66 protein-coding genes and 1 tRNA gene (2 of these 67 cut by a window edge) are annotated in these 57,671 nt (G+C 34.5%); 17 read left to right on the top strand and 50 right to left on the bottom strand.

Features of this window, described 5'->3' with window-relative positions; translation table 11 throughout:
- The 5 genes from I7822_RS11815 to I7822_RS11795 form a co-directional block, all read right to left on the bottom strand.
- Positions 1-1,009, bottom strand: partial view of a glycosyltransferase family 4 protein gene (locus I7822_RS11815; protein ID WP_207978316.1) — the 5' portion only. 146 nt of this gene lie to the left of the window's left edge; 1,009 of the gene's 1,155 nt are visible here — the first part of the coding sequence; the start codon lies at positions 1,007-1,009; its stop codon lies beyond the left edge, outside the window.
- A gap of 51 nt (positions 1,010-1,060) precedes the next feature.
- Positions 1,061-1,942 (bottom strand): UTP--glucose-1-phosphate uridylyltransferase GalU, encoded by an 882-nt coding sequence (galU, locus tag I7822_RS11810; protein WP_207978314.1) that lies wholly within the window; start codon positions 1,940-1,942, stop codon positions 1,061-1,063.
- 18 nt (positions 1,943-1,960) lie between these two features.
- Positions 1,961-3,784: a polysaccharide biosynthesis protein gene (locus tag I7822_RS11805; protein WP_207978312.1), complete on the bottom strand. Its 1,824-nt coding sequence runs from the start codon at positions 3,782-3,784 to the stop codon at positions 1,961-1,963.
- A 406-nt stretch (positions 3,785-4,190) separates the two neighbouring features.
- The gene (locus tag I7822_RS11800; protein ID WP_243459425.1) at positions 4,191-4,859 is read right to left on the bottom strand and encodes a CpsD/CapB family tyrosine-protein kinase; all 669 of its coding nucleotides are present in this window, start codon (positions 4,857-4,859) and stop codon (positions 4,191-4,193) included.
- Positions 4,849-5,589, bottom strand: a complete 741-nt coding sequence (locus I7822_RS11795; RefSeq protein ID WP_207978311.1) for a YveK family protein — start codon at positions 5,587-5,589, stop codon at positions 4,849-4,851. The genes I7822_RS11800 and I7822_RS11795 overlap by 11 nt, the downstream gene beginning before the upstream one ends.
- Before the next feature lie 565 nt (positions 5,590-6,154).
- Here I7822_RS11795 and I7822_RS11790 point away from each other — a divergent pair.
- Positions 6,155-6,538 carry a helix-turn-helix domain-containing protein gene (locus I7822_RS11790; protein WP_207978309.1) on the top strand — a complete coding sequence of 128 codons (384 nt, stop codon included), beginning with the start codon at positions 6,155-6,157 and terminating at the stop codon, positions 6,536-6,538.
- Complete coding sequence (locus tag I7822_RS11785; protein WP_207978307.1) at positions 6,531-6,668, top strand: anti-repressor SinI family protein; 138 nt, start codon at positions 6,531-6,533, stop codon at positions 6,666-6,668. The genes I7822_RS11790 and I7822_RS11785 overlap by 8 nt, the downstream gene beginning before the upstream one ends.
- A gap of 35 nt (positions 6,669-6,703) precedes the next feature.
- On the opposite strand, the gene I7822_RS11780 is transcribed toward I7822_RS11785, so the two are convergent.
- Together I7822_RS11780 and I7822_RS11775 are read right to left on the bottom strand one after the other, a co-directional pair.
- Positions 6,704-7,297 carry a YgaN family protein gene (locus I7822_RS11780; protein WP_207978305.1) on the bottom strand — a complete coding sequence of 198 codons (594 nt, stop codon included), beginning with the start codon at positions 7,295-7,297 and terminating at the stop codon, positions 6,704-6,706.
- Positions 7,294-7,530 (bottom strand): YxzE family protein, encoded by a 237-nt coding sequence (locus I7822_RS11775; protein WP_207978303.1) that lies wholly within the window; start codon positions 7,528-7,530, stop codon positions 7,294-7,296. Before I7822_RS11775 ends, I7822_RS11780 begins: the two co-directional genes overlap by 4 nt.
- Before the next feature lie 175 nt (positions 7,531-7,705).
- Here I7822_RS11775 and I7822_RS29915 point away from each other — a divergent pair, with 175 nt between their 5' ends.
- The gene (locus I7822_RS29915; protein ID WP_207978301.1) at positions 7,706-8,020 is read left to right on the top strand and encodes a DUF3889 domain-containing protein; all 315 of its coding nucleotides are present in this window, start codon (positions 7,706-7,708) and stop codon (positions 8,018-8,020) included.
- Positions 8,021-8,228: 208 nt separating this feature from the next.
- Here I7822_RS29915 and I7822_RS11765 read toward each other — a convergent pair whose 3' ends face one another.
- Genes I7822_RS11765 through comGA form a run of 9 tightly spaced genes read right to left on the bottom strand, consistent with a single transcriptional unit; the run spans position 8,229 to position 12,974 of the window.
- Entirely contained in the window at positions 8,229-8,420 is a 192-nt protein-coding gene (locus I7822_RS11765) for a YqzE family protein (protein WP_207978299.1), read from the bottom strand.
- A 54-nt stretch (positions 8,421-8,474) separates the two neighbouring features.
- Positions 8,475-8,969 carry a shikimate kinase gene (locus tag I7822_RS11760; RefSeq protein ID WP_207978297.1) on the bottom strand — a complete coding sequence of 165 codons (495 nt, stop codon included), beginning with the start codon at positions 8,967-8,969 and terminating at the stop codon, positions 8,475-8,477.
- A 43-nt stretch (positions 8,970-9,012) separates the two neighbouring features.
- Complete coding sequence (comGG, locus tag I7822_RS11755) at positions 9,013-9,393, bottom strand: competence type IV pilus minor pilin ComGG (RefSeq protein WP_207978295.1); 381 nt, start codon at positions 9,391-9,393, stop codon at positions 9,013-9,015.
- Entirely contained in the window at positions 9,390-9,926 is a 537-nt protein-coding gene (gene comGF, locus I7822_RS11750; protein WP_279381951.1) for a competence type IV pilus minor pilin ComGF, read from the bottom strand. Before comGF ends, comGG begins: the two co-directional genes overlap by 4 nt.
- The gene (gene comGE, locus I7822_RS11745) at positions 9,817-10,143 is read right to left on the bottom strand and encodes a competence type IV pilus minor pilin ComGE (protein ID WP_207978291.1); all 327 of its coding nucleotides are present in this window, start codon (positions 10,141-10,143) and stop codon (positions 9,817-9,819) included. Before comGE ends, comGF begins: the two co-directional genes overlap by 110 nt.
- On the bottom strand, positions 10,130-10,567 hold the full coding sequence (gene comGD / locus I7822_RS11740; protein ID WP_207978289.1) for a competence type IV pilus minor pilin ComGD: 438 nt from the start codon (positions 10,565-10,567) through the stop codon (positions 10,130-10,132). The genes comGE and comGD overlap by 14 nt, the downstream gene beginning before the upstream one ends.
- Positions 10,557-10,871 (bottom strand): competence type IV pilus major pilin ComGC, encoded by a 315-nt coding sequence (gene comGC, locus I7822_RS11735; protein WP_207978459.1) that lies wholly within the window; start codon positions 10,869-10,871, stop codon positions 10,557-10,559. Before comGC ends, comGD begins: the two co-directional genes overlap by 11 nt.
- Before the next feature lie 11 nt (positions 10,872-10,882).
- Positions 10,883-11,917: a competence type IV pilus assembly protein ComGB gene (comGB, locus tag I7822_RS11730; RefSeq protein ID WP_207978287.1), complete on the bottom strand. Its 1,035-nt coding sequence runs from the start codon at positions 11,915-11,917 to the stop codon at positions 10,883-10,885.
- Positions 11,907-12,974 (bottom strand): competence type IV pilus ATPase ComGA, encoded by a 1,068-nt coding sequence (gene comGA / locus I7822_RS11725; RefSeq protein ID WP_207978285.1) that lies wholly within the window; start codon positions 12,972-12,974, stop codon positions 11,907-11,909. Before comGA ends, comGB begins: the two co-directional genes overlap by 11 nt.
- A gap of 267 nt (positions 12,975-13,241) precedes the next feature.
- On the opposite strand from comGA, the gene I7822_RS11720 reads away from it, so the two are divergent.
- Positions 13,242-13,312, top strand: a tRNA-Gln gene (locus tag I7822_RS11720).
- Between the two features lie 308 nt (positions 13,313-13,620).
- On the top strand, positions 13,621-13,869 hold the full coding sequence (locus I7822_RS11715) for a DUF2626 domain-containing protein (protein ID WP_066334907.1): 249 nt from the start codon (positions 13,621-13,623) through the stop codon (positions 13,867-13,869).
- Between the two features lie 167 nt (positions 13,870-14,036).
- Here the strand turns inward: I7822_RS11715 and I7822_RS11710 are convergent, their stop codons facing one another.
- Positions 14,037-14,669, bottom strand: coding sequence for an MBL fold metallo-hydrolase (locus I7822_RS11710; protein WP_207978283.1), 633 nt, complete (start codon positions 14,667-14,669; stop codon positions 14,037-14,039).
- Between the two features lie 292 nt (positions 14,670-14,961).
- On the opposite strand from I7822_RS11710, the gene I7822_RS11705 reads away from it, so the two are divergent.
- Complete coding sequence (locus I7822_RS11705; protein ID WP_207978281.1) at positions 14,962-15,135, top strand: DUF2759 domain-containing protein; 174 nt, start codon at positions 14,962-14,964, stop codon at positions 15,133-15,135.
- A 99-nt stretch (positions 15,136-15,234) separates the two neighbouring features.
- Here I7822_RS11705 and I7822_RS11700 read toward each other — a convergent pair whose 3' ends face one another.
- The 6 genes from I7822_RS11700 to I7822_RS11675 form a co-directional block, all read right to left on the bottom strand.
- Positions 15,235-15,552: an MTH1187 family thiamine-binding protein gene (locus tag I7822_RS11700; RefSeq protein ID WP_207978279.1), complete on the bottom strand. Its 318-nt coding sequence runs from the start codon at positions 15,550-15,552 to the stop codon at positions 15,235-15,237.
- A gap of 16 nt (positions 15,553-15,568) precedes the next feature.
- A complete protein-coding gene (locus tag I7822_RS11695; protein WP_207978277.1) occupies positions 15,569-16,684 on the bottom strand; it encodes a YqgU-like beta propeller domain-containing protein in 1,116 nt (371 codons plus the stop codon).
- Positions 16,685-16,878: 194 nt separating this feature from the next.
- The gene (locus tag I7822_RS11690; protein WP_243459432.1) at positions 16,879-18,006 is read right to left on the bottom strand and encodes a M14 family metallopeptidase; all 1,128 of its coding nucleotides are present in this window, start codon (positions 18,004-18,006) and stop codon (positions 16,879-16,881) included.
- Between the two features lie 167 nt (positions 18,007-18,173).
- Positions 18,174-20,078 (bottom strand): LTA synthase family protein, encoded by a 1,905-nt coding sequence (locus I7822_RS11685; protein ID WP_207978273.1) that lies wholly within the window; start codon positions 20,076-20,078, stop codon positions 18,174-18,176.
- A 571-nt stretch (positions 20,079-20,649) separates the two neighbouring features.
- A complete protein-coding gene (locus tag I7822_RS11680) occupies positions 20,650-21,618 on the bottom strand; it encodes an ROK family glucokinase (RefSeq protein WP_207978271.1) in 969 nt (322 codons plus the stop codon).
- 123 nt (positions 21,619-21,741) lie between these two features.
- Complete coding sequence (locus I7822_RS11675; protein ID WP_207978265.1) at positions 21,742-21,945, bottom strand: YqgQ family protein; 204 nt, start codon at positions 21,943-21,945, stop codon at positions 21,742-21,744.
- Between the two features lie 386 nt (positions 21,946-22,331).
- On the opposite strand from I7822_RS11675, the gene I7822_RS11670 reads away from it, so the two are divergent.
- A complete protein-coding gene (locus I7822_RS11670; RefSeq protein ID WP_207978263.1) occupies positions 22,332-23,762 on the top strand; it encodes a carbon starvation CstA family protein in 1,431 nt (476 codons plus the stop codon).
- Positions 23,763-23,883: 121 nt separating this feature from the next.
- Here the strand turns inward: I7822_RS11670 and I7822_RS11665 are convergent, their stop codons facing one another.
- Positions 23,884-25,347: a spore germination protein gene (locus I7822_RS11665; RefSeq protein WP_207978261.1), complete on the bottom strand. Its 1,464-nt coding sequence runs from the start codon at positions 25,345-25,347 to the stop codon at positions 23,884-23,886.
- A 185-nt stretch (positions 25,348-25,532) separates the two neighbouring features.
- Here I7822_RS11665 and I7822_RS11660 point away from each other — a divergent pair, with 185 nt between their 5' ends.
- Positions 25,533-26,411 (top strand): hypothetical protein, encoded by an 879-nt coding sequence (locus I7822_RS11660; protein ID WP_207978259.1) that lies wholly within the window; start codon positions 25,533-25,535, stop codon positions 26,409-26,411.
- On the opposite strand, the gene I7822_RS11655 is transcribed toward I7822_RS11660, so the two are convergent.
- From I7822_RS11655 to I7822_RS11620, 8 genes are all read right to left on the bottom strand, one after another.
- A complete protein-coding gene (locus tag I7822_RS11655; protein ID WP_207978257.1) occupies positions 26,401-27,936 on the bottom strand; it encodes a rhomboid family protein in 1,536 nt (511 codons plus the stop codon). The two genes, I7822_RS11660 and I7822_RS11655, sit on opposite strands and share 11 nt — an antisense overlap.
- 340 nt (positions 27,937-28,276) lie before the next feature.
- Positions 28,277-28,444, bottom strand: a complete 168-nt coding sequence (gene yqgO / locus I7822_RS11650) for a protein YqgO (protein WP_207978486.1) — start codon at positions 28,442-28,444, stop codon at positions 28,277-28,279.
- A 42-nt stretch (positions 28,445-28,486) separates the two neighbouring features.
- The gene (locus I7822_RS11645) at positions 28,487-29,425 is read right to left on the bottom strand and encodes an L-lactate dehydrogenase (protein ID WP_207978251.1); all 939 of its coding nucleotides are present in this window, start codon (positions 29,423-29,425) and stop codon (positions 28,487-28,489) included.
- A gap of 106 nt (positions 29,426-29,531) precedes the next feature.
- A complete protein-coding gene (locus tag I7822_RS11640; RefSeq protein WP_207978249.1) occupies positions 29,532-30,320 on the bottom strand; it encodes a DUF92 domain-containing protein in 789 nt (262 codons plus the stop codon).
- 1 nt (position 30,321) lies between these two features.
- Positions 30,322-30,879, bottom strand: a complete 558-nt coding sequence (locus I7822_RS11635; RefSeq protein WP_207978247.1) for a 5-formyltetrahydrofolate cyclo-ligase — start codon at positions 30,877-30,879, stop codon at positions 30,322-30,324.
- Between the two features lie 116 nt (positions 30,880-30,995).
- Positions 30,996-31,145, bottom strand: coding sequence for a 50S ribosomal protein L33 (gene rpmG, locus I7822_RS11630; protein WP_066334843.1), 150 nt, complete (start codon positions 31,143-31,145; stop codon positions 30,996-30,998).
- Positions 31,146-31,255: 110 nt separating this feature from the next.
- Positions 31,256-32,467: a glycosyltransferase family 4 protein gene (locus tag I7822_RS11625; protein ID WP_207978245.1), complete on the bottom strand. Its 1,212-nt coding sequence runs from the start codon at positions 32,465-32,467 to the stop codon at positions 31,256-31,258.
- Positions 32,460-32,921, bottom strand: a complete 462-nt coding sequence (locus I7822_RS11620) for a hypothetical protein (protein WP_207978243.1) — start codon at positions 32,919-32,921, stop codon at positions 32,460-32,462. The genes I7822_RS11625 and I7822_RS11620 overlap by 8 nt, the downstream gene beginning before the upstream one ends.
- A gap of 183 nt (positions 32,922-33,104) precedes the next feature.
- On the opposite strand from I7822_RS11620, the gene I7822_RS11615 reads away from it, so the two are divergent.
- Complete coding sequence (locus tag I7822_RS11615) at positions 33,105-33,470, top strand: hypothetical protein (protein ID WP_207978241.1); 366 nt, start codon at positions 33,105-33,107, stop codon at positions 33,468-33,470.
- Positions 33,467-33,970 carry an endolytic transglycosylase MltG gene (locus tag I7822_RS11610; RefSeq protein ID WP_207978240.1) on the top strand — a complete coding sequence of 168 codons (504 nt, stop codon included), beginning with the start codon at positions 33,467-33,469 and terminating at the stop codon, positions 33,968-33,970. Before I7822_RS11615 ends, I7822_RS11610 begins: the two co-directional genes overlap by 4 nt.
- Before the next feature lie 178 nt (positions 33,971-34,148).
- Here the strand turns inward: I7822_RS11610 and phoU are convergent, their stop codons facing one another.
- The 8 genes from phoU to I7822_RS11570 all read right to left on the bottom strand — a co-directional run bounded on the left by phoU (position 34,149) and on the right by I7822_RS11570 (position 43,069).
- Entirely contained in the window at positions 34,149-34,808 is a 660-nt protein-coding gene (phoU, locus tag I7822_RS11605) for a phosphate signaling complex protein PhoU (protein WP_207978238.1), read from the bottom strand.
- A 114-nt stretch (positions 34,809-34,922) separates the two neighbouring features.
- The gene (gene pstB, locus I7822_RS11600) at positions 34,923-35,735 is read right to left on the bottom strand and encodes a phosphate ABC transporter ATP-binding protein PstB (RefSeq protein WP_207978236.1); all 813 of its coding nucleotides are present in this window, start codon (positions 35,733-35,735) and stop codon (positions 34,923-34,925) included.
- Between the two features lie 26 nt (positions 35,736-35,761).
- The gene (gene pstA, locus I7822_RS11595; RefSeq protein WP_207978234.1) at positions 35,762-36,640 is read right to left on the bottom strand and encodes a phosphate ABC transporter permease PstA; all 879 of its coding nucleotides are present in this window, start codon (positions 36,638-36,640) and stop codon (positions 35,762-35,764) included.
- Between the two features lies 1 nt (position 36,641).
- Positions 36,642-37,589 carry a phosphate ABC transporter permease subunit PstC gene (pstC, locus tag I7822_RS11590; RefSeq protein ID WP_207978232.1) on the bottom strand — a complete coding sequence of 316 codons (948 nt, stop codon included), beginning with the start codon at positions 37,587-37,589 and terminating at the stop codon, positions 36,642-36,644.
- 84 nt (positions 37,590-37,673) lie between these two features.
- Positions 37,674-38,669, bottom strand: coding sequence for a PstS family phosphate ABC transporter substrate-binding protein (locus I7822_RS11585; RefSeq protein ID WP_207978230.1), 996 nt, complete (start codon positions 38,667-38,669; stop codon positions 37,674-37,676).
- Between the two features lie 294 nt (positions 38,670-38,963).
- Positions 38,964-40,253, bottom strand: coding sequence for an MFS transporter (locus I7822_RS11580; RefSeq protein WP_207978228.1), 1,290 nt, complete (start codon positions 40,251-40,253; stop codon positions 38,964-38,966).
- Between the two features lie 322 nt (positions 40,254-40,575).
- Positions 40,576-41,184: a superoxide dismutase gene (locus tag I7822_RS11575; protein WP_207978226.1), complete on the bottom strand. Its 609-nt coding sequence runs from the start codon at positions 41,182-41,184 to the stop codon at positions 40,576-40,578.
- 253 nt (positions 41,185-41,437) lie between these two features.
- A complete protein-coding gene (locus tag I7822_RS11570) occupies positions 41,438-43,069 on the bottom strand; it encodes a Na/Pi cotransporter family protein (protein ID WP_207978224.1) in 1,632 nt (543 codons plus the stop codon).
- Positions 43,070-43,313: 244 nt separating this feature from the next.
- On the opposite strand from I7822_RS11570, the gene I7822_RS11565 reads away from it, so the two are divergent.
- Positions 43,314-44,093 (top strand): DUF1189 domain-containing protein, encoded by a 780-nt coding sequence (locus I7822_RS11565; protein WP_207978222.1) that lies wholly within the window; start codon positions 43,314-43,316, stop codon positions 44,091-44,093.
- A 169-nt stretch (positions 44,094-44,262) separates the two neighbouring features.
- Here I7822_RS11565 and I7822_RS11560 read toward each other — a convergent pair whose 3' ends face one another.
- Positions 44,263-46,029 carry a methyl-accepting chemotaxis protein gene (locus I7822_RS11560; protein ID WP_207978220.1) on the bottom strand — a complete coding sequence of 589 codons (1,767 nt, stop codon included), beginning with the start codon at positions 46,027-46,029 and terminating at the stop codon, positions 44,263-44,265.
- A 198-nt stretch (positions 46,030-46,227) separates the two neighbouring features.
- Here I7822_RS11560 and yqfZ point away from each other — a divergent pair, with 198 nt between their 5' ends.
- The gene (gene yqfZ / locus I7822_RS11555) at positions 46,228-46,560 is read left to right on the top strand and encodes a protein YqfZ (RefSeq protein WP_207978218.1); all 333 of its coding nucleotides are present in this window, start codon (positions 46,228-46,230) and stop codon (positions 46,558-46,560) included.
- A gap of 99 nt (positions 46,561-46,659) precedes the next feature.
- Positions 46,660-47,811 (top strand): flavodoxin-dependent (E)-4-hydroxy-3-methylbut-2-enyl-diphosphate synthase, encoded by a 1,152-nt coding sequence (gene ispG, locus I7822_RS11550; RefSeq protein ID WP_207978217.1) that lies wholly within the window; start codon positions 46,660-46,662, stop codon positions 47,809-47,811.
- Between the two features lie 49 nt (positions 47,812-47,860).
- Here the strand turns inward: ispG and I7822_RS11545 are convergent, their stop codons facing one another.
- Both I7822_RS11545 and I7822_RS11540 read right to left on the bottom strand, forming a co-directional pair.
- Entirely contained in the window at positions 47,861-48,097 is a 237-nt protein-coding gene (locus tag I7822_RS11545; RefSeq protein WP_207978210.1) for a hypothetical protein, read from the bottom strand.
- Between the two features lie 78 nt (positions 48,098-48,175).
- Positions 48,176-48,571 carry a DUF308 domain-containing protein gene (locus I7822_RS11540; protein ID WP_243459423.1) on the bottom strand — a complete coding sequence of 132 codons (396 nt, stop codon included), beginning with the start codon at positions 48,569-48,571 and terminating at the stop codon, positions 48,176-48,178.
- Positions 48,572-48,713: 142 nt separating this feature from the next.
- Between I7822_RS11540 and I7822_RS11535 the strand changes: the two genes are divergently transcribed.
- Entirely contained in the window at positions 48,714-49,286 is a 573-nt protein-coding gene (locus tag I7822_RS11535; protein WP_207978208.1) for a hypothetical protein, read from the top strand.
- Between the two features lie 229 nt (positions 49,287-49,515).
- Here I7822_RS11535 and zur read toward each other — a convergent pair whose 3' ends face one another.
- From zur to I7822_RS11520, 3 genes are read right to left on the bottom strand one after another with little or no spacing between them, the layout of a single operon-like run.
- Positions 49,516-49,926 carry a zinc uptake transcriptional repressor Zur gene (gene zur / locus I7822_RS11530; protein WP_207978207.1) on the bottom strand — a complete coding sequence of 137 codons (411 nt, stop codon included), beginning with the start codon at positions 49,924-49,926 and terminating at the stop codon, positions 49,516-49,518.
- Entirely contained in the window at positions 49,923-50,765 is an 843-nt protein-coding gene (locus I7822_RS11525; RefSeq protein WP_207978205.1) for a metal ABC transporter permease, read from the bottom strand. Before I7822_RS11525 ends, zur begins: the two co-directional genes overlap by 4 nt.
- Before the next feature lie 15 nt (positions 50,766-50,780).
- Positions 50,781-51,542: a metal ABC transporter ATP-binding protein gene (locus tag I7822_RS11520; protein WP_207978203.1), complete on the bottom strand. Its 762-nt coding sequence runs from the start codon at positions 51,540-51,542 to the stop codon at positions 50,781-50,783.
- Positions 51,543-51,720: 178 nt separating this feature from the next.
- Between I7822_RS11520 and I7822_RS11515 the strand changes: the two genes are divergently transcribed.
- On the top strand, positions 51,721-51,975 hold the full coding sequence (locus I7822_RS11515) for a DUF2624 domain-containing protein (protein WP_066334767.1): 255 nt from the start codon (positions 51,721-51,723) through the stop codon (positions 51,973-51,975).
- Positions 51,976-52,115: 140 nt separating this feature from the next.
- Here I7822_RS11515 and I7822_RS11510 read toward each other — a convergent pair whose 3' ends face one another.
- A complete protein-coding gene (locus tag I7822_RS11510; protein WP_207978201.1) occupies positions 52,116-53,009 on the bottom strand; it encodes a deoxyribonuclease IV in 894 nt (297 codons plus the stop codon).
- Between the two features lie 11 nt (positions 53,010-53,020).
- Positions 53,021-54,337, bottom strand: a complete 1,317-nt coding sequence (locus I7822_RS11505; protein ID WP_207978199.1) for a DEAD/DEAH box helicase — start codon at positions 54,335-54,337, stop codon at positions 53,021-53,023.
- A gap of 220 nt (positions 54,338-54,557) precedes the next feature.
- Between I7822_RS11505 and vrrA the strand changes: the two genes are divergently transcribed.
- Positions 54,558-55,199 carry a VrrA/YqfQ family protein gene (vrrA, locus tag I7822_RS11500; protein ID WP_207978198.1) on the top strand — a complete coding sequence of 214 codons (642 nt, stop codon included), beginning with the start codon at positions 54,558-54,560 and terminating at the stop codon, positions 55,197-55,199.
- Positions 55,200-55,354: 155 nt separating this feature from the next.
- Positions 55,355-56,299 (top strand): 4-hydroxy-3-methylbut-2-enyl diphosphate reductase, encoded by a 945-nt coding sequence (locus I7822_RS11495; protein WP_207978196.1) that lies wholly within the window; start codon positions 55,355-55,357, stop codon positions 56,297-56,299.
- 46 nt (positions 56,300-56,345) lie between these two features.
- Here I7822_RS11495 and I7822_RS11490 read toward each other — a convergent pair whose 3' ends face one another.
- Positions 56,346-57,467: a Nif3-like dinuclear metal center hexameric protein gene (locus tag I7822_RS11490; RefSeq protein WP_207978194.1), complete on the bottom strand. Its 1,122-nt coding sequence runs from the start codon at positions 57,465-57,467 to the stop codon at positions 56,346-56,348.
- A protein-coding gene (locus tag I7822_RS11485; RefSeq protein WP_207978188.1) for a tRNA (adenine(22)-N(1))-methyltransferase crosses the window boundary here: on the bottom strand, positions 57,464-57,671 show its 3' end. 509 nt of this gene lie beyond the right edge of the window; the window shows 208 of its 717 coding nt (coding positions 510-717); its start codon lies beyond the right edge, outside the window; its stop codon occupies positions 57,464-57,466. Before I7822_RS11485 ends, I7822_RS11490 begins: the two co-directional genes overlap by 4 nt.

Here is a 57,671-nt window from a genome sequence, read left to right as displayed (position 1 = left end):
TGCTCGCTAGATGAAAGATTTTATTTGCCATATCCTGACTATTTTCTGGTTTAATCGTCCAACCGTTATAAAGATTTTGAATGAGTTCATTATGCCCTCGATTCTCCGTCGCCACCACCGGCAGCCCGCAAGCCATCGCCTCCATAATATTGACCGGTAGTCCCTCCCTCAAGCTAGAAGCAACTGCCACATCACACATTGGAAGCAGATTGACGATATCTTTGCGATAGCCTAAAAAATCTACCATACTATCAACTCCAAGCTCAGAGGCTAGTTTTCTGCAAGAATCCTGAAGTGCCCCTTCTCCTGCTAGAAGGAGTTTTGCATTTGGCAATGTTTCCTTAATCTCTGCGATGGATTTAATAAGGAATTGCTGATTCTTATTTTTGTTAAATTCAGCTGCATAGAAGAGCAGTAAATTGTCTGGTTTGTAGCCAAGTTTCTCTCTTAGCTGTTGTTTTTCCTCCGAATTCATCGGTTTGAATCGTTCCGTATCAACTCCGACGCCATGAACATGCTCCACTTCACCTGACATAAAACGGTGAGAGATTGCTAGATTGTAATCCTCTTCGTTTATTGTGATCAAGCAGTCTGTATACGCAGCCAGCATTTTTTCAATCGGATAATAGAGAAGCCAATTCATCATTGGGGCTCCTTTGCAAAAATGAAAGCCATGGGCGGTGTAGAGCACCTCTGTTCCATTTTTTCGGGTCTGCTTTGCTGCCATGCGTGTTAGAACGCCTCCCATCGGTGTGTGGCAGTGGATGATCTTAAAATCATTATTATGAATGATTGACTTTAGCTCCTTATAGGCGGTTATGTTCATCTTGTGAAAAGGTGAACGCTGAATTGGTATATTATATTTTTGATCAACATACGGAAGCTCATTTTCACCACTTGCAGCAACATGAACCTCCCAGCCTTTTTCTTTAAACCATTTCAAAATTGGGATGTGAAATGCTTTGAAATGATAGTCAACTGTTGCACAGAATAACACTTTATTTGGCATGGATTTTCACCCTTTTTTGAAGCATGAAAAAACACCCGTTATTTGAGGGTGTTAAATTTCAGTCACTTCTTTTTCGATTACTTTATTTAAAAACTCAAGCAGTTCATATTTTAAATCCTCACGTTGTAAGGCAAGCTCAATCGTTGTTTGGATAAAGCCCATTTTTTCACCAACATCATACCGTTTACCTTCAAAGTTATAAGCATAAATCGCTTCTAACTCGTTTAATGTAGCAATAGCATCTGTCAACTGAATTTCACCGCCAGCACCTGGCCTTTGTTCAGCTAGCAAGTCAAAGATTTTTGGACTTAAAATATAGCGTCCCATTATCGCTAGGTTCGAAGGTGCTTCCTCTTGCTTTGGTTTTTCAACTAGATTGCTAACATTATAAAAACGATCGCCTATTTCGAATCCGTCTACGATGCCGTAACGAGATACTTCTTCATCTTTCACATGTTGAACACCAATAATCGATGCATTGTAGCGTTCATATTGCTCAATCATTTGTTTTAAGCATGGCTTCTCTGCCCTTACGATATCGTCTCCTAGTAACACTGCAAAGGGTTCGTTCCCGATAAACTTACGCGCACACCATATTGCATGGCCTAATCCACGTGGTTCTTTCTGGCGAATATAGTGGATATCAACTAATTTTGATGCTTTTTGAACCTCGTTTAGAAGTTCAATCTTTCCTTTTTCCATTAATGTGTACTCTAGCTCAAACGAGTGATCAAAATGATCCTCAATCGCTCGTTTTCCTTTTCCTGTTACAATAATGATATCCTCAATCCCTGATTCAACTGCTTCTTCGATAATGTATTGAATTGTTGGCTTATCAACGATCGGCAGCATTTCTTTTGGCATTGCTTTTGTTGCTGGTAAAAATCTTGTTCCTAATCCTGCTGCGGGGATGATGGCTTTTCTTACTTTCACCGATGACACTCTCCTCTATTAAACTGAGACTAATTTTTTCTGATATGGTACTCGTTCATTAGCTAGATCTAGTAATGTTTTTCTTAAATGATCTCGTTCTAGCGTTTTAAAGTTTTTAATAATATATTCAATTTCTTCTATATATAAATTAGATGTTTTACCAATATAGATTTTTGGATAGATTTGTTCATCATGAACCTCTTCTTTCTTTAAAAGCTCTTCGAAAAGCTTTTCACCTGGTCTTATTCCAGAGAATTCTATCCCAATTTCATCAATGTTATTTCCTGATAGTTTAATCAGATTTTTAGCAAGGTCGACGATTTTAACTGGGTCGCCCATATCAAGAACAAAAATTTCTCCACCCTTTGCTAAAGCTCCAGCTTGAATAACTAGTCTTGAAGCTTCTGGGATTGTCATAAAGTACCGAACCATATCTGGATGTGTTACTGTGACTGGACCGCCATTTTGAATTTGTCTTTTAAATAATGGAATGACACTTCCTCTACTTCCTAGTACATTTCCAAAACGAACAGCGACAAATCTTGTTGCACTCATTTGATCAAAGTGCTGAATAAGCATTTCAGCCAATCTCTTTGTCGAGCCCATGACACTTGTAGGATTTACGGCTTTATCGGTTGAGATCATTACGAATGTTTCGACACCATGAATACTCGAGGCCTGTGCAATATTTTTTGTTCCAATCATATTGTTTTTTACTGCTTCTTCTGGGCTTCGCTCCATAAGTGGAACATGTTTATGTGCTGCTGCATGATACACAACATTTGGCTGATAGATCGTCATTACATTCAACAGTTTGTCATAATCCTGTAAATCAGCAATTTCAGTTATGATATCGATATCAGAATCCTTAATTGATTCCTTCATTTCCATTTCAATCGAATAAATACTGTTTTCTCCATGTCCTAGCAACACCAGTGTTTTTGGGTTGAATTTTGAGATTTGCCTGCAAATTTCTGACCCGATTGAACCACCTGCTCCTGTAACAAGAACAACTTTGTCTGTGACATACTCACAAATACTCGTCATATCAAGCTCGATTGCTTCTCGCCCGAGTAGATCTTCAACTTGAACATCTCGAAATTGATTGACTGAGATTTTTCCAGTCATTAGATCCTCAAGCATAGGAATCATTTGTGTTTTTGCAGATGTTTTTGCACATTCTTTAAAGATTTGATTTAGCTGTTTCTTACTTAAGGAAGGAATTGCAATAACAATGTTTGCGATATTTAGCTTTTTGGTTAGCTGTTCAATTTGCTGTACACCGCCCATAACTGGTATCCCAAGAATATCTAACTTCTGTTTGTTCACATTATCATCAATAAATGCGATAGGTAGTAATTCACCATCATGATTATTTATTAGCTGTCTTGCTACCATCGTTCCAGCTGAACCTGCTCCTACAATAAGAGTTCGTTTCTTATTTAATGGTTGTTTTAAATACGTATCTCGATAGATTCTCCAAAAGAAACGTGAGCCGCCAATAAGTAATAAATGTATCATCCACGTAATGGCCAGAATTCTGTAATCAACCTGGTTTTGTACAAGTTGCTGAACGACCCCAGTTAAAATAATGGTGTAAGTTATAACTTTAAAAATACTTATCAATTCACCAATGCTGGCATATTCCCAAGCTTTTTTATATAGCTTATAAATTAATGAAAATAGATGATGACCAAGTAATAAGGTGATAGAAATAATAAACATTGGCATTGTTAAACTTTGAAGATTTGGATTTATTAACTTTTGGCTAAAATAAATCGTTGATAAAACAATTCCTGAATCTAATATAATTAATAACCAGAATCGACTATGATAGGACACTCTTTTTCACTCCTTTCTAGTTTTGTGACGTTTTCTTTAGCATGACCATTCGTTTTTCAATGGCGTAATCTAATACTTTTTTTAAATTGCTCAAGCTGATCAATAGATGCATCTTGTTTTATGTAACGCACGAGCTTTTTCATAACCTTTGGAAATTGATCAAACTCCTTCATGGTTTCAGCTCCTCCTATTAAAATGATTACTTATAAATCTCACAATCGAGATATATAAGTAATTATTTTAATAATGTGGGCATTTAACCCGCCCTCACACCATACTCTTGACGACTAAGCGTCTAAGGTATCTTTCAACCCACAGCACGGCCGAGTACCTCCATTGATAAAGGCTAGGAGATATCACCTATAAAGCACAATACATTCTTAATAAAGAACAAAATATTGAAAATTTATTCTCGTTCGTTTAAGATAACTCCTAACACTTTTGCTCTAACTAAATGTAACAACCTATTTGCTTCAGCTGCCTTCTCTCGATCTGATTTACCACTATTAAGAACTAAAACAACTCCATCACATTGGCCAGCTAATAATTTCGTATCTGTTGTTTCAAGGACTGGTGGACAATCAAAAATAATAACATCAAATTCTTCTTTTATGTCCTTTATGAAAAAGCTCATTGCCTTTGATCCAATTAACTCTGTTGGATTAGGAGGAATTATGCCACTTGTTAATACTTCTAATCTACCAATTTGAGTTTGGAATGTTGCTTCTTCTAATGATACTCGACCCATTAACACATCTGTTAAACCATGGGAATCCTTTAAGTTAAACGATGTATGAAGAGTGGGTCTACGTAAATTTGCATCAATTAGCAATACCCTTTCACCTTGCTGAGAAATTGATATCGCCAAATTAATAGCTGAAGTTGTTTTTCCTTCTCCTGATGATGGTGAGGTAATAATTAATGTTTTATGCTTCTGATCGATTGATGAAAATTGAATATTGGTTCTTATAGTCCGAAATTGTTCAGCTATTTGCGAACTAGGATTTGTGTAGGAGACAAAATGGCGTTTTGTCATTTCCTTAATAGACTTTTTTTTATTCAGATTAAGAACCAAGTGTCTCACTCCTATATTCGAATCTTGTTAGCTTTTTTTTCTTCTTTTGCATATTTTTCTTTTTCATTTTAGATACTGAACCTAACACCGGGATTCCTAGCAATTCCTCAACCTCATATTCTTTTCTCACACTATTATTTAACGAATCTAGTAAAAATGCTAAACCAATACCGATGACGATGCCACCAATAAATGAGATGATAATTGTTTTGTTTTGATCTTGATTAATTGGTATCGGTACTTCCTTTGCTTCGGAAAGTAGTTTTACTTCTTTAAAATCCATAATTGTCGGAATTTCTTCTTTGTACGTTTCAGCAACCGAATTGGCAAGAATCGCTGCTTGCTTTGAATTTGAATCGGTAACAGTAATTGTAACAACTTGTGAATTTTCGATACTTCCTACACTTATTTTGCTACTTAATGCTTCAGCTGGATATGGTAGGTCCAACTTTTTTACAACCTTTTCCAAAACTGTTGTATCTTGAATTATGACCTTTAGCGTAGTAATTAACGTGCTATCTGCCCCAATAATGATTCGTGAAGTTGCTTGGTACATAGGTGTGTAGGTAGACTTTGAATAATAAGCTCCTGCAGCAGTTGTGAGAATTGTTAGAAGAACGATGATCCAGATATATCGTTTTAATACTTGAAAAACCTCTTTTAGGTTGATTTCCTTTGCTTGCTTATTTTCATTTACATGCTTATTCTCAAGCTCATTAAAGCCAGACATATCAACATTCACCTTCTTATTTAAGATTTTATTCTTAATTAAGAACAAAAAACATTACTTAATATACAAGTTTTTAAATTCACAAAACGAATTGAATTGCTTCCTGCTCTATAAACTAGGATAGTTCACTATAAAGAACAAGTCAATGTTTTTTCAAAAATATTTATCATTTTTACATAAAATCAACAAATGATGTCTATTAAGAATTATTCATTCATAAAATACTAAAACCTGATATTTCCCTCTTTCTATCAATATTATTGCTCAATCATCTTATTTTAACAGACTACTGATTATGACAATAAATCATTAAAAAAAGTGTTCTTTAAAAAGTTCCATAACTGATAGTAACCTAAAATAACCACTATCAATATATGCCAATTATCCTATTTTCAAAAACTCTCATATTCCGCTATTTTTTCATTAAAAAGAACAGTTATCCTGATTTTCCTCTTATTCTCTTTCATTTTCATACAATTACGTTACTTTATTAAGAACAAATTGTTTCATATAATGAATGGTGCAAGACTATATTCTGGTAATTGAGGATAAGGAGAACATCTACATGGTTGGAGAACGTTTAAAGGAGTTGAGGCAGGAGAAGGGATATTCGATTAGTGAATTAGCTGAGTTAGCAGGAGTTTCGAAATCTTACTTAAGCTACATTGAACGAGATGTGCAGAAAAATCCCTCGCTTCAATTTTTAAGAAAGATTGCTTCAACTCTTGAGATAGATGTTGAAGTTTTATTAGGTCCTTCTTCTTCTGAAATTAAATCAAGAGAGTTTGTTTTTGATGACGAATGGAGTCGTTTGTTAAACAAAGCGATTGAGGAAGGCATGAGCAAGAATGATTTCAAGGAATTCCGTGATTACTTGAAGTTTCGAAAGTGGAAGGAAACCAAAAAGCAAACAACAAACCTTATCCAGGAGGACAAGCTACATGAATAAAGTGAAGGAAACAATTCAATTTAACCAGTTAGATCAAGAATGGATTGAATTAATGATGGAAGCAAAGAAGCTAGGATTGTCCTTTGATGAAATTAAACAGTTTCTTCACCATGGTAAGGATTGGAAGTAGCAAAAAGGCCGTCATCTGACGTCCTTCTTGCTGTTCTATTCCTTTGAAACAGACACTTTGTAAACAAACACATCTTGATACAAATCAATTATTTCTTGGAATCTAGGATCATTCTCTTTTAATGTTCCGCTCATCAGTTCATTACCATTATCTTCAATTACCAAACCAATGATAATTTCCTCATTCAAAGTAAATGTGATTTCTTCTTCAAGCTTTTTGAAAAGTGAAGAGGCATTTACTTCTTCAGATTCACCATATGACACCATTGAGTTAAACCCATTTTCATAAAGTACTATAGTTTTAAAGGTAAAACCTTTGTCTGTTTTTTCTCTTGTTATAACAATTGTCTCCAAATTATTTTCTTCTAGGATAGAATCTGCCATCTCTACAACATTTTCTTGTTTTACACCATCGTGATAATGTTCGACGATGATATTTAATAAATGCTCATTTGGAATTGATTTTACATCATAACCTAAAACTTCTTGACCCATTAAGCCCTCAAGCAATATCGTTTCTCTCTTTGAAAAATCTGTTGGGGAAATTTTCATTTTATTTAATGAAGTAATTTCTTCAGATGAACACGCTGTTAGAAATAGAATTGATACAATGATAAGAAACTTCCTCAATCTCCCCCACCACCGCCTCCACCATCTCCACCTGAATCGCCACCAAATGAATCATTCGAATCATGATGGTCCTGATCATGCTTGTGATCTGAATCACCGATCATATACGGTGGAACGAAGGTAGAGTCCTGCTTTCTTGATTTTACGTTTTTCCTCCCCTTCGTACTTACTACTATGCCAATTACAATAAAAAATAGTGTAATAAAAAAGATCGTAGAAATGAATGTAGCCATACTAATTCCCCCTTAAAAATTTCTATTGGTATAATATTATGATATCATCCAAACCTTAAACATGCCTGTACTTATTATTGAATTTACCGCTTTTCTTATCTGCATAACACCTGCAAGGGAATGTATAGTTTTCATGATTATGGAAATAAATACATAACAAGGATGGTGTTTTTAGGTGAAAAAATGGATATTTCTTCTTACAATACTATACGGATTAACAGCTACACAGGTTTCATTTTCACCTGAAGTTCATGCTGTTTCCCAAAAAACATGGGAGGATGTCGCTGTCAATGAAACGAAAAAACGATATCCATTATCACAAGTATTGTTTTCACAGAAGATTTGGGACAAAGCAAAGAAGGATATAACGGTAAAACAATATCGCTTAACTTTAAGAGAAGGTATGGATGATTTTGCGGTTTACACAACTATAACCTTTGATTCTTCTACTGGTGAAATAAAAAAGATCCAGGTTATACCTGAGGCATAAGTGAAACGAAGGGCTGACTTTTTAGTTGATACACATTAAGTGTAAAATTTAAAAGTCAGCCTTTTTCTATAGCTTCATATTCTGAGAATAAAAATAACAAATCATTTGAATAATGGAAAAAGTAACAGATTAATTTTATTTTGGGGTAATTTAGCGCAAAAAAAAACAGTACAATCTCCAATTAAGAAATTGTACTGTTCCCAAAAACTTATTTTTTCCGCTTTTTCATAATAAGCTTAAGCGAAAAGGGAATCACTCCAAGCCACCTATTGCTATAAAATGTTGAAGATGTTTCAACATTCTTTCGTTCTTCTCTTTGCTGTTTGCGTGCTTCCTTTGGTGTGTCCATATACTTTACGATTTGTTGGGTTACATATTTAACATAATCATTTGTTGACAAGGTAAAAACACCTCTAACCTTTTGTTCTCACCTCTATTTATTACCATAAGTTAGTTATTTTAATCGGAAAATAATTTCATTCACAATTTCGTCAATATCTTTATTCGATGTACCCACTGTAAATGAACAATCCTGGTAAAAAGCTACACGAGAATGATATAAAGCATGAAGTTCATCTTTTGTTTTCTTACTTGCTAAAGGACGATTTGTATCTGAGTGTACACGGTCATATATAATGTCAACGTCTGCATGCAATAAGATAATTTGTCCATTCTTTTTCATCAAAGCACGATTTTCATCTTTTATTACGATACCACCACCTGTTGTGATGATTACATCCTCAGTTGGAAGTTCTTTGAGGATGTCTGTTTCCGCATCACGAAAAAAGCTCTCTCCGTGCAGGTCAAATATCTCCTTTATGGTCATGTTTAGCTTTTTTACAATTTGTTGGTCTGAATCTAGTACAGGTAGATTTAGTTTCTCTGCTAGTAGTTCACCTACTGTTGTTTTCCCCGCTCCCATAAATCCGGTTAAATAGATAGCCTTCAAAATAAATATCCTCCACGTTTTTCTTTATACAATAACACAATTGCTAATATTCAGACCATACAATCATTTCTTTTTTTATAAGATCATATTGATAGCTTGCTGTATATTGTTTGTTTTTAGTTGATATACATGAAATTTGTGCTTCATAAATACTAGGTGTGATTTCGTTGATTAAATATGTGAAGGTGCCATTTATTGTGTTTGTTTTAGTAACTTCATTTATTTTCGCTGTACCGTTTTTGATTTCAAATAATGATTGGTCTACCGCAAGCTGCATTAAGTTATCAAGTAGATAATATTGTTCTGTTTCGGAATAGAATTGCTTTTCACTTATAAGTGAAATCGAGATGTGCGCGACAATCAACAAGCAAAATAGGACAATAACCATGGTTGTTGGAAAAATAAATCCTTTTTCGTTTCTCATGAACTTGACCTTTCTTTATAAGTACGGAAAGTATGACGATAGTTCTTCCCCGCTATACTTTCTACAAATAGTTGAACTCCTGAGAGATCCTGTAGGAATTCGACACTTTTCACTTTCAGTAAAAAGATTTCATGTCCTGTTCCATCAACTTGTCTACGAATTAAGTTCTGATATTGACTTATTCTGACGAATTGTCCTTGTTTATTAATAAAGGTTATCTCTGATTTATTAGCGGTAATAGTACTTGCTTCCTTCAAATCTTTATGTAATTGAATGACAAATAGTTCCCATTCATAAGGCTTTAAATCATCCGGATGTTGGGAGTGTGATAGTAAAAAGTGGAGAATGATTGTCAGAGTAGAAACGATAATCGAGTAGATAAAGAAGGAAAGAAGCAGATTCAAAAAGGTATAACCACGTTCGTTATGATATAAGAAAGCAAACTGATTTCGTTTTTTTGAACGAATTCGTCCAATACAAGCAAGCTCTTTTATACTTTTCTTCCTCCTCCCATGATAGGTTGTATTGTACATCTTCCTGAACAAACTCTTCATTTACCATTGGAGCATTATTAAATGCCACCTCTTGCGTTTTTTGATGAAGAATTTTATATGCCTTTAAGGATTCCTGTGTATTCATCCTTTCTTGTGTTAAAAGGACTAGTTGTGGAATGAGGATCGTGACAATTAAACTCCACATACTAAATGCAGCAATCGTTTCTGCAAAGGAAAATCCTTTACAATTTTTCAATTTTCATCCTCCCTTTTCCAAGATAAAAAATGACTTTATAGCTGCTACCATTATATGAGATGAGCATTGTTCCACTTTTTTGTATAGATCCATTGCTATTAAAGGTTACTCGATTCTTTAAAGTAACACCTTCTATTTGGATTTTATGCTGATAGTTACTACTTAACAAGGTTTCAGCTGAATAACCTGTTACGATCTTATATTGATTTCTCTCAACTGTAAATAATATATAAACAGGTTCGTCATTTACTAAGGCATATTGCTGAGCATACATTATATCTTTTTCAAATTGCTCCAAAAAGGTTTCGATCACTTTTTCATGATAAATTGGCACAATATTTACTATGAGCACAAAGCTCATAATGCTAACGATCGAAAGCACGAGGAGTGATTCTACAAGCGTAAATCCATTTTTATGGAGCATCTGGCGCTGTTCCACCCTCAGATACCTCACCAGTTGCAGATATTACTACACTATTCCCATTCGGACATACTGGTGTATCCCGTAAGTAATCTTCAGCAATTAGATCATCGACACTTGGTGTTTTTGTGTTTTCGATCTCATATGCTGTTGCCTGTGCTTGGACCATATTAATTAAACCATCACAGCCCTTTTCTTGAATGCTTGAATTATGCTTTGTCACATTAGGTATTGTGATTAATAAGAGTACAGAAATAACTAATAAAACAATTAGCATTTCAATTAGGGTAAAACCTTTTTGATTTATCATTTTTCCTCCTAAATATTTTCCATCATTTTGTACATTGGTAATAGCATGGATAAATATACAAATAAAACGACAATCCCGACAAATGCATAAATAGTCGGTTGAATAATTGTCATAGCTTTTACGACTTTTTGTTCAAGTTTTTCTATAACAAATTGACTGTACATATATAGCTCCCTTGCAAGCTGTCCATTAGCCTGTCCGTGTAAGATAACAAGGGCAAGCTCCTTCTCATAAAAGCCTCGATTTTCAATAATTTGATTAAGTTTTGCACCTGATTTTAACCGTTCAATTAAATGGCTAGCTTCAATTCGATAAAAGGGTAAAATAGTTTGATTTTCAAATATTTTTAAGCTTTCAAAGGTCGACATCCCTCCTCTCAAAAGATTGCTGAGCTGTAGAGCAAAGAAATAGCTATGAAACATAATAAAGGTATTTTTCACAATTGGGATTTTGATTAAGGTTTTCATTTGCTCGTCGATTGTTTTCTTCTTATAGATGAGTAAATAATAGTGAAGAATTGCAATCGCCAAAGTTAGTCCACCAAACCCAGTCCACTTTAATGCTGAGAAAACAAACAATAGAAATACCGAAAAGAAGGATGCTTCTATATTCATTGAATCGTAAAGCTGCTGAAATTGTGGCGTAATAACGGATTGAACGATTGATAGGATTATAATAACTGTTATGATCAGAAAGAGTGGATAACGAAGTATCTTAGACAGTTTTTCTATGTGTGTCATTTTTTTATTGAGAATTTCACTACTTTCTCTTAAAGCAAATTCCATATCACCATGCTGCTCGGCAAAATAAAGATAACTTATTACGTCACGATGAAAATGTAAATTTGTTAAAGCTTTTCGAAATGAATGTCCTGAAGAAAGCTGCTCTAAACAAGCTAATAAGTCACCTTGTTTGCTCCCATTTTCATTTACGTATAGGAAATTCAATGCCTCATTCAAGGTATAACCCTTTTCAAGCATACTACTTAATCTTTTTAAGAGAATTGCCTGATCCTTTAAGCTCCATTTTTGGTTAATCTTCATATCGAAACACCCAGCGGTCATATGAATTAGGATATAGGTATCCAAGTGCAATGCCTTTTTTGATCACATCCTTTAACATTGGATAAGAATATGCTGAAGCTTCTCCTTTTGCTTCCTTTACTACGGCTGTTAGGTTTTTACCATAAAGCAATTCATAAACACTTAAACGTCTTTTTTTCCTTAATTTCTTACAAAAAGGAGAACATTCCCCTTCACAAAATGGGCACTTAAGCTGTACTAGGCGCTGAGCTGAAACTGCGATCAATGTTTGTTCTATTTCAGATAGACTTACATCGAATTCAAGTAGCCTGTATATCGCACCCTTTGCATCCCTTGTATGCATTGTAGAGAGTACTAAATGACCTGTAAGACTAGCTCTAATCGCAATCTGGGCTGTTTCGCGATCCCGAATTTCACCAACCATTATTATATCTGGGTCGTGTCTTAAAATTGCCTTTAGGCCTGCAGCGTAGGTAATTCCAGCTTTTTCATTAACTTGAACTTGCAGTACTTCTTCACTTTTTGTTTCAACTGGGTCTTCCAGCGTAATAATATTTCGGTTAAAATGACGCTTTGCATAGTGGATAAGTGAATATAAAGTGGTTGTCTTACCTGAGCCGGTTGGACCAGTGAAAATCATTAATCCGTGTGAATGGTTTAAAATTGAGAGCAATTTGTTTGTTGTAGCAGGGAATAAAGATAATTGTGTAATTGGTGGAATTTTCTCTTGAGGTAATATTCGGATAACAAGGCTTTCTTCATGAATGGTAGGTAGTGTTGATAACCTGAGATGCACATTAATATTTGTTGTTGAGATAGATAGTGCTCCGTTTTGTGGCCGTCTTCTTTCGCCAATATCCATTGAAGCAAGAAATTTCAAATGAGAAATAATTCGCTCACAGATCTCTTTTTTCATTGAGTGTTTCTCTATTAAGTCGTCATCTACCCTAAAATGAATCAACGTTTCCTGTTCTTTCGGGACAATGTGTATATCTGAAGCACGTAATGCACAAGCTTCTTCTATTAGTCGTTCACTCAGCTGTTCAATAGTTTGCATTTCTTCTTCCCCTTTCCTTACTTCTTCTCATGTAAGATCATTGTATAAAATGTTTAGCTGAAAATCACATTAGGAAAATGTAATTTTGTTCTTTAAGTTATTCAATTTTCTTTAACAAATTTTTAAAATTGCACAAGAAAATTAGATGAATTTTGTTTTGAAAAGGAAAAATTCGTACATAATACTAAATGTTGTTACAGATCATTTGATTTGCTTTGATATACATAAGACGCGTTTCAAACATGGTGATTGCATGTAACTTATCAATGGGCTATAGCCAAGCGGTAAGGCAACGGACTTTGACTCCGTCATGCGTTGGTTCGAATCAGCTAGCCCAGCTATTAAAGAGTCATCTGTCATTTCTGCAGATGACTTTTTTCATTAGTTGCTATCCACCTAAAATTAAATATTTCTTTACAAGAGGATTTTCTTTATTACTTTGTCGCAGGTATAGTGTAAACGCTATTTACAAGTATGTAAAAGGTACATTATAATAATTAGAGTGATGGACTTGTATACACGAGTATGATTTGTCAAAAGCTATCATTATGGAGATGTAATTTGTAAATCACATCATTTTGATTTTGAACCTGTATGACAGGGCATTAATACTGCTTGTGGCAAAGCCAACAAAGGAGGGATACATATGGATCGTATGTTTCGAGTATTAGGTTTCTGGACAGGAATCTTCGCTGTTATGTTTTATCTTGGTGACATGAAGACTACTTCCTTACTATTTTTCGGGCAAACTGGGTTTTTCGTCTTTTTATCTTACTTAAAATTATCCGAGCGCATGTACATTTATATCTTTGGTGCTTACTTAACGGTTTTCTTTGTCGGATTTACGTATTGGACAACATTTATGATGATTCCTGGTCAAAGCGTTGGACACTAATTACTAAAAAACAGGTAGCCCCTTTTCGGGACTACCTGTTTTTTCTTGCAAAAGATGATTGAAACTACACTAAACGATGTTCAAGCAATTTTATAACTTTCTTAGTTTTCATTGTAAGCGAAGGATTGTAAAAATACTCTATTCCCTTAGTTATATGTATTTTCTAATCAAAACCCATTCAAAAACGGATTTCTCTCCATTTCCAATTCAATAGTCGTTTCAGGACCATGACCTGACAATACAAGGGTGTCCTCAGGAAGTGTAAGCAGTTTATCATGAATGCTTTTAATTAATTGGTCATGATTCCCTCCAGGTAAATCTGTTCTACCTATGCTTCCTGCAAATAAGGCGTCTCCAGAAAAGACAATTCCTGCTTCAGCAGCGTAAAACGAGATACTGCCTGGTGAATGACCAGGTGTTTCATATACCTGCAATGAAAAATTCCCAATTGTTAGTGTACCTTCACTTTTAATTAATTCATCAGCTGCAGATACTTTTACAGCTCCTGCCATAAAAAATTGCGAGCCATTTAATGAAGGCTCAGTTAACCAATCCCTTTCATTTTTATGTACATATACAGGTACCTTCCACTGATTACGAATATCATCGACCGCCCCTATATGATCAAAGTGAGCGTGTGTTAGTAAAATAGCTACTGGCTTTAGGTGTTGCTGCTGCAAGATGTTTGTCAGCTTGTTCGCATCTCCACCTGGGTCGATTACTAAGCACTCTTTCTCTTCATTCGAGTAAATATAACAATTTGTTTGAAGAGGTCCTAATGGTAATTGTCTCCACTTCATTTACATACCTCCAAGTTATTCAGTTACTTTTATTTTACACTATTCTTTTGTTCTACGATATCTTGATATCCATGATTGAACTTTATTCAAAATGGTCATGCTAAAATCAAATTGATTAGTAAAGTACTGTGAATTTTCCATAATTAATTACGTCTTGTCTTGCACTAAATGGAAAATAAACTCGACAAACGTCTTGAAACCGATTAAAATATTAGAAGGACTTGTTTGTATCTTGTATATTTACTAAGCGATACAATGAAAATGATCTACATAGAGTAAGGGGGCTTTTTTAATGGGCTTAGTTATTATTTTCGGACTTGTTACCATTCTTGCAATTTTTGGCTTTATTCGTTCACTTAAAGAAAAAAACCTTCTTGGTGCATTCTTTGCGTTTGGTACTTTAGCTGTATTTGGATGGTTTGCAGTCATGACTATCTTAAATCACGGTTTCCCAACTGCACACTAAAGTATAATGTAAACAACCCCTTAGCATACTGGCTAAGGGGTTTTAAGTCCTATAAAAAAGATTTAGGGGCATCTATTCAATCCCTAAATCTTTTTTATATTAATCTTTAGTTATATGTTTCTGTACACTTTCAAGCTTACCTATCATAGTTGTTTTTTTATCGCGTCGATCGTCTATACGGATATTCGTAGCCACTCTTTGTATTCCTTTATTGAAAGGTGCTTCATGGATCGCAGTTATTACCTCAAATAGAGTAGGTAGTTCCCCTTCAATGATTGTGTTCATAGGTGTTAACTGAAACTTAATTTTACCTTCATTTTCAAATGATTTTAATATTTGCTGAATGTCTGCTACATACTCGCTAACACTTGGATTATTTGTCCCTATTGGGATAACTGTTACATCTACTATTGCCACCTTAAATACTTCCCTTCTAATTCAATTTAACAAGTTCTTTAATTGCTTTATCTCCTAAATGAATGATATGTTCATATCTAGCACCATATAAAGCGTAATCCCCGTTTGGTGAAAGCTTAAACGGTAAATTTTCAGTAGTATCAATTATCGTTTGCTTTTCTTCTGTTTCAAGATTAAAAGAGATTAGAGAAAAAGATGTTTTTGCTTCATTTGCTTCAAACATATAAAATATATTTTTCTTGCTATCCATATCATGATACGGAATAGACCATTCTGAATATAACGCAACTAAGCTTGTAGGCATTTCTGTTAGTTTGTTTTTACTTTTCAAATCATAAAACCGTACGACAGCTGTACCATTTTCATCTACTAGCTCAAATGTAGACATTACCTTATTAAAATTTGTGTTTGACACTACTCCATTTGCCAGCTCTTTTTCCTCTTGGTTTTCAATATTGTAAATATACAGAGGAGCAGTTATTGATGGAGCATCTTGATCCCACTTCAAATAAGATATTTCTTCATCGTTAAGCCATTGGATAAACGGAAAATCAACCGGATTCTTAGTGATATCATTCTCCTTAACATTTAGCATATATGTTTGAAATGTCCAATCTTCACTAAAGCTAGATATAAAAAGCTGATTGTGGTTAACTTGATTCCATGTGTATTGTAGCTCGTATGATTCTATCTTTGTACTGAATTTTACCTTTCCATCAGTATCCAAAATAATCAATTCTGCCTCATAGCTTGTGGGACTAGTATGTACAAAGAAAAGGGAATGATTAGCATTTGCTTCAAATTGTACAATCGGTGCTTGTGACACAAAAAACAAGGAGGACTCTCCTGTGAATAAGTTATATGTATGTATATCAGAACCATCTACATCATTGGTGATATAAAGTAGAGTTTCATCATCTTTCCAATCAGCAACAGAATGAAATAAACTTTCATTTATTTCTAGCGGGATTTTCGCTTCTGTTTCAAAAGATTGACTTACTGACCTTTCTTCAGGTTGGAGTTCCCTCATTGATGAAAGCTCTTTATTTTGGTCTGGTTGATGAGATGGATTACAGCCTGCACCAAGAAGTAGGCTTAACATAAGTAATGATATAATTTTAGTAAATCTCATCAACTCTTTTTTCACCTCGTCTCTAAATGTACTATTTTATTTATATAAAATCTATTCGTATCATGTGAAAAAATACTCTCTATTAATCATACGTTTTTTAGAAGATTTTGTTTCACTTTTCACGAGAATTTTCATAATAAAATCAATTTCGAAAAGGTATTGGCTAATTCCAACACCTTTATTTGATTTTGACGTTACATATATAAGGCAGCTAAAAAGATACCTTTACTTTTCCGATAGATCTCATCAAATTGTGAAAATGGTAATGGATTTTGCCCAAACCCTAATTCAACTGTATATCCTGGCTTTCTCCAGTCATTTACATACCAATCACGGAAACCTGCATGGCTATCAATATCTCGAACAGCCTTATATCCACTTAACCGCTCAAATTCATTCACAATTCGCCCTGCCTCTTCAGGCTCCTTTCTAAGGTAGCCCCAATATATTTCCTCACCCTGTGTATGAAAAGCAAGCACACGGTCAAAATCACGTCTTTTAACAAGATCAGCAAGTGCAATTGCTTCAGGTTCTGTTAAAGGTGCATCTCCAGGATAATCACGAGGCGATGGTGATTTTGGAACTTTACGTTCTTTTTCTATTTCCCAATTAACAGGATACTGATTATTAAGATCAATACCCCTGATATTCGCCTTCCATTGAGAAAAATCAAGACTGTCTTCATTCATTTGGAAAAGAGAAGCTTCATATACCGAGTGATTTGGTACGCCATTTAGTACAAGATCGACACCATCAGGGTTTACCATGGGGACAAATGAAAGTGTCGTATCTTTATACAAAGATAAACAATCATGCCCTTCAAATTGATCACTTTTCACTAACGCTCCCAAGTAATCTGAAAGCCAGTGCATCATAATGCTCGTTGTGATCCATTCATTTGCATGGAAGGAACCATTCATATGGACTTTCTTATGTCCCTTGCCTAGTGTTAATTCAATGATAGGACTACCTAGAACACTATGCCCAATAATCTCTTTTTTTACAAATGGATACATTGTAAGTAAAAGATCGATGTCTTTATATAATCTCCCTGAATCATAGGGCTTCTTTGTATTAAGAATTGTATCACGTTGAATGTTTTCATGCACCCTTGGTAATGAATTGTTCATAAGTTCTACAAATTCACTGTTTTCAAGCACTAAATCACAATAATTCGGAATGTTTAGCTGAGTATTCGCTTCAATAAAATCTTTTTCAAACTTTTTATTTACATTGCTATCAATTATTAATTCCTTATTAATTTCTAAATGATTTGCAAGCAGATTCAATGAAATTTCTTTCTTTGTACGAATGATCGTCATCATATTATCCTCCTCAAGCCCATTTATTACTAGCTTATGTAGAAGGAATTAGATTGTTGATATGAAACGAAGATTCATTTAATTGTCTGGAATCAAAAAAAAACTGACTCGGAAAGACATTCCCCTGAGGTGGGGAATGGTCCTTTTCTCGAGTCAGCTTTATTTAGCTAATTTTTTTCAGTTGTTGTATTTTCTGAATCTGCATCTACAGCTTCTGTTTCTTCACCATAGAAACGAAGAAGATCACCATAAATTATTTCATCTGAGTAGTTAAGCTCTTGCTTAGCTTTCTCCATATATGGCTCACATATAGCTTGATCTGCTTCTTCACCTGTAGCCTTGTCATAACAAACACCACGAGTGTAGACGTTATTTTCAGTTATAAAGCTTCCGTCCCTTAATACTGTAAATGAAAGCTTTTCATTAGAGAATACATCTGTACCAAACTGAATTTGTTCACTAGTATCAATTCCAAGCAGGCTCATAATTGTTGGTCTGATATCAACTTGACCAGCAACTTTTGAGAAAGTTTGTGGCTCTTTATCAGTGACACCTGGAATATGAACAATAAATGGTACTCGTTGTAATTGAATTGTTTCAAAAGGGGTGATTTCTTTACCCAAGAATTTCTCCATTGCTACATTATGGTTCTCAGAAATTCCATAGTGATCACCATATAAGATGATGATTGAGTTTTCGTATACATCTGTCTCTTTCAACTTTTCAAAGAAATGTTTAATGGATTCGTCCATATAACGTACAGTTGGAATATATTGATTTAATGTTTTACTGTTTGAATCAAATTCATCAATTAATTTGTCCTCTTCACCTAATTCAAATGGGAAGTGGTTTGTTAATGTAATAAGTCTTGTATAGAAAGGTTGTGGAAGATTATCTATATGCTGTACAGATTGATCCATAAAATCTTTATCTTTTAATCCCCAACCAATTGAGTTCTCTTCAGTTACTTCATAATCATTCACATCAAAGAATCGATCGTAACCCAATGTATTATACATAATGTCACGGTTCCAGAAGCTTTTATTATTGGCATGGAAGATTGTTGAATAGTATCCATAATCTTTTAAAAGCTCAGGAGTTGCAGTGTATTCATTACTACTGTTTGTGAAATATACAGCTCCACGACCTAATGGATACAACGAGTTATCCACGATAAACTCTGAGTCAGATGTTTTACCTTGACCAGTTTGATGATAAAAGTTTTCAAAATAATAACTTTCATTAATCAAGTCATTTAAAAACGGAGTGATTTCTTCCCCATTTAATTTTTCGTTAATAACAAAGCTTTGCAATGATTCTAACGAAAGTAAAATGACGTTTCGTCCTTCAGCAATTCCATTTAAGTCTTTTGAAGGCTCCTTACGGTTTGCATTCACATAGTTTTCAATTTCAGTTAGGCTATTGCTATCTGCTAAAGCACGTTGAGCAGATGTTTTCGATTGTAAAAATGCATCATAAATATGAAAGTTATATACACTAATATTCTTTACTAGCATTTCACGGTCAAATGAACGTGTTAATAATTGTGGACGCTCCGTTTCCGCAAGCCCTAAGTTAAAGAAAAATACAGCTGCAACTAATAAGAAATATGCCGATCTTTCTTTGCGTGTTAATTGTGAAGAAGATTTAAAGGTTGGCTTTTTTAATAACCAAAATAATATAGCAATGTCAACAAACATCAATAAATCCGTCGGTAAAAATAAACCGCTAATGCTGCTTCCTAAATCTCCCATATTGCTTGTCTGAAATAAAACAGGAATTGTTAAGAAATCGTTAAAGAAACGATAGAAAACCATATTCGCTAATAAAAGGACTGTTACAAATATACTAGCGCCAAAAATATAGCGGTTTCTATTCTTTTCTTTCATAAATAACCCAATTCCAAAAATTAGCAGCAAGAAACTTAATGGGTTAATGAATAAGATAACTTCTTGAGTGAAGTTTTCAATTTTGATATCAAAGCTAGTTTTATAGACAATGTATGTTTTTATCCACATAAATAACGTTGCTAAAAGTAAAAATGAGATTTTCGAAAAAGATTTCTTACGCATACATTTACCTCCTCATCCCTTGGGACAATCGCGCTTTTTATATCTCTAATGTTTTCCATTTATTAGGTTGAAAATGAAACAGCTAAATCATATCTTAATACTTCTTTTACAAAAAATCAATCCTTTTTAATATTGTACTAACAATAGCCTGATAGAATTATAATGTTTAGCTTATTCTTTTTACCCTATTATTAGACGTATGAAACCATAAAAAGTTTCGTTTATATTAAAGTTTAAAATCCCTTTCGATTTTAAGCAATATACAAGCGTCTTGTTCAGCAAAGTAATAGGCAGAAGATGTTCATTTTGCAATGAACAATCGACTCGATAACATTTAATTACTGCATAAATTGGTTTATGTTAATTATTACTCGTAGTCTCGATGTATCATCCAAAGACTCATCCTTTATCAAATAAAAAAGAGCACTCTATATTAGAGGCTCCTCCTTATTATCCCAGATTTTAAATTGTTTATTTAAAAAGTTTTTTGTTTTTAAACTCCTTGAAGCATTTTAAGCTAAACCTGGAGTAAAAGATGTGTGAAAATCTACAAACGATGCGAAAGCAGTCATTATCTATTAGGTAGCTTAGTTTTCGCTAACCATGCTCCACCAATTACACCTGCATCATTCCCAAGTGTTGCCACTGTAATTGTAGCAGCATCACCTACCCTTGGAAATGCAAAGCGTTTAAAATAGTGTTCTACTTTCTTTAATAATCGGTCTCCAGCCTTAGAAACTCCACCGCCGATTACAATCTTTTCTGGATTTAATCCATTTGATACGTTGGCAAGTGTTAAACCTAGGTGGAAAGTAATATAATCAATGATTTCCTCAGCAATGACATCACCTTGGTCAGCTGCATCAAAAACATCTTTTGAAGTTAATTCTTTATCATTTTTTATAAATTGATGTAGGATACTCTCCTGATTAGATGAAGCAAGCTTCTCTTTAGCAACTCTTACAATCCCTGTAGCAGATGCGATCGTTTCAATACAGCCTGTTTTCCCACAATTACATGGAGCCCCACCTTCAGGAACTACAGTAATATGACCAATTTCACCACCTGCGCCGTTAACACCATGAACAACCTCACCGTTTGAGATAAGTCCACCACCAACACCTGTTCCCAGAGTGACACAAATTAAGTCTTTCGCACCATCTCCTGCGCCCTTCCACATCTCACCAATTGCAGCTATATTTGCATCATTATCAATAACAGCTTGCAAACCAGTTTCCATTTCTAGATGGTCTCTTAGCGGGTAATTTTTCCACCCTAAGTTTACAGTTTCATAAATGAGACCACTAGCTAAGTCTACTGGTCCTGGGGCACCCATTCCTATCCCTGCAAGTTTTGATTTAGGATATCCTAGCTCATCAAGCTTTGCATCAATTGCTTTAGCGATATCAGTTGTAATTTGATTTCCAGATTTGTCTGTTGGGATTTCCCACTTTTCAACAATTTCACCGTAGTAGTTAATAAATGCCATTTTAATTGTTGTTCCACCTAAATCAATACCAACTAACCATTGTTCTTTCATAAAATCACCTTTTTCTACTATTATATATGTATTTAGTAACCGTTTTCATCCAGGCGTTTTTTACCTGTTTCCCTGACCTTCGATTTAGGTAAACCCAAACAACTTTGGCCATATGATTACGAATTACTGATTTTTGCCTTTTAGTCTCTGTACCTCTTGTCTTAACAGAAGAATTGCCATTTGGTAGTCTTTTGGTTCTATTAGATTTGATTGATACAAGTGTTTTATCTCATCTTCCATTAATTCTAAATCTGCTATACGGTCCCCGATATAAATGATCGTTCCATATCGTTTAAGAAGCTGTTGCACATCATAAATTGTTTTCAAATTGATCACCTACTTACGTTTGTCCATTTCTTCATTCAGTAGCTATTATAAAATTTTTGCAAACATCTCGGACCTATTTAATATGGGTCTACTATAAAGTATAAAGGAATTGATCTTAGCGTCAAGAAAACGTTTTAACATTTTATTATTTTTATAAAAATACTTTTCTATTATTTTAAATATTATATTTTAGAATACCAATCATGAAATGAATCAGAATTCTCACACCGATATTACTTCTATTATAACCAATATAAATCATGAATTATGTAAATCTACCTCCGAATTATCAGAATAATTTATTTTTTCTAAAAAATATATTGAATTTTATAATATAGAGGTTTAAAATGATGATACTTTATTAAAGAGATTTGGGGGAGCAGGAAATGGCAACTTTTATTGTATCAGTCGTTTTATTAATTGTAGGTTATTTTGTATATTCAAGAGTAGTAGAGAGAATTTTCGGTATTAATGATCAACGTGTTACTCCTGCTTACACTAAAAATGATGGTTTAGACTTTATGCCGATGGGGTGGCTTAAGGCTACTCTCATTCAATTATTAAATATCGCTGGGTTAGGTCCCATTTTCGGTGCGATTATGGGCGCACTTTATGGACCTGTAGCATTTATTTGGATTGTTATTGGGTGCTTGTTCGCAGGTGCTGTACATGATTATTTCTCTGGTATGCTTTCTCTAAAACACGGCGGAGAACAATTCCCAACACTTGTTGGGCGCTATTTAGGTAAATCTGTTAAAACGATTATCAATCTTGTTTCGATTGTTTTAATGATTCTTGTTGCTGCAGCATTTACAGCTGGACCTGCACAATTAGTTGAACAGCTAACACCATTAAGTTATTCAGCATCATTACTTCTTATTTTTGTTTATTTTGTTTTGGCTGCAGTTTTACCAATAAACAAATTAATCGGAAAAATTTATCCAGTATTTGGGGTTATCTTAATTATTATGGCTGTATCCATTGGATTTGCATTATTCTTTATGGATTACTCGGTACCAAATTTAACGTTTAAAAATTTACATCCAGGTGAAATTCCAATTTGGCCATTATTAATGGTAACCATCTCATGTGGAGCTATTTCTGGTTTTCATAGTACCCAAAGCCCGATTTTATCTAGAACCTTGAAAAAAGAAAGTGATGGTCGCAGAGTATTTTTTGGAGCGATGGTTTCTGAAGGAATTATTGCATTAATTTGGGCTGCAGCAGGTATGACATTCTTTGGAGGACCAGATGGTTTGCAAGGCGCTTTAGCAGAAGGTGGAACTGCTGGTGTCGTGAACGAAATTAGTAAATCTACTCTAGGACAATTTGGCGGCATCTTAGCAATTCTAGGAGTTATCATCCTCCCTATAACTACTGGTGATACAGCGCTTAGATCTTCGAGAATGATGTTAGTCGAATTATTTAGCAAATTTGGAAATTTTGATTCCAAGATAAAAACGGTTTTAATGACAATTCCTGTGGTAATCCCTACCTATTTATTAACCCAAATGGATTACACATTCCTTTGGCGTTATGTTGGTTGGACAAATCAGGTTGTTGCAACCGTGATGCTTTGGACAGCAGCAATGTTTTTACTACAAAATCAGAAATTCCATTGGATTGCAAGCATTCCTGCGTTATTTATGACAGCTGTAACTGGCTCATATATTTTCTATGCTCCAGAAGGATTTCAACTATCATATCAAACATCGATGATATGTGGCTCAGTTGTATTTGTATCAGTGTTCGTGTGGTTCCTAGTACAACTTAAAAAATACAAATATAAAGAAGTTGCTATTAAGAAAGTTGCATGATGAGTGGAGGGCTGACATTGTCAGCCTTTTTTTATAGAACCCCACAGTGCAAGGAATTTTATAATTTCCTTATTGACTAAAAAACAGACTAATTCTATTTTAAATTAGTCTGTTTAGAATATTAACGATCAGGATCCTGAGGATGCAAAAACGTTGGTCGTCTGTTTTTCAATGGCATAGGTGCTCTAAATAATACATCTCGCATTCCTCGATAATTAAATGGGATGAATGGATATAAATAAGGTACATTAAATGATTTCATGCGAGTAAGCATGATAATCCAACAAGTTATTCCACCTACAAATCCAATTACACCTAGCCATGCTGTAAAGAGTAATAAGATAATTCGATAGATTCTATTCGCAAGTCCAAGCTCGTAGCTTGGGGTTGCAAAGGTTCCGATAGCTGCTATAGCTAAATAAAGAACAACTTCATATGTTAGTAGCCCAACTTCAACAGCTACTTGACCAATCATCAAAGCTGCAACTAATCCAAGTGCAGTTGCTAATGATGAAGGAGTATGTATCGCAGCCATCCTTAATACATCTATTCCTATCTCTATAAGTAAAAACTGAATGAGTAATGGAATATGACCTTGTTCATTAATTCCGATAAATTCTAGACCAGGGGGTAGTAGCCCCGGATTTTCAGCAACTAAATACCAAAGTGGTAAAAGGAAAATTGATGCCCAAACAGCCAAAAATCGAACAATTCGTAAATAAGCACCCACTACTGGTTTATTGCGATACTCCTCTGCATGCTGGAGATGATGCCAAAACGTTGTTGGCGTAATAAGTGCACTTGGAGATCCATCAACGAAAACAATGACATGTCCCTCATACAAATGAGCTGCAGCAGTATCTGGTCGCTCTGTGTATCGAACCATAGGGTATGGGTTTAAATGTCTACCTGCAATAAACTCTTCAACTGTTTTTTCTCCCATCGGTAAACCATCTGTATCGATTGCTTCTAATGACTCTTTAAGATCCTTTACATGGTCTAAATCGGCAATATCTTCTAAATAACAAACAACAACATCTGTTTTAGAGCGTCTACCAACTTGTAAGTATTCCATCCGAAGTGAACGGTCTCTTATTCGCCTTCTTGTTAAAGCGGTGTTAAAGACGATTGTTTCAACATATCCATCTCTAGAGCCTCGAACAACTCGCTCCATATCTGGCTCTTGCGGACCTCTAACCGGGTATGTCCGTGCATCGATTAGGATTACCTCATCAATGCCATCAACGACAAGGGCAGTTGGTCCCGCTAACACAGTGTGGACTACTGAATTTAAGTCATTTGATTTATCAATTTCAACATAAGGAATATATGTTTTTAACAGCCGCTGTAATGTGTTTTCCTCAATCTGCTCTGGAGAAAGCTCTGATAAATATCTCATTAAATAATGAAGGATATCATCCTTAACAAATCCATCAACCAAAAATAACGCCATTTTTCGTCCAGCATATTCAAGATCTAATCGAATGACATCGAAGCTTTTTTTTACTCCTAGTCGTTCAGACAAATAGTCAATATTCTCTTGAAAATCTTTTGAAACAATTTTCTTTTCTACCTCATACGCCATAAGATTTCTCCATTTCGTAGCTCGATTTGTTACTCATCTTAGACGAAATGCTGGAAATACATACCTGTTATAATTATTTTGTTATTAATTCCAATTGAATAAAAGCTAACTTATTCACTCTTATTCATATTTAGTGCTATAGTGTCATACACTTAAGCAACCTGTCCTGCACGGAGTTGATGCTGATGAAAACAACAAAATGGGTAATAGTGATCTTACTAGCGTTAATAACTTCCGGTTTTCTTTATTTTTATCATGGGAAAATTGCAAGGGAAAGCATCATCTTTTTCCCAATTGACGACTCTGTAACCTTTGATAAAGCTTCTACTTCTCTCCAGTTTGCTGGTAAAAAAGATGATGATGAGTATATCATTGAGTGGGATGTTACTTCACTTACAAACAAGGAAATATTTCTAAGACAAGATATATCTTTGCTATTTTCAGATGGAAAATTAGTCGAGACACTTTCTGAATGGGAGGATCAAAGCCAAAAGCTTGCACAATATAAAAAAATTACTGGTGAAGATAGCAGCCATTATCAAGCGATTAGTCTTCATTATGGAGAAATTCATTTGGAGAATGATCTTATCCGTAGTACACAGCGAATGTCTAGAGACCATTTATACGTAATTGACTCGGAATTTACAGATCTTTTTTCTTTTAAAAGGCCACATACTGATGAAGAACAAGAGTGGAAAGACATTTTAGATAAAGTGACAGAACAACATCTTGAATACAGCTGGAATCAATTGGTTGAGTATTATAAAATTGACGAAACGAAATATGAAAGAATTCCGTTTATAGAGTTAGAAAGGTACAATAGTGATCCGATTTTAGGATTATCAAAGGCTAAAACACAAGAAGTGATTGGTAGCCTTTGGGAAGGTTTATATAAAAATTACTTTTTAGGTTTAAAAACGAAAGAAGGCAAGGTGATTGAACCAATTGGCAGCACCATGCCTTTGATTTTGATTGCAAAAAATTACTCTCATATTGTGATACTTATCCAAGCTGAGAATGGTTTACCATTTAAATTTATTCAGAACATATCGGTTAGTTATTAAGTTGTTCCTTAAACGATTTATAATCCGCATTTGTAGGGTCATATTTCAATGCTTTATTTACCTCTTTCAAAGCAAGAGAAATGTCACCCATATTTGCGTATAAGATTGAGAGGTTAAAATGCGCTTGATGATAGGAATTATCATCTGAAATGATTTGTTGTAAATGCTGAACTGCTTGATCATACTTTTCCAATTCAATTTCACTTACTGATAACAAAAACAAAAGATCATTTGAGGTGTTATCAGTTTTTATCGCTTCATTTAAATAAGAATAGGCTTCTTCATATTTTTCTTCTTGTATTAACTCTTGCCCTTGAAGAACTGTATACTGTGAATACTGCTCTTCAGTTTGGCTAATTCCGTATCGATATAAAACAACTAATAAGGTAATTGTTGAAGTTAGGCCTATTAGTCTCAGTAGAATATGCTTTCTTTTAGGAAGTTGAACAATTAATGCTGCAAGAAAACCACCAATTAATCCACCAATATGTCCCGCATTATCAATATTTGGAATTGCAAAGCCCAATGCTAAGTTAATACCTACTACAACTAATAGGTTCGAGCCCATCGTTCGGAAAAATACTTTTCTATTTTGCACACCAATGTATAATAACGCACCAAAGCAACCGAATATAGCACCAGAGGCACCTGCAGATAGAAATGGACTAAATGCAAAGCTTACAATCGAACCAGAAACGCCTGCAACTAAATAGATAAACAAAAAGCGTAGTGAGCCATATGCTCGTTCAACTGCAGGTCCAATGTAAAAGAGCGCAAAACTATTCATAAGTAAATGCAGAAAACCAATATGTAACACAATTGGAGTGAAGAATCTCCACCATTCCCCATCATAGATGAGAGGATTATATTTTGCTCCGAAACGAATTAATGTTTCCGAATTGGAACTGCCACCGTATAATTCGAGGAGAAGAAACATAATAATTTGTAATCCTAAAAAAAGATACGTTAAAAACGGCTTACCATTTTGAAAGATTTTTCTTTCTTCTTCTTTCTGTTCGTTCTGAAAGTCGATTACCCTATTTCTTACTTTTTGAATGTCTGCAATTTCTAGATTTTCCATTAGTATTTCATGATCGAATTTCACTGGAACGTTCAATGCCTCTTCTAATTTTTGAATCCCTTCCTTTAGATTATCCTTTATTAACAAGGAAGAGGTTATATCAATTTTACCTTTTAACCTACTGTATCCTTTAACAAAGCTATCAGGATAGTCATCTACAGGTGGTAACGAAGAAACATATATATTCATTACACGAATTGGACCTCTTACACCATTTCTTAAAAGTTGTTCAAATCTTCCACCTGCTTGTTCAATGTCTAAAGCAAGTGTGTTTCCCCAATCAACATCCATTCTTCTTAACCGAACTAACGTAAATTGTTTATTACGAAACGGCTCAAGTAATACCTCACGACCATCCTGGGATAGAGCCAAAATTGAATATTTCTGCTCCACTACTAGTTGTTCTATTAATGACCAATATAAATAATCTTGCTCTATCACCATAATATCCGCTCCGACCTTTATTTTTCTTTATTATAACAAGTAATGAAAGCGAAAAGGAAGAATCCTGCCTTTAAGCTACCTTTAAAAAAAGCCAAGGATTATTTATTAGCATAAAGGAACAAAAGCGCAAGCGCCTTGAACAGCCTCGGGCAAATAAGACGCTTAAGAATAGAAGGTGTTCTTTACCTTCAATTCTTAAGTGGCTGTAGACCCAAGAGGGGCTAGGCGCTGGAGCTGGATGCCTAGCGCTTAACCACAGTACTAGAATTTTATAATTTCTTAGACAGTAAAAAAACTGACTTAACTACAAAGTCAGCTTTTTTTTCAAGAATTAACTTTTTTAATGAAAAGCACGATTAACAAAACGATCTCTCAAAAAAGGAACTCTCATTGATAATTGAATAAAAAATCTACGGAGCTCAGGTTGACCTAATACAAAATTCACAATTCTATATCGATAGCGATATAATGCGAATGTGCCAGCTACAAGCATAATGAGTCGTCTCATAAACATCCCTCCTACTCATATATTTAGTAGGAAAGTCCTTTTTTATCCTTCAAAAAAGGGAAACATTGTTTCTTTTAAGACATTTGCGGAATAGGCAAACTGTTTTTTCTCCTGTTCATTTAGCCGAAGCTCGACCACCCTTTGTATTCCATTTCGATTTACAATCGCAGGAACTCCTATATACACATCATCCTCACCATATTCACCTGCTAAATGACAAGATACAGTTAAAATAGAGTGCTCATTATGAAGGATGGCTTTTGTTAACCTGACAAGTCCCATCGCTATACCGTAATAGGTTGCCCCTTTTCGATTAATGATATGGTAGGCTGCATCCCTGACATTTACAAAAATCTCGTCAAGCTTCTCCTGCTCTTCGGTCATAGTTTCAAGTATTGGGACACCACCAATATCAGCATGGCTCCACACTGGCAACTCAGTGTCACCGTGTTCTCCGATAATATAAGCATGAACATTCCGTGTGTCTACTTTAAAATGTTCACCTAAAAGATATCGGAATCTTGCAGTATCAAGAATCGTTCCAGAGCCAATAACACGGCTTTGTGGTAAACCAGAATACTTCCAAACTGCATATGTTAAAATATCCACTGGATTTGTAGCAACAATAAAGATACCATCAAACCCGCTAGCCATCACATCAGTTACAATTGTTTTAAAAATTTTTACGTTTTTTGCAACTAAATCTAGTCGGGTTTCTCCAGGCTTTTGGTTAGCTCCTGCGCATATAACAACGATATCTGCATCATTACAATCCTCATAGCCTCCATACCAGATTTTAGTAGGGCTTGGAGCAAAGGCTAAGCCATGATTAAGATCCATTGCGTCACCTTCTGATTTCTCCTTGTTCAGATCAATTAAAACTAATTCCTCTGTAACACCTTGATTTAACAAGGCAAATGCATAACTAGATCCTACAAAACCTGTACCTATAAGTGCGACACGATTTACATTACTAGCCATTTGCTTCCAACCCTTTCAATTGTTTTATTCTTTACACTTTGTGAATTGCTTCACAATTTAATTTTACACTACTATTGTCACTATGTAAGATTAATATTTGAACAATTCATGAAAGAATAAAACCTAGTAAAGTAGCAAACGCAATTGATAAGAGGTTCACCGCATCATTATTTAGAAAACTATACTTTGTCAGTTTCGTACCACTATTACTACAATGTACTTGTTTTTCAGTTATTTTTTCACAAACATTACATTTATATTTAACTTGAATTGTTTGCCCTAGTAATGTGTCAAGGATATTTCCGATAAAACCAAAAATCACAATACACAACATAAAGTAAACAGAAATAGAAAACAACATTCCTGCAATTATACTTATAAAAGCCGCTCCAGCTAATGCTGCACTCGTGCCTAGGATAGATACTGCACCAGACGTGCCTCTTTCTACTTTTTTTAAGGTTAAAAGTAATCTAGGCTTTCGTTTACTTAGCGTACCGATCTCAGATGCCCATGTATCAGCATTTGCTGCAGCGATCGATATACAAAAGCAAAATAATAACCTTTGATCTACACTCGGTTCGATAAATTGAAATAGTCCAAGTATCGCGGGTACACTTCCATTAGCCATCACCTGAACAATATCTCTGCGATCTCCTTTTTCTAGCATGTGCTGAAGGTTTGACTTCTTTGCACTTTGATACTTACTTAATAAACTTGAACTACTGAAAAAGCAGCCTAATACGAATAGACCCTCCCAGGAAAAACCTAGGTAAATGACAAATCCTACACAAACCGCTCCGATTGCACCGCTGACAGTTAATGAGTTTACCTTCCAACCAACATATGATATCAATAAGATAAACAAGAAAGCCCAAACCAGATCGAGCTCTATCATATTAGTTGATTACCTCACATTCGGTAATAATTGTTGAAACAGGAAGATCATGTGGCTCAGTAGGCACTTCCTCAACAATTTGCGTAGAAAAAGCTAAAGACAAGGTATGGTTTTTGTAATGTGTTAAATATCGGTCAAAATACCCTCCACCATAGCCAATACGATAGCCCCTTCGGTCATAACAGATACCAGGTATGATCATAAGGTCAATTTGATTTGGACTGACCTTTTCCGTTTCCAAAACTTTCGGCTCTAGAAGACCAAAAAAGACGCGTTCAAGCTGATCAAAGGAGGTCATTTGTCTAAACTCCATAGTATTTGTTTTAGGATCACATTTTGGAACAACGATACGTTTCTTGTCTTGCCATGCCCTTTCGATGATATTTGTGGTATCAACCTCACGGCCATTTGATATTGTCACCGCAATAGTTTGAGCTGCTTGCCAAGAATCTAAAGTAAACAATTGTTGCTGAATCTCTCTCGAATAGTGTCTAAATGTTTCCTCAGCCATTTCAGCTAATCTTTGCTTAATTAAAGTTCGTAAGTGTTTCTTATCCATATGTAATTACCCTCCTTACCTTCATTATAGCTGGAAAAGAGGGTTAGAATCACTCGTATTTATTTTAATATGGCCCATAAAACAAAAAAAACAGTAGGAATAAAACATCCCTACTGTTACTTTGTTTCGCGGTGTGTAGTCATTTTTTTATCTCTTGAACAATATTTCTTAAGCTCAAGACGATCTGGGTTATTACGTTTATTCTTTTTAGAAATATAGTTACGTTCGCCACAATCAGTGCAAGCTAATGTAATATTTACACGCATGTTTCTTTCCCTCCAAACATAAAAAACTAATAAAACAAATCAGACTTTAATATAATAGCATTTTTATTAGACAAATTCCACATGAATTTCATTATATTTTTATTTTGACCTTATATACTTCTTTTTTTTATCATATTTTTATAAACATCAACTGTTTCATCAATAAGTAAAGACCAATTATACTCAGAATTTACTGACTGGAAACCTTTATATGCAATCTCCCGATACTGATCAGGTTGTGATAAATATTTACGAAGTTTTTCTGCAAGGAGCTTACTGTTTACTTCACTAATTAATATTCCTCGCTTTTCTGCAAGAATTTCTCCTAAGCCACCAATATTAAAGGCAACAGCCGGTTTAGCAGCAGCCATCCCCTCTAATGCAATAATGCCAAACGGCTCGTATAAACTCGGAATAACTAACATTTCACATTGCTTTAATAAGGTATTCCGTTCTAAATCATGTAAAAAGCCTGTAAAAATTACTTTATTCTCTAAATTGAATTTTATCGTTAATTGCTTTAACTCAGTTTCATATGGTCCTTTACCCGCAATAACAAGTATAAAATCTGGGAACTCTTTATGAATTTCCGAAAATGCATGGATAAATAGTTGAAAGCCCTTTTCTTTAACAAGTCTTCCCATTGCAAATAAAAATGGAGAATCTACAAAAGGAAACCTATTTCGTACATCCTCATTCAACATAATCGCTTGATAATTCTTCGGAATAATTCCATTTGGAATAACTTCAAGCTTCTCTAAGGGACAGCCAAGCTCATTATTTAAAACGTTCTTCATAAATAGACTACATACAATGATGCGATCAGATGCCTGTACAAGCTTTGTTTCATAATCTGTTATCCTATTTGTTATGACAGTGACCTGATCTTGTTTTCTTCCAAATTCGGTCGCATGAAACGTTGTGAGCAGTGGCAACTTCAAAATATTTTTCAATTGACTACCCGCAATACCCGTTAGCCAATCATGTACATGTATTAGATCAAAGGAAAGTTGTAATTCCTGTAAAACGAACTGTGAAAAACGAAAATTTATATTTCGAATGTAATCCAAGAATTCTGAGGGATTTCTCTTCCAAGGTAGTAAGCGAAAAACGTGAACACCATCTTCAACTATATATGATTCTTTATCTGTTTTAGAAATTGTAACAACGATATAAGTAATCCCCCGCTTAGTCCCTATTGAAGTTAAATCAGTAACATGCCTGCCGAGTCCTCCAACGATATGATCACGATATTCAGTTGTTAAGAGTAAAACAGTCACATTTGCATTATTACCCAAAAGTGGCACCTTCTTCTTATTCATATACTGTATATCCTGAGTATGCCTGTAACCACAATTGATGATCATCAATAAGTTGCTGCCATTGTATTTCCTTACATTTAAGATTTTTACTTTGGAGAAAATGTATGGTATTAGATCGTTTCACAGTGATCGTTTCATTATGAGAGTTGCTTACAGCTAGTTCACAATTATATATTCCTGTGGGGATTGTCGCTAAACGCAAAACACCACTTGGATCACTTATAAAAAAATCAGTCATTTGTTGGTGTTTATTATTTTTATTAAGAATAACTCTCATATGTAAATCATTAAACTGTTCACCAAGTATATTCTCTAGTAGAATTTTGGTAGTAGATAAAATGTTCCAGGTTATAAGAAGATATGTTGGATAGGCAATTATTTTTAGAGAATCCTCATAAAATGTCGATTGAGCTCGAATGATATTATTATTCTGACTGTTGTCAATTGGTTTCATAGCTGTCCTCTTCTTTCTCATTTACATGCTTATGATTATCTTATCATGCATAGACTGTGAATACTTGTTTACATTCTAGAGAAAATTCGTCAAAAAGCTACACTTTATGAAAAAAATCACTTCTTTACAATGACAATTTATGATATAAAGGTAGAGGGAAATAATCAATAGAAGGTGAAAAAAGTGACAATCATGATTATTATTTTGTTTATTATAAGCATCGTGCTTATCGGCATATCTTTTCTACAACGTGACAATGTAAAAGAACTAGAACAGGAGCTAGATCATTTACAATTGTCGGCGATGCAAGAGATATACAAACTAAAAAAGAAAATGAGAGTCGTCGAAGAAGAGCTCTTACAAAACGATACTCCTCTAAAGGAACAAACTAAAACGAATAGTGAAGATAGCCAAGCTAATCCTAATACTTCACGTATTTTAGCAAAGTATCGTCAAGGAATGTCTATTGAAGCGATCGCATTATCAGAAGGTACATCTGTTGAAGAGATCCGAGCAATTGTTGAAAAGAATGAGAGGGTTTTAACATGAGTAAAACCGGATTTCAAACATTTGCAGCAGGCATGATTGTAGCTACATCATTACTTGGCGGAACATATCTTTTATCTGATAACAAATCAGCAGAAGCTGACGCAGAAAAGAAAGAAGTTACTAAAAGTGATGTTGAATCATTTTTAACAAGTAACGGAAAAGTTTCTATAACAACTGACGAATATGAAGAATTATTAGCAGCAAAGGATAAAGCTGTTCAGCAACAGGATACAAAAACAGCAGTAGAAACACCTGAAAAGAATGAAAGTACAGCTGAAGAAAAGAAAGACGAAGTAGTTAAATATAGCGTTACAATTAAATCAGGTATGACAACTAGTGAGATTTCTGATTTACTAGAGCAAAACGGAATTATTGAAGACTCCTTTGACTTTGATCAATTTTTAATCAAAGGGAACTATCATCAAAAAGTACAGCTTGGTACATTCACTGTTCAAAAAGGAATGACATATAACCAGCTTGCAGAAATATTAACAAAATAAACATAGAAAAAACAGCTATAGAGATTGATCTCAATGGCTGTTTTTCTATGTTATTTACCGTTAAACAAAACTGTTGATAATTAAGGGAGCAAGATTTCCCTCCCTTAAGATAAAAACAACAATTAGATTTAACAAAGCCATTTTATTAACAAATGAATCCTATATGTAATACACACTTTTAGCTATTCAAATCATATCGTTGGCCTTTAACAAGGTACATGATGCTTTCAGATATATTTGTTGTATGGTCTGCAGTTCTTTCAATATATCGGCATATAAACAATAGCTGGGTTAGTTGCTGAGAGTTTTCCTTTTTGGATTCCATAAGTTCTAGAATGTCACGTATTGTTTCTCCATATAGCTCGTCTACTTGATCATCCATATCAGCGACTTTTTTTGCTAATACGATATCCTCCTCATTAAAAGCTTTTATTGAGAGAGAGAGCATTTCAGATGCAATATTGTGCATTTTTTTAATACTATGGATCGGCTTAACTAGAGGTTCGTCACCAATTCTTATTGTTGATTTAGCAATATTAACAGCAAAATCAGCCATCCTTTCGATGTCACTGGAAATTTTGATTGCGACAATAATTCTTCTAAGGTCAACGGCAACTGGTTGTTGCTTTGCAATTAATATGATTGCTAAATCATTAATTTCTTCATCAAGATCATCTACTCTATTGTCGTCCTCGATAATTTCCAATGCCTCTTCAATATTTTGATTTTCTAATGCATGTATGGCTTTGCTAAGTGCAACTTCTGTAAGGCTTCCAATTTCGATTAATTTATCTCTTAAGTTTTTTAAGTCAAAATCAAATCTTTCTCTAACACTCATGCTCCATACCTCCTTATTCTTCTTATTCCCTAAAAAAGTAATTTCTAACATAGGTTTTTACTTAAAAATAAAAAAGTCGTGCCAGATTCATATAAGCACGACTTTTTTAATTGATTAACCAAATCGACCAGTAATATAATCTTCTGTTCTTTTATCAGAAGGGTTAGAAAATAATCTATCGGTATCGGTAAATTCTACAACCTCCCCATTTAAGAAGAAAGCAGTACGATCTGAAATTCGAGCAGCTTGTTGCATGTTATGTGTTACGATAATAATACTATAGTTTTGTTTTAACTCTTGAATTAATTCTTCAATTTTAAGTGTCGAAATCGGGTCGAGGGCGGATGTAGGCTCATCCATTAATATGACATCCGGCTCAATTGCAAGACAACGAGCAATACATAAACGTTGTTGCTGACCACCAGATAGACCGTATGCATTTTCTTTCAATCGATCTTTTACTTCATCCCAAATAGCAGCACCACGTAAACTCTTCTCAACAACTTCATCGATAATCTTCTTATCTTTAATACCATGTATCTTCGGGCCATATGCGATGTTTTCATAAATTGATTTTGGGAATGGATTTGGTTTTTGAAACACCATCCCTACTTGTGTTCTAAGCTCTTCTACACCATATGACTTATCAAAAATATTTTTCCCACGATAAAGAATTTGCCCAGATGTACGAACTATAGGAATTAGTTCAACCATGCGATTAAGCGTTTTGATATATGTCGATTTACCACAACCAGAAGGTCCTATAATTGCTGTTACATCATTTTCATAAATATCAAGGTCAATATTTTTTAAAGCTTGGTCCTTACCATACCAAAGATTCAAACTATCTGTTTTATATACTACCTTCTTATTTACATTAACTTCATTATTTTGTGTATTTTCTCTTTTAATTTTCACACTTTCCATACGAAAACCCCTCCAATTAAAACTTCTTAATAACGTTTCTGGAATTTATTTCGGATTAACACAGCAATTGAGTTCATCACTATTAAGAAAATAAACAACACGATGATACCTGCAGCTGCGACCTGTTGAAATTCTGGCTGTGGTCTTGCTGCCCAGTTGTATATTTGAATTGGCATAACAGTAAATGTACTCAAAACGTCTTCTGGTAGGTAATTGACGAAAGCAAATGCACCGACCACTAGTAAAGGAGCTGTTTCTCCAATTGCACGTGAAAAGGCTAATATACTTCCCGTTACAATTCCAGGGATTGCTGCTGGTAAAACGACTCTTATAATCGTTTGCCATTTAGTAGCTCCCATACCGTATGATGCTTCTCGTAGATCCTTCGGAACGGAACGGATTGCTTCTTGTGACGCAACAACAATAACAGGTAGTACGAGCAGTGCCATCGTAAATCCACCAGCTAATATACTTCGACCTAAATCGAAAAAACGAACAAAAACGGTTAACCCTAAAAGTCCAAAAACAATAGAAGGTACACCAGCAAGGTTTGAAATATTAGTTTGGATAAAGGTGTTAATCTTACTTTTCTTTGCATATTCTTCTAAATAGATTGCCGTTCCAACTGCTAAAATCAGTGCTGTTGGAATAGTCACTCCCATTACCCATAGAGAACCTACTATAGCAGCTTTAATACCAGATCGCTCTGGTCTCCTTGAAGCATAGTTTTGGAAAAATTCAAGTGAAAAATAACTAGATCCTTGAGTGAATATCCGATATAAGAGAATAGCTAAAACAACTAATGCCAAAAAAGTAGCAGCCATAAAAATCCATTTGAATGTTTGATTTAATGCTAATCGTCCACCCATTTTTTTTGTAACAATTTCTTGGTCAATCATCTTCATATTAGTATTCCTCCCTAAAGCGTCGAGAAATATATTGTGCTAAAAGATTTAGAATAAGGGTAAACAAGAACAATGTCATACCAACGGCATATATGCTGTAATAAACAGTTGTTCCATATCCTACATCTCCTCCACTAACCTGAACAATATATGCTGTCATAGTTTGGATCGATTCAGTTGGGTCAAATGTTAGCTTAGGAGTTGCTCCCCCAGCCAAGGAAACAATCATAGTTTCACCGATAGCACGAGAAATACCTAATACGAATGATGCAACAATACCTGACATTGCAGCAGGAACGATTACCTTCATTGTTACTTCAAATCTTGTAGATCCTAATGCTAATGCTCCCTCTCTCATTGAATTAGGAACAGAGCTCATTGCATCTTCAGAAAGTGAAGCAATCATTGGGATAATCATAATTCCAACTACTATTCCAGGACTAAGAGCATTAAAAAGCGCCAAGTCAGGGACAATTTTTTGCAAAAGTGGTGTAACGAAAGTTAATGCAAAGAAACCATAAACAATTGTTGGAATACCAGCTAATACCTCTAATATCGGCTTAATAATTCTTCTTGTACGATCTGATGCATATTCACTCAAGAAAATAGCTGCCGCTAATCCAATTGGAACTGCTACGATAATTGCAATAACTGTAATTAATAACGTACCAGATACCAATGCACCAATTCCGTAAGTAGCACTTTCTTCAAAGAATGGATACCATTCCTTTTCTGTCAAGAATTCTACAATTGAAACTCTACTAAAGAAAGTTACTGTTTCAAAAATTAATGTTAATACTATACCTACAGTTGTCAAAATAGATATTAGTGCTAATACAAATAATACTCCAGGAACCATTTTTTCTACTATTTGATTTGTGCTATTTTTAGACTTTTTCTCTTTTATTAAGTCTCTAACACTTACACTTTGATTGTTTGTTAAAGCCATTTTGAAAACCCCTTTCCAAAACATAGGAAGAAAGATGAGAAGCATATCGAGATCGAGATGCTCCTCATCTACTCAACTAATGAATTATTTTAAACCCTCAAGAGTTTCAAGTTGAGTTGTATATTCCTCTTCTGGAAGAGATACATAACCAACTTCTTCAGCTAGTGTTCCAGCATTCTCAAGGTAGAATTTCACATATTCAGCAACATGTTCTTTATCTTTAATAGAAGCGTTGTTAACATAGATGAATAATGGACGTGAAAGTGGGTTGTAATCTCCAGATTCAACAGTTTCATTTGTAGGTTCAACAGCTTCTCCAGCTTCGTTTACAATAGGTACAACTTTTAAATTATCTTTATTTTCTAAGTAGTAAGCATAGCCAAAGTAACCAATAGAATTTTTATCTCCAGTAACACCTTTAACTAATGTGTTATCATCTTCAGATAATGTTGCAGCTTTAACAATTGCAGCATCTTCTAAGATAACTTCATTAAAGTAGTCATAAGTACCAGAGTCTGCTCCAGGTGAGAAGAATTTAACTTCTTCTGCTGGCCAATCAGGATTAATATCAGACCATTTTTTTGTTGATCCATCTTCAACCCACAACTTCTTTAAGTCTTCAACAGTTAATTGATCAATAAAATCATTTTCTTTGTTTACTACTACTGAAAGACCATCAAATGCTACTTTGAATTCTGTGAACTCAATTCCATTATCAGCTGCTGCTGTTTTTTCTTCGTCTTTAATTGGACGAGAAGCTTCAGAAATATCAGTTTCACCTGCTGTGAATTTTTCAAATCCACCACCAGTACCAGATATACCAATTGGAGCTTGTACTTTTGGATGATCAATTGAAAACTCTTCAGATACTGCTTCACCGATTGGAGCTACAGTAGAAGAACCATCGATTCCGATTTCACCTTCTAATTCAGCTGACTCTTCGCCAGTTTCTTCAGTTTGTTCTGTATCTTCAGTACCATTTTCACCAGTTGCTGCATCTTCACCATTTCCACAAGCTGCTGCGAAAGCAAGTAGTGAAGAAAGCATGATTGACATTGCTAGAAATTTAAAGCTTTTCATTCTTTAATTCCCCCTAGTATATTGGTTGTTTTGTCCTACGTGTATTAGAATAACGCGTGAGTATTAATCACGTTTTAACTGAATGTAAAGGTTTTGTAAATTCGTGATGTAGTTTGTCATAATTTGTTTTATTTTGTGTAATAGATCATCCTTACTTATCAAATCAATAATTTTTTATTTATTGTTTTACATTTGCTCCCTCCTTATTCTATTAAGAAGTAAAAAAGAATAGGTATTCTTTTTCTGAAGCCCTATTCTTTCATGCTCTTTTATCTATTTTATTTACAATTCAAATTATCCTCCACTATCGCCATCCACAAGATTAGTTTTACGGACAGGTTTCTGACCAGTTTTTTCTATTGGTATGTTACTTTCTTCAAGTTGTACATTTCTTACAAAGAAGTAAATAATTAAATGTCCTGCACCAATAATTGCTAGTAAGATTGGAATGCTTTGTTTTTCATTAAATAAAGTTACGGCAACGATGAAGCCTAGAATAGAGACAATTCGACCCGAATTCAGGAAAATTTCTTTCACAACAATATATTCGATTCTTGCCTTGGTTATATTCCAAGCCCTTCCGATTACATCATAGGTTATTGAAGCATACGGTACAAAGAGCATCGGATAACCAAAAGCAATCAATACAGCATATATAAGTAACCTTTGATACGATAAATCAAAGAGGATAACATAGATCGATAAATATAGAAAGATACCACCCATTAAAATGAACATTTTCCTCTTGGTTTTCTTTATGATCCTTGTTGCTAAGAAATAAGCTATGAATGCTGCGCTAGAGTTTACAAGCCCAAACTTCCCTAATGCCAATTCGCTTCCAGTAGCAATAAATACAAAAACACCAATAACAAATGCGAAGGTTCCTTCTCGAAGTCCTTGAAAGAAATGAGCACTCGTAATCATTTTCCAATTTCTATCTTTTTTTCTTTCATTGAATATTCGTTTAAATAAATAATCTCCTTCTGCAGGTCTTCTTTTCAAAAAAAAGCTTAGTACTACTGCACCAGAAAATAATAATAGGGATATTGAAAATATTGTGGTATACCCTGTGAAATTTTTTAGTCTTGAAATAATAAAACCGGCAATAATTGGTCCGACCATCCCAGCTGTTGAATTCATAATTCCTAAAAAACCATTAAAAAAGTCTCTAGTCTCAGGTTCGGTTATTTCAAAAGTAAGAACATTAAAGGCTAACCAGTAAAATCCATACCCAATCCCTAAAGTTCCCCCTAGTAAGATAATGAATTTTGCCGCTGATCCTCCAATTATTAATACCGACATGAAAAAGATCGCCAAAAAAATGACTCCAAGTCGTAATACAACTACGCGGTCTATTTTTTTGGCTAGCCTTCCCGCAAAAATAAATGTAATTGGTTGCATAATTACAATTGATAAATTGTAAATTCCTAAATCAATAAATTCTCCTGATTGCTTCCATAAATAGACGTTAACAAACGTATTAGATAAAGAAATACTCAGTGAGTACAACCCACCAATCACTAACAATAAAATTAAATCCTTACTAACATGTACATCTCCAATAATCTTTTGCAGTTTTGACATAAAAATAACTCCCCTTCAACTTCTACTACATAGTCTGTCTTATCAAAGTGGAGATATGTATTTTTATTGCAATTGATGTGATTAAAAGGGGGAGGTAATTTAATAAAGCAAAGATTCCACAATTAAGGGGTTTCTTATCATCCTTTGAAGGATATATGGATATTGACATCATATCTTTCTTCTTTGCTTTTCTAAATCTTAAGGGGAGGGTTTTATTTGTTGTTAAGAATGAGATAAATGGGGTTAATTAATAAATTATGATCTGACAGGAACAGTACAATAAAAAGAAGAGCCAACATTAGTTAGCTCTTCAATCGTACTATTATTTCGCAGAGTTAAAACGTTTTGTTACTTCATCCCAGTTTACTACATTCCAGAAAGATGCAATGTAATCTGGACGACGATTTTGATAATTTAAGTAGTATGCATGCTCCCATACATCTAATCCAAGAATTGGAGTTTTACCTTCCATTAATGGAGAATCTTGGTTTGGTGTACTAGTTACTTCTAATTCACCATTGTTAACTACTAACCAAGCCCATCCAGAACCGAAACGAGTTGTTGCAGCTTTTGCAAACTCTTCTTTTAAGTTTTCGTAACTACCAAATTTAGCGTTAATCGCTTCGCTTAATTCACCTGTTGGCTCACCGCCACCATTTGGAGAAAGGATTGTCCAGAAAAGACTATGGTTAGCATGTCCACCACCGTTGTTGCGAACTGCTGTACGAATAGCTTCAGGAACTGCATCAATATTAGATACTAATTCTTCAACACTTTTGCCAGCAAGATCAGCGTGACCTTCTAATGCAGCATTTACATTTGTAATGTAAGTGTTGTGGTGTTTTGTGTGATGAATATTCATCGTTTCTTTGTCAATATGTGGTTCTAGTGCATCGTATGCATAAGGTAATTGCGGTAATTCATAAGCCATTGGTTATTTCCTCCTTTAATATGTACAAAATAAAAGCTTTGGATTAGCTTTTCAACCTAAGGTTACCAAAATTGTCCGGTTCTTTCAATTGAAAAGCATGCAAAGACATCTTTCATTTTATACTTTTTCTAAATAATTATGTAACAATGGACCTTTTTTGTTATTTATTAGGGTATATCAGTATTAAATTATTATAAAAAAGCAAGGGAATCCCTTGCTTTTATTCAACATAGCTGATAGTGATCATTGAATATTAGCTTCTGTAGCCTAAAACAGCCTCTGCAATATTTACAGAATGATCTCCGATACGTTCCAGATTGCTAATAATATCTACAAATACGATACCTGCAGAACCTGAGCACTGACCTTCATTAATTCTTAAAATGTGTTTTTTACGTAAAGTACGCTCCATTTTATCAATTTGTTCTTCAGATTTTAATACCGTTGTAGCTAAAGCAGTGTCTTTATCGTCTAAGGATGTAATAGCATCCTTTAATGTTTGGATTGTTAGATTAAACATGTCTTCCAAATCTTGCTTGGCTGAATCCGTTAATTTCACTTTATTTGTCAGTTGGAAACCTACCAATTCAACTACATTTTCAAAATGATCTCCAATTCGTTCAATATCACGTACTGTATCCAATAACATACTATGCTCTTCCGATTCAGTAGTAGACATTTCGCTTCTTGATATTAAGATTAAATAATCTGTAATTTTACGATCAAGATTATTAATTGCATCTTCTAATTGCATAGCTGTATCTGCATGCTTTTGCAAGTATGTTTTTTGATATAAGTTTGCTTCTTCTAAACCAAGAGTCGCAAATTTACCCATACGCAACACTTCTTCTTTTGCTTGTCCTAAAGCAATGGATGAAGATTGTTCGATAAAAATTGGATCCAAGTGTTTAGCTTTATATTCAATCATTGAATCTTCACCAGGAATAAGCTTTGTCACAATCCAAGCTAGGACTGCAATAAAAGGAAATTGAATAATTGTATTTGTAATATTAAACGATCCATGTGCGAATGCTATTGTCATTTCTGGATTTAATCCAAAAGTTGATTGTAGGTATTGGATAAAAATAGTGAACAACGGTAGAAAAATCATGAAAATGGTTGTTCCAATTAAGTTAAAAATAACATGTGTTAATGCTGCACGTCTTGCTGCAATTGATGCTCCTATAGAAGCTAATACAGCAGTAATAGTTGTCCCAATATTATCTCCAAAAAGAACTGGTAAAGCAGCTCGAATGTCAATAAGACCCTGTCCAAATAACTCTTGCAGAATTCCAATTGTAGCACTTGAACTTTGTACAACAACAGTAAAGATTGTTCCAATCAAAACACCTAATAATGGGTTATCACTCATACTAACAGTTAAATCATGAAATGCTTGCAAAGATCTTAAAGGTTTCATACCAGATCCCATTAACTCTAAACCAAAAAATAAAGCACCAAATCCAAAGACAATTTGTCCCAAACTATGTATTCGCTTATTTTTAAAGAAAAAGAGCATGATTGCACCAACAAATATAATAGGTAAGGCATATTCTGCTATATCGATACCAATTATAAACGCTGTAACCGTTGTTCCAATATTTGCGCCCATAATGACACCGATTGCCTGCCTAAGTGTCATAAAACCTGCACTGACTAATCCAACTGTAATTACAGTGGTTCCACTACTTGATTGAATTAAAACTGTTACAATGATACCTGCTAAAACACCCATAAATGGATTCGTTGTAAACTTATCCAATATGTCTCTTAGCTTATCACCGGCTGACCTTTGAAGGCCATCTCCCATGTATTTAATACCAAATAAAAATATCCCAAGACCACCGATAAATTCAAATATCATCTTCTGGATATCAATTTCCAAAATGTTCAACCCCTCATTTATGTTCGTCTTTTGTCGACAAAAATCTACAACCATTACAATTATTAACGATATATTGTTTTATTGTAAAGGTATTTTAATAAATTCTTTACAAAAAATGATAGAAGGTGAAATATAGCGTTTACATAAAACTTAATCCATCTGTCTGATTGTTCTTTTCTTGTATTATCCTAAAGAGAGATATAAAATAAAAGTCGTATAAATAAGAAGGGTGTGTCGTTTTCTCATGAATGTTTTTAAACAACTTTACACAAGTATATACTCCCCTAAAATCATCTCCACATTTCGATTTCAAGGTATAGGGAAAACCATACTATTTGTGTTTATTTTATCTATGATTAGTACTATACCCACTGCATTTCATTTCACTAGTGGTTTAACAGAAGGTTTAACAGGATTTGATCAAACTCTCCGCGATGATTTACCTTCCTTTACCATCGAAGACGGACAGCTTTCAGCAGATTCTGATAAAGCAATAGAAATTAAAAAAGAAAATTTTATTATTATCTTAGATGATACAGGTGCATTTGGTGTTGATGAAATTGAAAATAAACAAAATGCAATTGGCATTTTACAGGATCGGTTTGTTTTTGCTGCGAATGGTCAGGCGCAATCATATGAATATAGTCTTTTAAATATGACTATTTCTAAACAAGACCTTATTGATATTTCAAAGCAATTTAATCAACTTCTACCTATCTTTATCTCGATTTTAGTTGTGTTAGTGTACTTATTCAGTTCCTTCGTTAAATTTATTGAAGTAACAATTTTAGCTGTATTTGGGTTAGCTTTTAAAAATAGTCTTCAAAGAAGATTAAATTTTAAACAAATTTGGGTGATTTCAGCCTATTCTACAACATTAGCGACTATATTTTTCGTCATAATGGATAGTTTACAAGTAACCGTTCCTAATGGATTCTTATTAAATTGGTTTGTTCATCTAATTGTTCTTTATCTAGTAATAAAAGAAGTCCCACCTTCAAAAAAGCCTTTAAAAACAGCATAAAAAACTATAATTTAAATTCTTGCAAATAAAAACGCGGGGTTATTCCCGCGTTTTTATTATTGGTTATTTCCACAATACTTGTTGTTTTTCATACAAAGCTCTGCGTGCCGTATTTAGCCTATCTACGAGCTCTTATCGCTTGTTAACTAACTTGTAGCAAGAAGCCATATTATTTCACTTTGAATTGTTTTGTACTTTCAGATAATGTCTTTGATAAATCTGTAAGAATTAAACCCATTTCATGAGTACGATTGATTTGAGTTATTTGTCCTTCTGATGAAGAAAGCATTTGCTCTGCACTTGCTAATGTTTCCTGTGAAATCGAAACAAAACTTTCTGAAGATTGTTCCATTCTTGGAAGTGATCTGTTTAGTTCCTGCAGGTAGTCCTTCATACCAGATAGCTTTCCATTCACCTTCGATATTTCTGTCATTAACAGATCAAAAGCTTCTTTTGACTCTTCTGCAACAACAAGGTGTGACTGGATATTACCTAACATCGTTTCAAATTCATTGTTAGCTTGATCTGAAATCCTTTCCATCATTTGAATCGAATGAGTAATTTCCTCAGTTGCTTTAGAAGATTGATCAGCAAGTTTACGAACTTCATTTGCAACTACCGCAAAGCCCTTACCCGCTTCACCTGCACGCGCAGCTTCAATTGTAGCATTTAAAGCTAGTAGTTTTGTTTGTTCTGCAATCGATTGAATAATACTAACAACCTTAGTAATAACGATCGAGTTGTCTCTAACTCCTTTAATTGTTGTCGTCATTTTTGTAAATTCTTGATCAAATTCATTCATTGAATGAATCATTTGAGAAATCCTACTTTCCCCTTTAACAGCAGAATAATTCATATCTGATGCACTATTAAATACATATTCCATATTTTGAAGAATAAGCGTTATATCACTTTTCATTTTTTGAAATGTCACAACATTATCATCTGAGCTGGTAGCTGTTTGTTCTGCTCCTGTTTTTACAACCTTGATTGCTTCTACAAGTTGACCATTTTGGAGCATTACATCATCTGATGCCTCCCTCAAGTGCTTACCTGTTGTAAAAAGCTCTGTCGTTGTTCCATTTATATGAGTAATCATTTCACGCATTTGTTTCATCATTTGGTTAAAGCTTTTATTTAAGGAGTATATTTCAGGAATATTAGTCGATAATTTAATGTCGTTTGATAAGTCTCCATACCTAACTTCTCTCATTGCATTCTGTAGCGTGGATAAAGGTTTTGTTAAACTTCTTACAAGTATAAATAAAACGGCTGTTGTAATTACAACACTTATTAAAACAACAATACCAATAAAATTAGCAAGGTGATTTACAGGCTCCATATAGTTATTTGTCGGTACAAGAATTACATAATATCCTTTTAATTCCTGTATTTCCTTAAAAGATAACGTAAAGTCGATTCCATCGATCTTCTTATGTAGAACACCATGATCTTTTTCCAATATAGCTTTTACTAACTCATCAGAAATCGTAACTCCTGGTTCCTTATTGATATCCATTGGTACAGCACCATCTTTTGACACTAGGAAGAATTTTGCTGGTAATCCATCTTGTATTAATGCAGCGGATTGTCCTGGTATAACAACATCATCCACTCTTTTTGAAAATTCATCCTCATCTCCTACATATGCAAAGGCCAAATTTTTCACAATATCAGAGGTTGTATTTACTTCTCTGTAAAGTCGTTCTTCGATAATTTTCATCGTTGTGTCTTTTGACTCACTATATGCTGTAAATCCGACAACACTAATGGAAGATAATAAGAGGAAGAGAACTAAAATAATTAATCTCGATTGAAGAGAGATTTTAGAAAAAATTGTTTGTTTATACTCTGTTTGTTGCTTTTTCTGTCTTTTTTTATGAAGCTTTTGTTTTATTTCGTTTGTTTTATTGACTAAGTTTTTTAATTTCTTCATATTTCACCCCTATCTACAATTCATTAAAAATTATGACAGGGAAATATTAAGGAAGTGTAAATCTATTGTAAATTTTTGTTGTATTTAGTCGAAAAGTCGCGAATCCTTTTTACTATTAACGCTAAATTATATTTTTTAATGGAATAAATTACTTGGACAAGCATATGTATGGGTTAATACGATATTGGAGGCAGAAAAATGAAACGAATTTCGTTATTAATAATAGGTCTTTTCCTTTGTTATATTATTTATTATGACTTTCAAATCGGGACACTTCCTGCTTTTAGTATGACAAATAGCGTGGAAACTCGAACATCATCTGTTAATAATGAAAAAAGTCCTACAATTCCGTATTTTGAAGTAAAAATTAAACAAGGTGATACGGTTTTATCCATAATAGAACGATTTCACGGTACTCTCCCTACCTCAATTGAACAAATTATTGAGGATTTTGAAGCTTTAAATGAAAATGTGAAGGCTGAATCAATATTACTAGGTGAAACATACCGTTTTCCGGATTATAAACAATAGATGATCCTTGTCATTTATTATTACTCCCTGTAAAATGAGTTGTGGGAAGTGCATTTACTAGAAAAAATAATCGAGGTCAAGTATCATTAATTAAAGATAATGAAGAACAGAGATATAAACTTATTTTTAAGGAGCGATTTACACGTGAGTGAAATCATACATCGTACTAAAACCCGTCCTGTTAAAGTGGGAAATTTAACGATTGGTGGAAATAATGAGGTTGTTATTCAAAGCATGACAACCACAAAAACACATGATGTCGAAGCAACAGTTGCTGAAATCAATCGTTTAGAGGAAGCAGGATGTCAGATTGTGCGTGTAGCATGTCCAGATGAACGTGCCGCAAATGCAATTGCTGAAATAAAAAAAAGAATTAATCTTCCTCTTGTTGTAGATATTCATTTTGACTATAAACTTGCTCTAAAAGCGATTGAAGGTGGAGCAGATAAAATAAGAATTAACCCAGGTAATATTGGGAGAAAAGAAAAAGTTGAAGCTGTTGTGAAAGCAGCAAAAGAACGAAACATCCCAATAAGAATTGGTGTAAATGCAGGATCTCTTGAAAAAAGAATCCTTGAAAAATACGGTTATCCGACAGCTGATGGGATGGTCGAAAGTGCACTACATCACATTAAAATACTTGAAGATTTAGATTTCCATGATATCATCGTTTCCATGAAAGCCTCTGATGTAAACTTAGCGATAGAAGCTTATGAAAAAGCTGCTAAGGCGTTTGATTATCCTTTACATCTTGGAATTACTGAATCAGGAACACTTTTTGCTGGAACAGTTAAAAGTGCTGCGGGTCTAGGTGTTATTTTAAACAAAGGGATTGGAAACACCCTTCGTATATCTTTAAGCGCAGATCCAGTTGAAGAAGTAAAAGTTGCACGTGAGCTTTTAAAATCATTTGGTTTAGCTGCGAATGCCGCAACATTAATTTCATGTCCAACATGTGGACGAATTGAGATCGACTTAATCAGTATTGCAAATGAAGTTGAGGAATATATAGCAAAAATCAAAGCACCAATTAAAGTTGCAGTATTAGGTTGTGCTGTAAACGGACCAGGTGAAGCACGTGAAGCAGATATTGGAATAGCTGGAGCACGTGGTGAAGGGCTTTTATTCCGTAAAGGTGAAATTGTCCGTAAGGTTCCTGAAGAAACTATGGTTGAGGAACTGAAAAAGGAAATCGATAAAATTGCTGAAGAGCATTATGCAAAGCAGGAAGCTGAAAAGCTTAAAGCATAAAAAAGTAAAAGGTAGAAAATACTTGTGGTATTTACTACCTTTTTTATTGTCATTTGAAATTCTTTTTTTTATCTTTCTCTTCATCCTCAACCGGTAGCAGCACAGCTCCAATATTACTGCTCGTGGACAAAGTGGTATCAATATTATCCTCTACCTCATTTTCTTCATAAAAACGATTTTGAATTGCATAATTTGCCGTATATGTTTCATTTTCTTGTTGCTTTGGATCAGGTCCATGTTTACCTAGTGATTTCTGAATTTTTTCATTTGCCTCATATCTATTCATACATGACTTTCTCCTTTTTAACTAATTTAGGGATTGACCATATGAGGTCAATCCCTACAATCGTTCTGTCAGTCCATTTTAGAAAAATGGCATGATAAATATTCCTAAAATGATGGAAATTGCACCAATTCCAATTGCCCATGCGCCTAAAGCATTTGCTCCTCTTCTACGTGCAATAAAGCCAACAATTATACCTGCAGCTCCTAAAATAACAGGTAAAATAAACAGTGAAATAATAGAAAGCGCTAAAGCTAAATACCCCATCCCTCTGCCTTCGCCCACTACTTCATCACGATCGGCTTCTCTGTCAACTACAGCATAGTCTCTTCTTAAGTTCACTGGTGCGGCTATTTCTGCTGCAGTCTCTTCTTTAAAATCATCTTCTATTTCTTGATCTAGTGGCGTGAATCCCTTGTAATCAGGGTTGTCAAAACGATCACGTTCTTGATTATCGAACTTATTTTCGTCTGCCATTAAGATCCCTTCCTTTCATATATAAAGGAGCATTTATAGTATGAGCTAACGATGACGAACTATAACTGTAAATCTTTTCTGTTCGTTTGAAAATTGATTATGGTACACTACTAATAGGAAGCAACGAAGGAGAGAGCATATCATGTTACGACTAGGAATTGATATTGATGGTACAATTACAGACCCTAAGACGTTTGTACCTTATCTAAATAAATCATTTAATAAAACCCTAACATATAATGATTTAAAGCAATATGATTTAACAAAGGTATTAAATATAACCGAGGTAGAATTTTGGAAATGGATGGATGAGTTCGAACCAATTATTTATAAAGAAGCACCTCTTGCCTTACATGCTAAAGCCGTTTTAGATAATTGGAAGGAGCAGCATCAGCTTTTATTTATTAGTGCAAGAAGAAAGCATTTACTCGATATAACCTACGATTGGTTTAAAGAAAACGAGCTTTTCTATCATCATATTGAATTAATTGGTAGTCATGATAAGCTTGAAGCTGTGAAAAACAATGAAATTTCAATCTTTTTTGAGGACAAGCACGATAATGCTTGTATGATTAGTGAAGAGCATCAAATCCCAGTTATACTTTTTAATACTCCTTATAACCAAGATCCCGTACCAAGCGGAGTTGTCCGTGTGGATCATTGGCTAGAAGCTAAAGACTGGGTAAATCAATGGTATGATGTGAAAGTTTTATAAGGACCAAAAGCACACAAGTGCCTTGAACAGCGACGAGAAACAAGAGCACTCCGTATGAGATAAAGGAAACACGAAGAACGTATGCGATTCGATGTTGACTTAGCGTATAAGGGGTGTGAAGTTCACTAGGCGCTGGAGCTGGACGTCAAAACGCTTAACCACAGGAAAAGAATTATAAAATTCCTAAACCTAAATATAGGGCTCTGACATCAGTTGTCAGAGCCCTTTTTTAATTGCATTGTGGACATGTCCCATATATTTCAAACTTATGGCCACTAATATCATATCCGGCTAAGTTTTCTTCTAGGTTCCCCATTGGACACCCAGGTATTTCTTTTGTTTTCCCACATTGTAAACAAATAAAATGATGATGATGGTGCTTTGTATCACAAGTAAATCTGAAATGCTTTTCACCAGATAACTCAGTCATTTCAAAAATTCCCAAATCAGCAAACAATGATAAATTTCTATAAATCGTATCAAAGCTTAAACCTGGATAATCATCCTTTAATGACTCTAATACATCTTTTGCAGTTAAGTATTTATCGTAATCAGCAAAAAGCTGGAGCATTTCTTCTCTTTTACTTGTGTATTTGTAGCCTTTTTCTTTTAATAAGTCGAGAGCTTCTTGAACATTCATGAAACTTTCCCCTTTGTTAATTTTGTCCATAATATAGCTAAGATAAGAATAAATACAGATAATATAACGATTGTTCCACCTGGTGCTAAATCTAAATAATAAGCTAGGATTAATCCAATAATAACAGAAAGTTCACCAAATAGTACAGAAAAGAAAATGGTTTGTTTAAAGCCTTTTGCAATTCGAATACTCGCTGCAACTGGTAATGTCATTAACGAGGAAACAAGTAAAATTCCAACAATCCTCATTGAACCAGCAATAACCAATGCGACAATTAATATAAAAATGAAGTGAATCCATTTTGCATGGATACCAGATGCTGTTGCATGTTCTTCATCAAATGATAACAAGAATAGTTCCTTATAAAGAAGAAAGATGGTACCAATAACAAAGACTGTTATCGCTATTATTACATATAAATCTGTGCGGCTAACTGCGCTAATACTACCGAATAAATAGCTAAAAAGATCTGTATTAAAACCATCAGCTAATGAAATAAAAATTACACTAATACCTACACCACTAGATAAGATGATTGGAATTGCAAGTTCTTGGTAATGCTTATAAACTGTACGAAGCTTTTCAATGAAAAGAGATCCCGTTACAGAAAAAGCCATTCCTAAATAAATAGGGTTTAAGCCAGCAAATGCAGCAACCTTTTTCTCAAGTAACAAGCTTGCTGCAATTCCTGCTAACGTCACATGACTTAATGCATCAGCAATTAGAGACATTCGTCTTACAACTACAAACACGCCTAACAGCGGTGCAATTAATCCAATTAACATACCTGATAAAAATGCATTTTGTAAAAATTCATATTCAAAGAGACTGCTTACCATTTTTTATATCCTCCATTAATGGGAGTGGTCATGTGTCAACACATGTAATGAGTGTCCATAAAAATCAGACATCTCATCATCCTTTAATAATTCAAATTCTCTAGAGTTACCATGAAAATGTAGATATTTATTAATACAAGCCACATGTGTTACCTTATCTGTGATTGTTCCCACATCATGCGTAACTAAAATTAACGTAATCCCCAAATCTCTATTCAAATGCGTTAGCATTTCATAAAAGTTATGAACGGTTTGTGAATCGACACCTACTGTTGGCTCATCTAATATCAATAACTTAGGATTACTTACAATTGCACGAGCAATAAATGCACGTTGCTGCTGGCCCCCTGAAAGCTCTCCAATGTTCCTTTTTGCAAACTTGCCTAATCCTACAGCTTCAATTGCTTCATCGACATGCTTACGGTCTTTTGGACTCATAAATTTGAATAAACCTAACTTGGATGTTAAACCGCTCGAAACAACTTCAAAAACTGATGCAGGAAAACCAGTATTAAAGCTATTTGCTTTTTGTGAAACAAAGCCAACTTTATGCCAATCCTTGAATTTTTGTATCGTTTGCCCAAACAACTTTATTTCTCCCTGCTGCGGTTTTAGTAACCCTAACAAGCATTTTAATAAGGTTGTTTTACCTGATCCATTTGGACCTACAAGCCCAACAAAACTTCCTTGTTCAATCGTAATATTAATATCTTCTAACACTTTTTGCCGATCATATGTGAAATTCACATCATTTATTTCAATTATAGGTTGCTTCATTGACTTCATCCTTTTCAAATTAAGAATCGTTCCGATTTACATCTAGTAAATATCCACGATTGTTTATAACATATAAATTATACAGAAATATATTCTCTATGTAAAGGATGAAAATTCAACCGTAAAAATCGCACATTTTAAATAAACCTCCATACATTGTTTGAGAGGAGGTATGGAAATGATCTTATTTCAAAAAATTATTAACCAAAAGCTTAACAACATATCGGTAGAGGAATTAATGCAGTATGCAAAACAATTTAATGTTACAATAGGTCGAGCCCAAGCGGTTGAGGTTGTAAAAGCCATGCATGGTCAAAATATAAATATTTTTAATCAAAACGAGAGAAAACAATTATTACAGAAAATTTCAAGTATCACCTCTCCACAAACTGCACAACAGGTTAATCAAATTTTTCAAAAATTCACTAATTAATAAGTACTTAGAATGGAATAAATGAAGAAAAGACAGGATCAATTTCTTTTGATCTGTCTTTTCTTCGGATTAGTTAAAATTTTTTAGCATTACATATTTACAACACTATGAAACGTATATGTCAAAATGTTTTTATCATCTTATTGATTCATGATCTTATCTAATAGACCTTCATCAAATGACTGTTCCTTGAACATATTAATTTCAAATTTATAAGGAGGTTTTTTGTATTTTTTATCCTCACCTACAAATGGAGTTTCAAGTATTTTAGGGATATTTATTAAAGACGGGTGATGAATGACCTTATTTAACGTTTCAAAACCAATATGCCCGAAGCCAATATTTTCATGACGGTCTTTGCTAGCTCCCTTTGGATTCTTACTATCATTAATGTGCAAAACCTTTAAACGATCTAAACCAATGATTGAATCAAACTCCTCTAATACTCCATCAAAGTTATTTATGATATCGTAACCAGCATCATGTGTGTGACATGTATCAAAACAGATTGATAAATGCTGGTTATGTGTAACACCATCAATGATCTTAGCCAATTCATCAAAAGAACGTCCACATTCAGAACCTTTTCCTGCCATTGTTTCTAATGCGATTTGAACTTCCTGATTTTGTTCAAGTACCTCATTTAAGCCTTCAATAATCTTATTAATGCCAACCTCTGTACCTGCTCCTACATGTGCCCCTGGATGAAGAACAATTTGTCTAGCACCTAAAGCATGGGTTCTCTCTATTTCTGAACGGAGGAAATCAACACCTAACGCAAATGTAGCTGGATTTGTTGAATTGCCAATATTAATAATATAAGGCGCATGAACGACGATTTCATCAATTCCATTTTCCTTCATATGGGCTTGTCCAGCTTCAATATTTAAGTCCTCAATTTTCTTACGTCTAGTGTTCTGAGGTGCACCTGTGTAAATCATGAATGTATTTGCTCCGTATGAAACTGCTTCTTCACTTGCAGCTAACAGCATTTTTTTACCACTCATTGAGACATGTGATCCAATTTTAAGCATGAGTTCTCCCCCTATCTGCTTTTTTTATCTAATCTTCTTTTTCTCTTTTTAATTTGGTCCATTTCACGAGTCATTTTCTTTTTATAGCCTGGTTTAACCTTTTTAGGTTTTTGGACGATACTTTTTGCTAAAACATCCGCTTCATCTGCAACTCTTTTTCGCTTTTGACGACGTTGGCGATCATCTAAATCTTTCCATTCCCCACCGACAAAATCTTTATTAACAAATTCAATACCTAATTTCTCTAATTTGTTTAATGCATCCTCATCAGATGAATCAAAAAGTGTAACAGCAATCCCCGAACTCCCCGCACGTGCTGTTCTACCAACACGATGAATATAAAAATCTAATTCTGTTGTTGGAATCTCATAGTTAATGACATGACTAACACCTTTGATGTCAATACCTCTTGCAGCTAAATCAGTTGCAACAACATATTGGAAGTCAAGATCATTGATTTGTTTCATCATTTTTTTACGATCACGAGGCGATAAGTCTCCATGAATCCGGCCAACCTTTAAGCCTTTCTCAATAAGAGCATTTGCAACTTCATCAGCATTCTTTTTTGTATTTGTAAAAACGATCGCCAAAAATGGATTAAATTTCACTAACATGTCGTGGACCAATTTTATTTTGTCACGATGTCTTGTCGGTACTAGAACATGCTCAATTTTTGCTGCAGTAACTTGTTTAGGTGCTACATGTGTGAACTTTGGATTTTCTAAATATTTTTTTAGAAATGGTTTTAGCTTTTCTGGGATTGTTGCAGAAAACACTAGAATTTGTAAGTTGTCAGGCATTTGACTAGCTACCATATCAACTTCTTTAATGAAACCCATGTCAAGCATTAAATCTGCTTCATCAACGACAAATGTACGTACTTTATTAACAATTAACGCTTGTTCCTTCACTAAATCGTTAATTCTACCTGGTGTTCCAACAACAATATGTGGCTGAGTTTTTAGCTTGTCTATCGTTCGTTGTTTGTCAGTCCCGCCAATATAACATTTCGCTATGATTTCTTCCTTTGAAAAAGCAATGACCTTAACAACCTCGTTATAGATTTGTGTCGCTAGTTCTCTAGTCGGTGCAGTAATAACAACCTGTACTTCTTGACGTTCAGTATCAATCTTGTTTAATAAGGGTAATAAATAAGCATGTGTTTTCCCTGTACCCGTTTGGGATTGACCGATTGCACTTTCGCCTTTTAATATTGAAGGTATTAGCCTCTCTTGAATTTCAGTTGGTTCAAAAAATTTCAACTCATTCGATAATGCTTCTATAATAAACGGTTTTAATGAAAATCGCTCAAATTTTGTTTTTTCCATCCGTGTCATCTCCTTTTAGATAAAGCTTTATCACACCCTTAAAGGTGTATTCTTTATCAGTCCATCATTACATTATACCAAAATTCACAAAATAACTCAATGTTTGTCAGAAAGTGAACTTCCATTAGTGAAATAATACTTCTTTAATAATACGGAAACCATTCTCTAATCATTTGCATAGTCTAAGGATAGGGCAACTTATTTTGGAAGGAGGATTTATATGTTTCCACAAAGACCGATGCCTCCTATGAATTCTAGAGGTTTTTTTCCCGGGCAAGGCCAAATGCCAATGGGACGTCAGCCTTTACAAGGTCCTTTTATGGGTGGTGGACAAATGGGTCCACAAATGCCTGTAAGAGGCGGAGGGTTAAAAGGATTATTATCTAAGATTATGCCAGGGAGTCAAGGTACAACTGCTATTAATCCACAAGGGTTTATCCAAGGAGCAACAGGTGCTTCAAGGGCTACTGGAGCGCTTCAAGGAATAACAAACCCTGCAAATATTTCTAGCATGCTTGGAAATGTTCAAAAGGTTTTAGGAATGGCACAGCAAGTAACCCCAATGGTTCAGCAATATGGTCCCTTGGTGAAAAACTTGCCAGCCATGATCAAAATCTACCGTGAATTAAAAAATAGTGATAGTGATGATGAAGTCAATACTAGTGATGATGCTCCTGAAACCAATACAGTAGTGACCTCTGAAGAAATACCAACAACTAGCAATCAAAAACCAAAAAGAAAGACGTCTACAAATGAGTCTACTACTACCAAGACAGAAACAGAAACAGAATCAGTGACAACTAAAGAAAGTAAAAAACGTCCATCAACACCAAGAGGCTCAAGACCAAAAATGTATATCTAATATTCCTCTTTGTAATCTTCCCTTATGTTCGATATAATATTAAGAGATTATGAGAGTAAAGAGCCGTTTTGCGGCTTTTTTTCAATAGAAGAAAGGGACAAAGATCGAGTAGTTTTCAATCTAAACCCTTTTTTATCTCTTAAGGAGGCAATGAAATGGACGTTATAAAAATCGCTCCACGTGGATATTGTTATGGCGTTGTAGATGCAATGGTTATTGCTAAAAACGCTGCTCTAGATAAATCGTTACCAAGACCAATCTACATTTTAGGAATGATTGTTCATAATAAACATGTAACAGATGCATTTGAAGAGGATGGCATCATAACACTTGATGGGAAAAATCGATTAGAAATTCTTGAGCAAGTTGATCATGGAACGATTGTTTTTACGGCTCACGGAGTATCACCTGAGGTAAGAAGAATTGCAAAAGAAAAAGGACTTGTCACTCTTGATGCTACATGTCCGGATGTAACTAAAACACATGATCTTATCAGGGAAAAAGAAGCCCAAGGTTTTCATGTCATATATATAGGGAAAAAGGGTCATCCAGAACCTGAAGGAGCAGTTGGTGTTGCTCCCGATATTGTTCACCTTGTCGAAACAATCGAAGATGTTAACCAATTAAAGATTGAAAATGAAAAAATAATCGTGACAAATCAAACAACAATGAGTCAATGGGATGTTGCAGATATTATGGAAATGGTAAAAGAAAAATTTCCACATGTTGAAGTACATCGCGAAATCTGCTTAGCTACACAGGTTCGTCAAGAAGCGGTTGCTGAACAAGCAAAAGAAGCGGATTTAACAATTGTTGTTGGAGATCCAAAAAGCAATAACTCAAATCGTTTAGCTCAAGTATCAGAACAGATCGCAGGTACTACTGCATACCGTATTTCAGACTTAAGTGAGCTTAAGCTTGAATGGTTAAAAAATGTAAAAACAGTAGCTGTTACAGCAGGTGCTTCAACTCCTACACCTATTACAAAAAAAGTCATTCAGTTCCTTGAGCAATTTAATCCAGAGGATGAGTCAACATGGGATCTTGACCATAAAGTTCCATTAGCAAAGATTCTACCTAAGGTTAAAATTAAAGGCTAATATAACAAAAGCCCATTACATAGGTAATGGGCTTTTTATTATAGGTTTAAACAAACGTAAAGGGATTTGTATCAACTGTTGAACCGAATACATTCACATCATAGTTTCTTTCTTTACACATATCGCCCAAAATGGTTGATACACCTTTAATCATAACCTTCTCAACATGGTGTCCTGGATCGATCACATTTAAGTCGAGCATCAACGCATCATGTGCTACATGGAAATACAAATCCCCTGTTACATATACGTCAGCACCTTTATATTTAGCTTGCTGAATATATTTGTTGCCATCTCCGCCTAATACAGCAACCTTTTTTACCTTTGAGCTTGGGTCTCCTACCATTCTAACTCGCTCAACATTAAGCGATTTTTTTACATGTTCCGCAAACTCTTGAAGAGTTAGCTCTTCCTTCAGTTTTCCGATTCTCCCTAAACCTAAAGATGGTCCTTGTTTCTCTAATCGAAAAATATCATATGCTACTTCTTCATATGGATGAGCTTTTATCATAGCATTGATAATCTTTTTTTGGAGTGACTCAGGGAAAATCGTTTCAATCCTAGTTTCCTTTACTAACTCAAGCTGTCCCGTTTTACCAATAAACGGATCAGCTTCTTCTAGTGGTAAAAAGCTTCCTTCTCCGCTCGAAGAAAATGAGCAATGACTATAATTTCCGATATGCCCTGCACCGGCATCACCTAAAGCTTCTCTAACAGCCTTTTCATGACTAGATGGGACGAACACGACTAATTTTTTCATGGTATCTTCGTATGTAGGTACTAACACATCTAGATTCGTAAGCTCTAACGCTGCTGCAAGCAAGTCATTTACACCACCATTTGCAATATCTAGGTTTGTATGTGCGGCATAAACAGCAATATCATGCTTAATGCATTTTTCCAAAATTCGTCCGTATGTGGAATCTGTTGTAAGCTTTTTAATTGGGCGAAAAATCGGTGGATGGTGGGCAATAATTAAGTCTATCTTCTTTTCAACTGCTTCATCGATGACCTCTTCTGTAACATCTAAGGTTATCATGACGTGATGAATTTTTTTATTTAAACTGCCTATTTGTAGACCAATCTTGTCCCCTTCTACTGCATAGGATTTTGGTGAAAACTGTTCAAATAATTGAATGACCTCAAAGCCATTTGGATTCTTTTTCACGCTTGTAATACCTCCTCAACAAGCCGAATTTGGTTTGAAAGCTCTTTATACTTTTCATTATTTTCATATGTATGTCCCGCTTGTTCAAGCTGTTTAACAATCGTTCGCCAATGATTGCATTCCTGTGTCCACTTGTTTTGAAAAACATCTGATTTCTTTTTGGCTAAAATTGGCCCTAGTAATAGGTTTGCTTCTAAGGAATAT

Origin of the sequence: Metabacillus bambusae (assembly GCF_017497975.1) — a bacterium.
Classification (GTDB): Bacteria; Bacillota; Bacilli; order Bacillales; family Bacillaceae; genus Metabacillus; species Metabacillus bambusae.
Note: the sequence above shows the minus strand (reverse complement) of the source record. Positions and strands in the feature narration are given on the sequence as shown.

Excerpts from the sequence above, each read along its gene's own strand:
- I7822_RS11795 (WP_207978311.1), bottom strand. The coding sequence starts at position 5,589 with ATGTCTGGCTTTAATGAGCTTGAGAATAAGCATGTAAATGAAAATAAG.
- I7822_RS11790 (WP_207978309.1), top strand. The coding sequence starts at position 6,155 with ATGGTTGGAGAACGTTTAAAGGAGTTGAGGCAGGAGAAGGGATATTCG.
- I7822_RS11785 (WP_207978307.1), top strand. The coding sequence starts at position 6,531 with ATGAATAAAGTGAAGGAAACAATTCAATTTAACCAGTTAGATCAAGAA.
- I7822_RS11775 (WP_207978303.1), bottom strand. The coding sequence starts at position 7,530 with ATGGCTACATTCATTTCTACGATCTTTTTTATTACACTATTTTTTATT.
- comGG (WP_207978295.1), bottom strand. The coding sequence starts at position 9,393 with ATGAGAAACGAAAAAGGATTTATTTTTCCAACAACCATGGTTATTGTC.
- comGF (WP_279381951.1), bottom strand. The coding sequence starts at position 9,926 with ATGTACAATACAACCTATCATGGGAGGAGGAAGAAAAGTATAAAAGAG.
- comGD (WP_207978289.1), bottom strand. The coding sequence starts at position 10,567 with ATGCTCCATAAAAATGGATTTACGCTTGTAGAATCACTCCTCGTGCTT.
- comGB (WP_207978287.1), bottom strand. The coding sequence starts at position 11,917 with ATGAAGATTAACCAAAAATGGAGCTTAAAGGATCAGGCAATTCTCTTA.
- comGA (WP_207978285.1), bottom strand. The coding sequence starts at position 12,974 with ATGCAAACTATTGAACAGCTGAGTGAACGACTAATAGAAGAAGCTTGT.
- I7822_RS11715 (WP_066334907.1), top strand. The coding sequence starts at position 13,621 with ATGGATCGTATGTTTCGAGTATTAGGTTTCTGGACAGGAATCTTCGCT.
- I7822_RS11710 (WP_207978283.1), bottom strand. The coding sequence starts at position 14,669 with ATGAAGTGGAGACAATTACCATTAGGACCTCTTCAAACAAATTGTTAT.
- I7822_RS11705 (WP_207978281.1), top strand. The coding sequence starts at position 14,962 with ATGGGCTTAGTTATTATTTTCGGACTTGTTACCATTCTTGCAATTTTT.
- I7822_RS11695 (WP_207978277.1), bottom strand. The coding sequence starts at position 16,684 with ATGAGATTTACTAAAATTATATCATTACTTATGTTAAGCCTACTTCTT.
- I7822_RS11690 (WP_243459432.1), bottom strand. The coding sequence starts at position 18,006 with ATGACGATCATTCGTACAAAGAAAGAAATTTCATTGAATCTGCTTGCA.
- I7822_RS11685 (WP_207978273.1), bottom strand. The coding sequence starts at position 20,078 with ATGCGTAAGAAATCTTTTTCGAAAATCTCATTTTTACTTTTAGCAACG.
- I7822_RS11680 (WP_207978271.1), bottom strand. The coding sequence starts at position 21,618 with ATGAAAGAACAATGGTTAGTTGGTATTGATTTAGGTGGAACAACAATT.
- I7822_RS11670 (WP_207978263.1), top strand. The coding sequence starts at position 22,332 with ATGGCAACTTTTATTGTATCAGTCGTTTTATTAATTGTAGGTTATTTT.
- I7822_RS11665 (WP_207978261.1), bottom strand. The coding sequence starts at position 25,347 with ATGGCGTATGAGGTAGAAAAGAAAATTGTTTCAAAAGATTTTCAAGAG.
- I7822_RS11660 (WP_207978259.1), top strand. The coding sequence starts at position 25,533 with ATGAAAACAACAAAATGGGTAATAGTGATCTTACTAGCGTTAATAACT.
- I7822_RS11655 (WP_207978257.1), bottom strand. The coding sequence starts at position 27,936 with ATGGTGATAGAGCAAGATTATTTATATTGGTCATTAATAGAACAACTA.
- yqgO (WP_207978486.1), bottom strand. The coding sequence starts at position 28,444 with ATGAGACGACTCATTATGCTTGTAGCTGGCACATTCGCATTATATCGC.
- I7822_RS11645 (WP_207978251.1), bottom strand. The coding sequence starts at position 29,425 with ATGGCTAGTAATGTAAATCGTGTCGCACTTATAGGTACAGGTTTTGTA.
- I7822_RS11640 (WP_207978249.1), bottom strand. The coding sequence starts at position 30,320 with ATGATAGAGCTCGATCTGGTTTGGGCTTTCTTGTTTATCTTATTGATA.
- I7822_RS11635 (WP_207978247.1), bottom strand. The coding sequence starts at position 30,879 with ATGGATAAGAAACACTTACGAACTTTAATTAAGCAAAGATTAGCTGAA.
- rpmG (WP_066334843.1), bottom strand. The coding sequence starts at position 31,145 with ATGCGTGTAAATATTACATTAGCTTGCACTGATTGTGGCGAACGTAAC.
- I7822_RS11625 (WP_207978245.1), bottom strand. The coding sequence starts at position 32,467 with ATGAATAAGAAGAAGGTGCCACTTTTGGGTAATAATGCAAATGTGACT.
- I7822_RS11620 (WP_207978243.1), bottom strand. The coding sequence starts at position 32,921 with ATGAAACCAATTGACAACAGTCAGAATAATAATATCATTCGAGCTCAA.
- I7822_RS11610 (WP_207978240.1), top strand. The coding sequence starts at position 33,467 with ATGAGTAAAACCGGATTTCAAACATTTGCAGCAGGCATGATTGTAGCT.
- phoU (WP_207978238.1), bottom strand. The coding sequence starts at position 34,808 with ATGAGTGTTAGAGAAAGATTTGATTTTGACTTAAAAAACTTAAGAGAT.
- pstB (WP_207978236.1), bottom strand. The coding sequence starts at position 35,735 with ATGGAAAGTGTGAAAATTAAAAGAGAAAATACACAAAATAATGAAGTT.
- pstA (WP_207978234.1), bottom strand. The coding sequence starts at position 36,640 with ATGAAGATGATTGACCAAGAAATTGTTACAAAAAAAATGGGTGGACGA.
- pstC (WP_207978232.1), bottom strand. The coding sequence starts at position 37,589 with ATGGCTTTAACAAACAATCAAAGTGTAAGTGTTAGAGACTTAATAAAA.
- I7822_RS11585 (WP_207978230.1), bottom strand. The coding sequence starts at position 38,669 with ATGAAAAGCTTTAAATTTCTAGCAATGTCAATCATGCTTTCTTCACTA.
- I7822_RS11580 (WP_207978228.1), bottom strand. The coding sequence starts at position 40,253 with ATGTCAAAACTGCAAAAGATTATTGGAGATGTACATGTTAGTAAGGAT.
- I7822_RS11575 (WP_207978226.1), bottom strand. The coding sequence starts at position 41,184 with ATGGCTTATGAATTACCGCAATTACCTTATGCATACGATGCACTAGAA.
- I7822_RS11565 (WP_207978222.1), top strand. The coding sequence starts at position 43,314 with ATGAATGTTTTTAAACAACTTTACACAAGTATATACTCCCCTAAAATC.
- I7822_RS11560 (WP_207978220.1), bottom strand. The coding sequence starts at position 46,029 with ATGAAGAAATTAAAAAACTTAGTCAATAAAACAAACGAAATAAAACAA.
- yqfZ (WP_207978218.1), top strand. The coding sequence starts at position 46,228 with ATGAAACGAATTTCGTTATTAATAATAGGTCTTTTCCTTTGTTATATT.
- ispG (WP_207978217.1), top strand. The coding sequence starts at position 46,660 with ATGAAGAACAGAGATATAAACTTATTTTTAAGGAGCGATTTACACGTG.
- I7822_RS11545 (WP_207978210.1), bottom strand. The coding sequence starts at position 48,097 with ATGAATAGATATGAGGCAAATGAAAAAATTCAGAAATCACTAGGTAAA.
- I7822_RS11540 (WP_243459423.1), bottom strand. The coding sequence starts at position 48,571 with ATGGCAGACGAAAATAAGTTCGATAATCAAGAACGTGATCGTTTTGAC.
- I7822_RS11535 (WP_207978208.1), top strand. The coding sequence starts at position 48,714 with ATGTTACGACTAGGAATTGATATTGATGGTACAATTACAGACCCTAAG.
- zur (WP_207978207.1), bottom strand. The coding sequence starts at position 49,926 with ATGAATGTTCAAGAAGCTCTCGACTTATTAAAAGAAAAAGGCTACAAA.
- I7822_RS11525 (WP_207978205.1), bottom strand. The coding sequence starts at position 50,765 with ATGGTAAGCAGTCTCTTTGAATATGAATTTTTACAAAATGCATTTTTA.
- I7822_RS11520 (WP_207978203.1), bottom strand. The coding sequence starts at position 51,542 with ATGAAGCAACCTATAATTGAAATAAATGATGTGAATTTCACATATGAT.
- I7822_RS11515 (WP_066334767.1), top strand. The coding sequence starts at position 51,721 with ATGATCTTATTTCAAAAAATTATTAACCAAAAGCTTAACAACATATCG.
- I7822_RS11510 (WP_207978201.1), bottom strand. The coding sequence starts at position 53,009 with ATGCTTAAAATTGGATCACATGTCTCAATGAGTGGTAAAAAAATGCTG.
- I7822_RS11505 (WP_207978199.1), bottom strand. The coding sequence starts at position 54,337 with ATGGAAAAAACAAAATTTGAGCGATTTTCATTAAAACCGTTTATTATA.
- vrrA (WP_207978198.1), top strand. The coding sequence starts at position 54,558 with ATGTTTCCACAAAGACCGATGCCTCCTATGAATTCTAGAGGTTTTTTT.
- I7822_RS11495 (WP_207978196.1), top strand. The coding sequence starts at position 55,355 with ATGGACGTTATAAAAATCGCTCCACGTGGATATTGTTATGGCGTTGTA.